Annotated in this window: 56 protein-coding genes (1 of these 56 running past the window's edge); 51 read left to right on the top strand and 5 right to left on the bottom strand. The window is 60.2% G+C overall.

Going from position 1 to position 57671, the window contains the following annotated elements:
* A partial coding sequence (locus BBF94_RS11655) for a [protein-PII] uridylyltransferase (protein ID WP_065259185.1) occupies window positions 1-2348 on the bottom strand: 2348 nt, incomplete at its 3' end.
* A gap of 40 nt (window positions 2349-2388) precedes the next feature.
* On the bottom strand, window positions 2389-3171 hold the full coding sequence (gene map / locus BBF94_RS11660; protein WP_065259186.1) for a type I methionyl aminopeptidase: 783 nt from the start codon (window positions 3169-3171) through the stop codon (window positions 2389-2391).
* 372 nt (window positions 3172-3543) lie between these two features.
* On the opposite strand from map, the gene rpsB reads away from it, so the two are divergent.
* The 23 genes from rpsB to ispD all read left to right on the top strand — a co-directional run bounded on the left by rpsB (window position 3544) and on the right by ispD (window position 29692).
* Window positions 3544-4281: a 30S ribosomal protein S2 gene (gene rpsB / locus BBF94_RS11665; protein ID WP_003222119.1), complete on the top strand. Its 738-nt coding sequence runs from the start codon at window positions 3544-3546 to the stop codon at window positions 4279-4281.
* 203 nt (window positions 4282-4484) lie between these two features.
* A complete protein-coding gene (gene tsf, locus BBF94_RS11670) occupies window positions 4485-5348 on the top strand; it encodes a translation elongation factor Ts (protein ID WP_065259187.1) in 864 nt (287 codons plus the stop codon).
* Between the two features lie 209 nt (window positions 5349-5557).
* Window positions 5558-6301 (top strand): UMP kinase, encoded by a 744-nt coding sequence (gene pyrH / locus BBF94_RS11675; RefSeq protein WP_011332683.1) that lies wholly within the window; start codon window positions 5558-5560, stop codon window positions 6299-6301.
* On the top strand, window positions 6298-6855 hold the full coding sequence (frr, locus tag BBF94_RS11680; protein ID WP_065259188.1) for a ribosome recycling factor: 558 nt from the start codon (window positions 6298-6300) through the stop codon (window positions 6853-6855). The genes pyrH and frr overlap by 4 nt, the downstream gene beginning before the upstream one ends.
* Before the next feature lie 14 nt (window positions 6856-6869).
* Complete coding sequence (gene uppS, locus BBF94_RS11685) at window positions 6870-7625, top strand: polyprenyl diphosphate synthase (protein WP_065259189.1); 756 nt, start codon at window positions 6870-6872, stop codon at window positions 7623-7625.
* A complete protein-coding gene (locus BBF94_RS11690; RefSeq protein ID WP_065259190.1) occupies window positions 7625-8431 on the top strand; it encodes a phosphatidate cytidylyltransferase in 807 nt (268 codons plus the stop codon). The genes uppS and BBF94_RS11690 overlap by 1 nt, the downstream gene beginning before the upstream one ends.
* Window positions 8428-9618, top strand: a complete 1191-nt coding sequence (ispC, locus tag BBF94_RS11695) for a 1-deoxy-D-xylulose-5-phosphate reductoisomerase (RefSeq protein WP_065259191.1) — start codon at window positions 8428-8430, stop codon at window positions 9616-9618. The genes BBF94_RS11690 and ispC overlap by 4 nt, the downstream gene beginning before the upstream one ends.
* A 56-nt stretch (window positions 9619-9674) precedes the next feature.
* Complete coding sequence (rseP, locus tag BBF94_RS11700) at window positions 9675-11027, top strand: sigma E protease regulator RseP (RefSeq protein ID WP_065259192.1); 1353 nt, start codon at window positions 9675-9677, stop codon at window positions 11025-11027.
* Window positions 11028-11101: 74 nt separating this feature from the next.
* Window positions 11102-13477 (top strand): outer membrane protein assembly factor BamA, encoded by a 2376-nt coding sequence (gene bamA, locus BBF94_RS11705; protein ID WP_065259193.1) that lies wholly within the window; start codon window positions 11102-11104, stop codon window positions 13475-13477.
* A 45-nt stretch (window positions 13478-13522) separates the two neighbouring features.
* Complete coding sequence (locus tag BBF94_RS11710) at window positions 13523-14026, top strand: OmpH family outer membrane protein (protein WP_065259194.1); 504 nt, start codon at window positions 13523-13525, stop codon at window positions 14024-14026.
* Window positions 14027-14029: 3 nt separating this feature from the next.
* Complete coding sequence (gene lpxD, locus BBF94_RS11715; protein WP_065259195.1) at window positions 14030-15085, top strand: UDP-3-O-(3-hydroxymyristoyl)glucosamine N-acyltransferase; 1056 nt, start codon at window positions 14030-14032, stop codon at window positions 15083-15085.
* Between the two features lie 106 nt (window positions 15086-15191).
* A complete protein-coding gene (gene fabZ / locus BBF94_RS11720; protein WP_003222142.1) occupies window positions 15192-15632 on the top strand; it encodes a 3-hydroxyacyl-ACP dehydratase FabZ in 441 nt (146 codons plus the stop codon).
* The gene (gene lpxA / locus BBF94_RS11725) at window positions 15629-16405 is read left to right on the top strand and encodes an acyl-ACP--UDP-N-acetylglucosamine O-acyltransferase (protein WP_065259196.1); all 777 of its coding nucleotides are present in this window, start codon (window positions 15629-15631) and stop codon (window positions 16403-16405) included. Before fabZ ends, lpxA begins: the two co-directional genes overlap by 4 nt.
* Before the next feature lie 2 nt (window positions 16406-16407).
* Window positions 16408-17538, top strand: coding sequence for a lipid-A-disaccharide synthase (gene lpxB / locus BBF94_RS11730; RefSeq protein WP_065259197.1), 1131 nt, complete (start codon window positions 16408-16410; stop codon window positions 17536-17538).
* Window positions 17539-17549: 11 nt separating this feature from the next.
* Entirely contained in the window at window positions 17550-18176 is a 627-nt protein-coding gene (gene rnhB / locus BBF94_RS11735) for a ribonuclease HII (protein WP_065259198.1), read from the top strand.
* A 76-nt stretch (window positions 18177-18252) separates the two neighbouring features.
* Window positions 18253-21774, top strand: a complete 3522-nt coding sequence (gene dnaE / locus BBF94_RS11740) for a DNA polymerase III subunit alpha (RefSeq protein WP_065259199.1) — start codon at window positions 18253-18255, stop codon at window positions 21772-21774.
* A 140-nt stretch (window positions 21775-21914) separates the two neighbouring features.
* Window positions 21915-22862, top strand: a complete 948-nt coding sequence (locus BBF94_RS11745; protein ID WP_065259200.1) for an acetyl-CoA carboxylase carboxyltransferase subunit alpha — start codon at window positions 21915-21917, stop codon at window positions 22860-22862.
* 145 nt (window positions 22863-23007) lie between these two features.
* A complete protein-coding gene (gene tilS, locus BBF94_RS11750) occupies window positions 23008-24336 on the top strand; it encodes a tRNA lysidine(34) synthetase TilS (protein ID WP_065259201.1) in 1329 nt (442 codons plus the stop codon).
* Window positions 24337-24610: 274 nt separating this feature from the next.
* Window positions 24611-26242, top strand: coding sequence for a CTP synthase (locus tag BBF94_RS11755; RefSeq protein ID WP_065259202.1), 1632 nt, complete (start codon window positions 24611-24613; stop codon window positions 26240-26242).
* A 4-nt stretch (window positions 26243-26246) separates the two neighbouring features.
* Window positions 26247-27092, top strand: coding sequence for a 3-deoxy-8-phosphooctulonate synthase (gene kdsA, locus BBF94_RS11760; protein WP_065259203.1), 846 nt, complete (start codon window positions 26247-26249; stop codon window positions 27090-27092).
* Between the two features lie 156 nt (window positions 27093-27248).
* Window positions 27249-28538, top strand: coding sequence for a phosphopyruvate hydratase (gene eno, locus BBF94_RS11765; protein ID WP_065259204.1), 1290 nt, complete (start codon window positions 27249-27251; stop codon window positions 28536-28538).
* 171 nt (window positions 28539-28709) lie between these two features.
* Window positions 28710-28988, top strand: a complete 279-nt coding sequence (gene ftsB, locus BBF94_RS11770; RefSeq protein WP_003222158.1) for a cell division protein FtsB — start codon at window positions 28710-28712, stop codon at window positions 28986-28988.
* Window positions 28985-29692 carry a 2-C-methyl-D-erythritol 4-phosphate cytidylyltransferase gene (gene ispD / locus BBF94_RS11775; protein ID WP_065259205.1) on the top strand — a complete coding sequence of 236 codons (708 nt, stop codon included), beginning with the start codon at window positions 28985-28987 and terminating at the stop codon, window positions 29690-29692. Before ftsB ends, ispD begins: the two co-directional genes overlap by 4 nt.
* On the opposite strand, the gene BBF94_RS11780 is transcribed toward ispD, so the two are convergent.
* Entirely contained in the window at window positions 29689-30585 is an 897-nt protein-coding gene (locus BBF94_RS11780; RefSeq protein WP_065259206.1) for a LysR substrate-binding domain-containing protein, read from the bottom strand. The genes ispD and BBF94_RS11780 overlap by 4 nt on opposite strands.
* A gap of 115 nt (window positions 30586-30700) precedes the next feature.
* Between BBF94_RS11780 and BBF94_RS11785 the strand changes: the two genes are divergently transcribed.
* The 8 genes from BBF94_RS11785 to rpoS all read left to right on the top strand — a co-directional run bounded on the left by BBF94_RS11785 (window position 30701) and on the right by rpoS (window position 37918).
* The gene (locus BBF94_RS11785) at window positions 30701-31813 is read left to right on the top strand and encodes an S-(hydroxymethyl)glutathione dehydrogenase/class III alcohol dehydrogenase (RefSeq protein WP_065259207.1); all 1113 of its coding nucleotides are present in this window, start codon (window positions 30701-30703) and stop codon (window positions 31811-31813) included.
* Between the two features lie 55 nt (window positions 31814-31868).
* Window positions 31869-32714, top strand: coding sequence for an S-formylglutathione hydrolase (fghA, locus tag BBF94_RS11790; RefSeq protein WP_065259208.1), 846 nt, complete (start codon window positions 31869-31871; stop codon window positions 32712-32714).
* A gap of 53 nt (window positions 32715-32767) precedes the next feature.
* The gene (gene ispF / locus BBF94_RS11795; RefSeq protein WP_042606995.1) at window positions 32768-33241 is read left to right on the top strand and encodes a 2-C-methyl-D-erythritol 2,4-cyclodiphosphate synthase; all 474 of its coding nucleotides are present in this window, start codon (window positions 32768-32770) and stop codon (window positions 33239-33241) included.
* Window positions 33238-34296 carry a tRNA pseudouridine(13) synthase TruD gene (gene truD / locus BBF94_RS11800; RefSeq protein WP_065259209.1) on the top strand — a complete coding sequence of 353 codons (1059 nt, stop codon included), beginning with the start codon at window positions 33238-33240 and terminating at the stop codon, window positions 34294-34296. Before ispF ends, truD begins: the two co-directional genes overlap by 4 nt.
* Window positions 34284-35033 (top strand): 5'/3'-nucleotidase SurE, encoded by a 750-nt coding sequence (surE, locus tag BBF94_RS11805; RefSeq protein WP_065259210.1) that lies wholly within the window; start codon window positions 34284-34286, stop codon window positions 35031-35033. The genes truD and surE overlap by 13 nt, the downstream gene beginning before the upstream one ends.
* 41 nt (window positions 35034-35074) lie before the next feature.
* Entirely contained in the window at window positions 35075-35710 is a 636-nt protein-coding gene (locus BBF94_RS11810; RefSeq protein ID WP_176704451.1) for a protein-L-isoaspartate(D-aspartate) O-methyltransferase, read from the top strand.
* 212 nt (window positions 35711-35922) lie between these two features.
* Entirely contained in the window at window positions 35923-36804 is an 882-nt protein-coding gene (locus BBF94_RS27120; protein WP_082302394.1) for a peptidoglycan DD-metalloendopeptidase family protein, read from the top strand.
* A 106-nt stretch (window positions 36805-36910) separates the two neighbouring features.
* Window positions 36911-37918, top strand: coding sequence for an RNA polymerase sigma factor RpoS (gene rpoS, locus BBF94_RS11820; protein ID WP_065259213.1), 1008 nt, complete (start codon window positions 36911-36913; stop codon window positions 37916-37918).
* A gap of 512 nt (window positions 37919-38430) precedes the next feature.
* Here the strand turns inward: rpoS and fdxA are convergent.
* Window positions 38431-38754 (bottom strand): ferredoxin FdxA, encoded by a 324-nt coding sequence (fdxA, locus tag BBF94_RS11825; protein WP_007924025.1) that lies wholly within the window; start codon window positions 38752-38754, stop codon window positions 38431-38433.
* A gap of 163 nt (window positions 38755-38917) precedes the next feature.
* Window positions 38918-41500, bottom strand: a complete 2583-nt coding sequence (gene mutS, locus BBF94_RS11830) for a DNA mismatch repair protein MutS (protein WP_065259214.1) — start codon at window positions 41498-41500, stop codon at window positions 38918-38920.
* Window positions 41501-41710: 210 nt separating this feature from the next.
* Between mutS and BBF94_RS11835 the strand changes: the two genes are divergently transcribed.
* The 20 genes from BBF94_RS11835 to BBF94_RS11930 all read left to right on the top strand — a co-directional run.
* Window positions 41711-42445, top strand: a complete 735-nt coding sequence (locus BBF94_RS11835; RefSeq protein ID WP_065259215.1) for a LexA family transcriptional regulator — start codon at window positions 41711-41713, stop codon at window positions 42443-42445.
* A gap of 523 nt (window positions 42446-42968) precedes the next feature.
* Complete coding sequence (locus BBF94_RS11840) at window positions 42969-43310, top strand: phage holin family protein (protein ID WP_065259216.1); 342 nt, start codon at window positions 42969-42971, stop codon at window positions 43308-43310.
* Window positions 43311-43382: 72 nt separating this feature from the next.
* Complete coding sequence (locus BBF94_RS11845) at window positions 43383-43904, top strand: hypothetical protein (protein ID WP_065259217.1); 522 nt, start codon at window positions 43383-43385, stop codon at window positions 43902-43904.
* A 3-nt stretch (window positions 43905-43907) separates the two neighbouring features.
* Window positions 43908-44516, top strand: a complete 609-nt coding sequence (locus tag BBF94_RS11850) for a phage baseplate assembly protein V (protein ID WP_065259218.1) — start codon at window positions 43908-43910, stop codon at window positions 44514-44516.
* 14 nt (window positions 44517-44530) lie between these two features.
* Window positions 44531-44863 carry a phage baseplate protein gene (locus BBF94_RS11855; protein WP_065259219.1) on the top strand — a complete coding sequence of 111 codons (333 nt, stop codon included), beginning with the start codon at window positions 44531-44533 and terminating at the stop codon, window positions 44861-44863.
* Window positions 44860-45855: a baseplate J/gp47 family protein gene (locus BBF94_RS11860; RefSeq protein WP_065259220.1), complete on the top strand. Its 996-nt coding sequence runs from the start codon at window positions 44860-44862 to the stop codon at window positions 45853-45855. Before BBF94_RS11855 ends, BBF94_RS11860 begins: the two co-directional genes overlap by 4 nt.
* Complete coding sequence (locus BBF94_RS11865; protein ID WP_065259221.1) at window positions 45852-46487, top strand: phage tail protein I; 636 nt, start codon at window positions 45852-45854, stop codon at window positions 46485-46487. Before BBF94_RS11860 ends, BBF94_RS11865 begins: the two co-directional genes overlap by 4 nt.
* Window positions 46488-49136: a phage tail-collar fiber domain-containing protein gene (locus BBF94_RS11870; RefSeq protein WP_225875048.1), complete on the top strand. Its 2649-nt coding sequence runs from the start codon at window positions 46488-46490 to the stop codon at window positions 49134-49136. It begins immediately after the preceding gene.
* Between the two features lie 23 nt (window positions 49137-49159).
* Window positions 49160-49672, top strand: coding sequence for a DUF4376 domain-containing protein (locus tag BBF94_RS11875; protein ID WP_225875049.1), 513 nt, complete (start codon window positions 49160-49162; stop codon window positions 49670-49672).
* 100 nt (window positions 49673-49772) lie between these two features.
* Window positions 49773-49958, top strand: a complete 186-nt coding sequence (locus BBF94_RS11880; RefSeq protein ID WP_039771239.1) for a hypothetical protein — start codon at window positions 49773-49775, stop codon at window positions 49956-49958.
* A gap of 2 nt (window positions 49959-49960) precedes the next feature.
* Entirely contained in the window at window positions 49961-51127 is a 1167-nt protein-coding gene (locus BBF94_RS11885; RefSeq protein ID WP_065259222.1) for a phage tail sheath protein, read from the top strand.
* Complete coding sequence (locus BBF94_RS11890) at window positions 51127-51633, top strand: phage major tail tube protein (RefSeq protein ID WP_007964324.1); 507 nt, start codon at window positions 51127-51129, stop codon at window positions 51631-51633. Before BBF94_RS11885 ends, BBF94_RS11890 begins: the two co-directional genes overlap by 1 nt.
* 153 nt (window positions 51634-51786) lie before the next feature.
* The gene (locus BBF94_RS11895; RefSeq protein WP_065259223.1) at window positions 51787-52368 is read left to right on the top strand and encodes a phage tail assembly protein; all 582 of its coding nucleotides are present in this window, start codon (window positions 51787-51789) and stop codon (window positions 52366-52368) included.
* A 128-nt stretch (window positions 52369-52496) separates the two neighbouring features.
* Entirely contained in the window at window positions 52497-54695 is a 2199-nt protein-coding gene (locus tag BBF94_RS11900; protein ID WP_065259224.1) for a phage tail tape measure protein, read from the top strand.
* On the top strand, window positions 54692-55075 hold the full coding sequence (locus BBF94_RS11905) for a phage tail protein (protein ID WP_065259225.1): 384 nt from the start codon (window positions 54692-54694) through the stop codon (window positions 55073-55075). The genes BBF94_RS11900 and BBF94_RS11905 overlap by 4 nt, the downstream gene beginning before the upstream one ends.
* A complete protein-coding gene (locus BBF94_RS11910) occupies window positions 55068-55280 on the top strand; it encodes a tail protein X (RefSeq protein WP_065259226.1) in 213 nt (70 codons plus the stop codon). The genes BBF94_RS11905 and BBF94_RS11910 overlap by 8 nt, the downstream gene beginning before the upstream one ends.
* Window positions 55281-55289: 9 nt before the next feature.
* Window positions 55290-56306 (top strand): phage tail protein, encoded by a 1017-nt coding sequence (locus tag BBF94_RS11915; RefSeq protein WP_065259227.1) that lies wholly within the window; start codon window positions 55290-55292, stop codon window positions 56304-56306.
* Between the two features lie 43 nt (window positions 56307-56349).
* Window positions 56350-56934, top strand: coding sequence for a phage tail terminator protein (locus tag BBF94_RS11920; RefSeq protein ID WP_065259228.1), 585 nt, complete (start codon window positions 56350-56352; stop codon window positions 56932-56934).
* Complete coding sequence (locus BBF94_RS11925) at window positions 56931-57110, top strand: DUF2635 domain-containing protein (protein WP_007954893.1); 180 nt, start codon at window positions 56931-56933, stop codon at window positions 57108-57110. The genes BBF94_RS11920 and BBF94_RS11925 overlap by 4 nt, the downstream gene beginning before the upstream one ends.
* Window positions 57110-57671 carry the beginning of a phage tail sheath subtilisin-like domain-containing protein gene (locus BBF94_RS11930; protein WP_065259229.1) on the top strand. Its footprint extends 935 nt past the window's final position, so only the first 562 of its 1497 coding nucleotides appear in the window; its start codon is at window positions 57110-57112; the stop codon falls past the right edge of the window. Before BBF94_RS11925 ends, BBF94_RS11930 begins: the two co-directional genes overlap by 1 nt.

The following is a 57671-nucleotide window of genomic DNA, read 5'->3' on the forward strand; positions in this document are numbered from 1 at the left end:
TACTCGTCCGGGTTGCGCAGGGCTTCGGTCAGTCCGTCGCGGATCTGCTTGATCCGCAGCGGATTGTCGCCGATCGAATCGCCATCGGTGTCGAGCACGATGTAGGTGTCGAGGGTGAACTGGCTGCTGGAGGTGATGACCCGGGCATCATGAATGTTCAGGTTGAGCTGGTCCATCGCGGCCACGGTCACGGCGAAAAAGTCGTGCTGGTCCGGCGCGTAGATGAAGATCTGCGTGCCGCCCTCGAATTCGCGCTGGGTGGTTTCCTTGATCAGCACCAGCGGCCCGCCGTCGGCCGGTTGCTGCAGAATCGCATCGCTGTGCCAGGCCACGTCGCCGGCCGTGTGGCGCAGGAAGTAGTCATCGCCCAGCTGCGCCCACAACTGCTCGACGTCGTCCGGATCGGTGCCGCCGCGTACCAGAATGTCCAGCGCCGCGCTCTGGGTCTGGCGGATCTGTTCTTCGCGGTCCACCGGGTTCTCCAGGCCGCGGCGCAAGGCGCGCTTGGTCTCGGTGTAGAGCTGGCGCAACAGGCTGGCGCGCCAGGAGTTCCACAGGGTCGGGTTGGTCGCGTTGATGTCGGCCACCGTCAGTACGTACAGGTAGTCGAGCCGGGTTTCATCGCCCACCGCCAGCGCGAAGTCATGGATGACTTGCGGGTCGGACAGGTCCTTGCGCTGGGCGGTGGTCGACATCACCAGGTGGTTCTGCACCAGCCAGACGATCAGGCGGCTGTCCCATACCGGCAATTGATGCCGCTGGCAGAACGCCTCGGCATCGACCGCGCCGATCTCCGAGTGGTCGCCATGCCGGCCCTTGCCGATATCGTGATACAGGCCCGCCATGTAGATGAGTTCGGGCTTGGGCAGTTTGGCCATGAGCTTGGCGGCCAGCGGAAACTTCTCCGACACCTGGGTGTACTGCAATTTGCGCAGGTGTTTGATCAGGTTCAGCGTGTGTGCATCGACCGTATAGATATGAAAGAGGTCGTGCTGCATCTGCCCGACGATGAAACCGAATTCCGGCAGATAGCGTCCGAGGATGCCGTAACGATTCATCCGCCGCAGGTTGCGGTGAATGCCGATCTTGCACTTGAACAGTTCGATGAACAGGCTGGTGTTGCGAATGTCGTTGCGAAAGTTGTCGTCGATCAGGTGACGATTTTCCCGCAGCAGGCGAATGGTATCGGCGCGCACACCCTTGATTTCCGGCTGCTGGGCCATCAGCACGAAGATCTCGAGCATCGCGAACGGCGTGCGGCGGAACACGTTGTCGTTGCGTGCTTCGATGTAACCGTCATGGAGCTGGAAGCGCGAGTTGATCGGCTGTGGCGGTGCTTCGTCTTCCGGGGCGAGAATGACTTCCTCGAAGTGCTGAATGATCAGGTCGCTGAGCTGGGCAATGCTCATCACCACGCGGAAGTATTGCTGCATGAAGTTTTCGACGGCCTGCTTGGCGTCGTCGCCCTGAAACCCCAGCAATCCGGCGATGGTGCGTTGATGATCGAACAGCAGTCGGTCTTCGGCGCGCCCGGCCAGCATGTGCAGGGCATAACGCACCTTCCAGAGGAACTCCTGGGACGATGCCAGCAGGGCGTTTTCACTCTCGACCAGGAAGCCTTCGCCGGCGAGGGCGCGCAGATTCAGGGTGCCGTACTGGCGCCGGGCGACCCAAAGGATCGTCTGGATGTCCCGCAGTCCGCCGGGCGAGCCTTTGACATTGGGTTCCAGGTTGTATTCGGTGTCGTTGTACTTGTGGTGGCGGGCCTTCTGTTCGGCGCGCTTGGCCAGGAAGAACTCCTTGCTCGGCCACATGTGTGCGGTGCTGGTGACATCGAGCATGCGCTGACGCAGGCGCTCCGGGCCGCAGATGGTGCGGCTTTCCATCAGGTTGGTGACCACCGTCAGGTCGGCGCGGGCCTCTTCGGCGCATTCCTCCACCGAGCGAACGCTCTGACCGACTTCCAGGCCGATGTCCCACAGCAGTGTCAGAAACCGCTCGATGGAGTCGCGGAAGATTTCGTGATCGGCGCTGTCCAGCAGGATCAGCAGGTCGATATCGGAATAAGGATGCAACTCACCGCGACCGTAGCCGCCGACCGCGACCAGCGCGATGTCGGCGTCTTCGCTCCAGCTGAACTGGTCCCAGGCCTTTTGCAGGATGTTGTCGACGAACCAGGCGCGATCCTCGATCAGCCGGCGGATGTCGCGGCCACTGCGAAAGCGTGCGTCCAGCACCTCGTGCGCCTGGCGGATCGCCTTCTTGAACGCGGCGATGGGGCTCGCTTTCAGGGCCAGTTCAGCCTGGAACTGGCCGCGGTCGAAGAGTTCGGGATCCACCTGCGGCATCGATTGGCTTTCCTTCTATAGGCTGGGAGCGGTTTGCGGATCAGGCCGATACGCGCGGGATCGTGTCATCGCTGCGCAGGGTGAAGATTTCGTAACCGGTGTCGGTGACAAGCAAAGTGTGTTCCCACTGCGCCGACAGCTTGCGGTCCTTGGTGATCGCGGTCCAGCCGTCGCCCAGCACCTTGGTGTCGGCCTTGCCCTGGTTGATCATCGGCTCGATGGTGAAGGTCATGCCGGCCTTCAGTTCCATCCCGGTGCCCGCACGGCCGTAGTGCAGGATCTGCGGCTCTTCGTGGAAGACCTTGCCGATGCCGTGGCCACAGAATTCGCGCACCACGGAGAAGCCGTTCTTTTCAGCGTGCTTCTGGATGATCTCGCCGATGTCGCCGAGGCGGCAGCCGGGTTTGACGATCTCGATCGCCTTGTACATGCATTCCTGGGTGACCTGGGACAGCCGCTCGGCCCAGACCGGCACGGTGCCGACGTGGAACATTCGGCTGGTGTCGCCGTGGTAGCCATCCTTGATCACGGTGACGTCGATGTTAAGGGTGTCGCCGTTTTTCAGCGGCTTGTCGTTCGGGATGCCATGGCAGACCACGTGGTTGATCGAGGTGCAGATCGACTTCGGGTAGCCCTTGTAGTTGAGCGGGGCCGGGATCGCCTGCTGCACGTTGACGATATAGTCGTGGCAGATCCGGTTCAACTCATCGGTGGTCACGCCCGGCTTGACATGCTCGGCAATCATTTCCAGCACATCGGCGGCCAGTTTGCCGGCGACACGCATGCCAGCGATGTCCTCGGGAGTTTTGAGGGTGACGGTCATACAGGCTCTCTCTGCGCTCGACGGCGCTTGCTGATACGGACAGGGCAGCGGTTTCGCCATGCCACCCTGAAAAACGCGATTCTAACAGACCAAAGGCGCAAATCCGCGCCTGCGTGCATCGCTTCTCTCTATACAATAGTGCGCGCAAGGCCGATTCCAAGCGGGCGGGATCCATGTCCCTGACGCGATTACAGATTCCGGGTTCCGTTTACGGCCTTGCTGTGGTATAAAATGCGCCGCTTTCCGGGGATAGCTCCGGGAACATTAACCCACACACGTGTCGACACGATGACCTGGGTGCCTTTGATCCTCGGATCAGGGGTTGGTCATTGGGATACGTGGAGGCCCAACCCGACTTATCAAGGAACTATCATGTCCCAAGTCAACATGCGCGATATGCTGAAGGCCGGTGTGCACTTCGGTCACCAAACCCGTTACTGGAATCCGAAAATGGGCAAGTACATTTTCGGCGCGCGTAACAAGATTCACATCATCAACCTTGAAAAAACCCTGCCAATGTTCAACGAAGCTCTGACTTTCGTAGAGCGTCTGGCCCAGGGCAAAAACAAGATTCTGTTCGTCGGCACCAAGCGTTCCGCCGGCAAGATCGTCGCTGAAGAAGCAGCACGTTGCGGTTCGCCGTACGTCGATCACCGCTGGTTGGGCGGCATGCTGACCAACTTCAAGACCATCCGTGCTTCCATCAAGCGTCTGCGTGACCTTGAAGTACAGGCCGAAGACGGTACTTTCGCCAAGCTGACCAAGAAAGAAGCGCTGATGCGCTCCCGTGATCTCGAGAAGCTGGATCGCTCCCTGGGCGGCATCAAGGACATGGGCGGTCTGCCAGACGCTCTGTTCGTGATCGACGTCGACCACGAGCGCATCGCGATCACCGAAGCCAACAAGCTGGGCATCCCGGTCATCGGCGTTGTCGATACCAACAGCAGCCCGGAAGGCGTTGACTACATCATCCCAGGCAACGATGACGCAATCCGCGCTATCCAGCTGTACATGGGTTCGATGGCTGACGCTGTTATCCGTGGTCGCAACAATGTTGCCGGCGGTACTGTTGAATTCGCAGCTGAAGAAACTCAGGCTGCAGCTGAGTAATTGACGCCCTGGCGTTGACTCAGTAAGCAAAAAGGGGGCTTGGCCCCCTTTTTGCCACCTCGAAAACCATTTGTCGGCGCCCGATTGTGGCAGCGCTCCCCCAGCATCTGTAACGTGCGGCGGGTATAAGGTGTTTCGGGAAGAATTGAACGCCCGTTCGATCGGGTGGAATGGTTGAATACCTATCCAAGAGGAATTTGAAAATGGCAGCAATTACTGCAGCGTTGGTCAAAGAACTGCGCGAGCGTACCGGCGAAGGCATGATGGATTGCAAGAAAGCCCTGGAAAAGGCTGGCGGCGACATCGAAAAAGCCATTGATGACATGCGTGCTTCGGGCGCGATCAAGGCTGCCAAGAAAGCCGGCAACGTTGCCGCTGAAGGCGCTATCGCTGTCAAGACCGACGGTAAATCCGCCGTTCTGCTGGAAGTGAACTCGCAGACCGACTTCCTGGCTCTGCAGGATGACTTCAAGAACTTCGTCAGCGAAAGCCTCGAAGAAGCCTTCGCTCAGAAGCTGACCGATGCCGCTCCCTTGATCGCTTCCCGTGAAGCAGCTCGTGAAGCCCTGGTTGCCAAGTGTGGCGAAAACGTCAACATCCGCCGTCTGGCGCGTGTTGAAGGTGACGTTGTAGGTGCTTACCTGCACGGCAACAAGATTGGTGCAGTGGTCGTTCTGAAAGGTGGCGACGTCGAGCTGGCCAAGAACATCGCCATGCACGTTGCGGCTTCGAACCCGGAATTCCTGGATGCATCGGAAATCTCCGCCGAGGCCATCGAGCGCGAGAAGAACGTATTCCTGCAACTGAACGCCGACAAGATCGCCGGCAAGCCGGAAAACATCGTTGAGAACATGATCAACGGCCGTATCACCAAGTTCAAGGCTGAAGCCTCGCTGAAAGAGCAGGCATTCGTCATGAACCCGGAAGTCAAGGTTGGCGAGCTGGCCAAGAAAGCCGGTGCCGAAATCGTTTCCTTCACTTACTTCAAAGTAGGCGAAGGCATCGAGAAGCCAGTTGACGACTTCGCTGCTGAAGTTGCTGCTCAAGTGGCTGCCGCCAAGCAATAAGACGGTTTTCGACTGTCGCCCGAAAGAGGCTGCCCGCTCACGCGCGCAGCCTCTTTTCAGATAGGGTTGCCAGTTTTTAATTGGTTTCCCCTTGGAACTGACTTACAAAGCCATGTTCCGATGGCGCTGAAGCAGCGCCACGCTAGAGTGAACGCAGCTGCAAACAGCTCGCAAAGAATTTTTTAAATACGCCGCAGGAGAGATTCGCAATGGCTCAGCAGGGCAGTGGTTATCAGGCTCGCTATAAACGCATTCTACTCAAGCTTAGCGGCGAGGCCCTGATGGGGTCGGAAGAGTTCGGGATCGACCCGAAAGTGCTGGACCGCATGGCGCTGGAAGTCGGCCAGCTGGTCGGCATCGGTGTTCAGGTCGGCCTGGTGATCGGCGGCGGCAACCTGTTCCGTGGCGAGGCGCTGAGCAAGGCGGGCATGGACCGGGTAACGGGCGACCACATGGGCATGCTGGCCACTGTGATGAACGCCCTGGCCATGCGCGACGCGCTGGAACGTGCCAATATCTCGGCCATCGTGATGTCGGCCATTTCCATGGTCGGTGTGACCGATCACTATGATCGTCGCAAGGCCATGCGCCACCTGAACTCCAAGGACGTGGTGATTTTCGCGGCCGGTACCGGCAATCCGTTCTTTACCACGGATTCTGCAGCCTGCCTGCGTGCAATCGAAATCGACGCGGACGTCGTGCTCAAGGCGACCAAGGTCGATGGTGTCTATACTGCCGACCCGTTCAAAGACCCGCATGCCGAGAAGTTCGATCATCTGACTTACGATGAAGTACTGGATCGCAAGCTGGGCGTAATGGATCTGACGGCTATCTGCCTGTGCCGCGACCACAAGATGCCATTGCGTGTATTCAACATGAACAAGCCCGGCGCCCTGCTGAACATCGTGCATGGTGGCGCTGAAGGAACCCTGATCGAGGAAGTTCAACAATGATCAATGAAATCAAGAAAGACGCCCAGGCGCGCATGCACAAGTCGCTGGAGTCGCTGAATCACGCGTTCGGTCAGATTCGTACCGGCAAGGCCCACCCAAGCATCCTGGGTAGCGTGATGGTGCCTTACTACGGTTCGGATACCCCGTTGAGCGGTGTTGCAAGTGTCACCGTGAAAGACAACCAGACCCTGCAGGTCGTGCCGTTCGAGCGCAACATGCTCGGTGCCATCGACAAAGCCATTGGCAGCGCCGGTCTGAACCTCAATCCGACGAACCTGGGTGAGCTGCTGCTGATCAAGATGGCGCCGCTGACCGAGGAAACCCGCAAGGGCTTCACCAAGCAGGCGCGTGCCGCTGCCGAAGATGCTCGCGTTGCGGTACGCAACATTCGTCGCGACGCCATGGGAGAGCTGAAAAAACTGTCCAAGGACAAGGAGATCAGCGAAGACGAAGAGCGTCGTGCAAGTGCCGAGATCGACAAGCTGATCAAGGACTTCGAAGCTCAGATCACCAAGGCGACTGACGAAAAAGAAAAAGACCTGATGGCCGTATAAGGGTCGAGCTTTAAATGGAAAAGACCAAGCAGACTGCGCCGTCCGCGGTGCCGCGCCATGTCGCGATCATCATGGATGGCAACAATCGCTGGGCGAAAAAACGCTTCATGCCTGGCGTCGCCGGGCACAAGGCGGGTGTGGATGCTGTGCGGGCGGTGATCGAAGTGTGCGCCGAGGCCAAGGTCGAGGTGCTGACGCTGTTCGCCTTTTCCAGTGAGAACTGGCAGCGCCCGGCCGATGAAGTCAGTGCCTTGATGGATCTGTTCTTCAAGGCATTGCGTCGTGAGGCCAAGCGCCTCAACGACAACAACATCAGCTTGCGCATCATCGGTGACCGCTCGCGTTTCCATCCCGAGCTTCAGGCCGCCATGCGCGAAGCGGAGGCCATGACCGCAGGAAGCAATCGATTCATCCTGCAGATCGCTGCCAACTACGGTGGTCAGTGGGATATCGCGCAGGCTGCGCAGCGTCTGGCCCGCGAGGTTCAGGCCGGACACCTGCGGCCGGATGACATCACGCCTGATCTGCTGCAAACCTGCCTGGCGACGGGTGATCTGCCGTTGCCGGACCTGTGCATCCGCACGGGCGGCGAGCATCGCATCAGCAACTTCCTGCTTTGGCAGCTGGCTTATGCCGAGTTGTACTTCTCCGACCTGTTCTGGCCGGACTTCAAACACGATGCCATGCGCAATGCGCTGGCCGATTTCGCTTCGCGTCAGCGTCGTTTCGGTAAAACGAGCGAGCAGGTCGAAGCTGGAGCCCGGGTTTAATGCTTAAACAACGAATCATCACTGCGCTGATCCTGCTGCCGATCGCTTTGGGCGGATTTTTCCTGCTCGAAGGTTCGGGCTTTGCGCTGTTCATCGGTCTGGTTGTCAGTCTGGGCGCCTGGGAATGGGCGCGCCTGGCCGGTTTCACTGCGCAATCGTTTCGCGTTGGTTATGCGGCGGTCGTCGCACTGATGCTGTTCGTCATGTACATCCTGCCAGGGCTGGCCCCCTGGGTGCTCGGTGCTTCGGTCATCTGGTGGGTGGTGGCGACCTGGCTGGTGCTGACCTATCCCCGCTCCAGCGAGCGCTGGGCCAGTGCCGCCAGCAAGCTGGTGATCGGCCTGCTGATTCTCCTGCCGGCCTGGCAAGGGCTGGTCTACATCAAGCAAAACCAGTTGGGTAACCTGCAGATCCTGGCCGTGATGGTGCTGGTCTGGGGGGCCGATATCGGTGCCTATTTCTCCGGTCGCGCGTTCGGCAAGCGCAAGCTCGCCCCGCAAGTCAGCCCCGGCAAAAGCTGGGAGGGCGTGTATGGCGGTCTGGCGTTGAGCCTGGTGATCACCACGCTGGTCGCACTGTTTCGTGACTGGACGGTGGCCCAATTGTTCAAGGGCTTGATCGGTGCGGCGCTGATCGTGTTCATTTCCGTGGTGGGTGACCTGACGGAGAGCATGTTCAAGCGTCAGTCCGGCATCAAGGACAGCAGCAATCTGCTGCCGGGCCATGGCGGCGTACTGGATCGTATCGACAGCCTGACGGCGGCGATTCCGGTATTCGCGGTATTGCTGTGGATGTCGGCACCGTGAGCCGCCCGCAACAGATTACCGTTCTAGGGGCGACCGGTTCGATTGGCCTGAGCACTCTGGATGTCATTGCTCGTCATCCCGAGCGTTATCAGATTTTCGCCTTGAGTGGCTTCTCGCGCCTGAGCGAGCTGTTGGCCTTGTGCGTGCGCCATGTGCCGCAATTTGCGGTGGTGCCGGAAATCGCCGCAGCCCGTGGCTTGCAGGATGACTTGCGTGCCGCCGGACTGCCGACGCGCGTGCTGGTGGGTGAGGAAGGTCTGTGCCAGATCGCGTCTGCTCCCGAGGTGGATGCCGTGATGGCCGCCATTGTCGGCGCTGCCGGTCTGCGTCCGACCCTGGCGGCTGTCGAGGCCGGCAAGAAAATTCTTCTGGCCAACAAGGAAGCGCTGGTGATGTCCGGCGCTCTGTTCATGGAGGCCGTGCGCAAGAGCGGCTCGGTCCTGCTGCCTATCGACAGCGAACACAATGCGATTTTCCAGTGCATGCCGCAGGATTTTTCTCGCGGTCTGAGTTCGGTCGGTGTGCGTCGGATTTTGCTGACAGCCTCTGGCGGTCCCTTCCGGCAGACGCCGATGGCCGAACTGGCGCATGTTTCACCCGATCAGGCCTGCGCTCATCCGAACTGGTCCATGGGGCGCAAGATTTCCGTGGATTCGGCCAGCATGATGAACAAGGGGCTCGAGTTGATAGAGGCCTGCTGGCTGTTCGATGCCCGGCCGTCGCAAGTCGAGGTGGTGATTCACCCGCAGAGCGTGATTCATTCTCTGGTCGATTACGTGGACGGCTCGGTACTGGCGCAGTTGGGCAATCCCGATATGCGTACCCCGATCGCCAATGCGCTGGCCTGGCCTGAGCGCATCGATTCGGGTGTGGCACCGCTGGACCTGTTTGCCATCGCGCGGCTGGATTTCGAGGCGCCCGATGAAGAGCGGTTTCCCTGCCTGCGTCTGGCACGCCAGGCCGCCGAGGCGGGCAACAGCGCGCCAGCGATGCTTAATGCCGCAAACGAGGTGGCAGTGGCAGCGTTTCTTGAGGGGCGGGTTCGCTACCTTGAAATCGCGAGTATCATCGAGGAAGTGTTGAATCTCGAGCCGGTGGTTGCTCTGAATGATCTCGATGCGGTGTTCGCGGCGGACGCGGCGGCTCGCAGGCTGGCCGGCCAATGGCTGACTCGCCACGGTCGATAGCTCTGGAGAGGGCATACGGCATCACGCGAAACGGAACAGGATTGCGGAGAAAGTAGATGAGCGCGCTCTATATGATTGCCGGCACCCTGATCGCCTTGGGTGTGCTGGTCACCTTTCACGAATTCGGCCATTTCTGGGTCGCGCGTCGCTGTGGCGTCAAGGTTCTGCGTTTTTCCGTGGGCTTCGGCATGCCCTTGCTGCGTTGGCACGACAAGCACGGAACCGAGTTCGTCGTTGCCGCCATTCCGCTGGGCGGCTACGTCAAGATGCTGGATGAGCGCGAAGGCGAAGTGCCTGCCGATCAGCTTCATCAGTCGTTCAATCGCAAATCCGTTCGTCAGCGCATCGCCATCGTCGCCGCCGGCCCGGTTGCCAACTTTCTGCTGGCCCTGGCGTTCTTCTGGGTTCTGGCCATGCTGGGCAGCCAGCAGGTGCGTCCGGTCATCGGTGCAGTAGAGTCCGGCAGTATCGCGGCGAAGGCCGGGCTGGGGGCTGGCCAGGAAATCATTGCCATCGACGGCGAGCCGACTTCCGGCTGGGCTGCCGTCAATCTGCAGCTGGTACGTCGTCTGGGGGAAAGTGGTTCGCTCCAGGTGTTGGTGCGCGAACAGGGTTCCACCGCTGATACGCCACGCGAGCTTGTGCTGGATCACTGGCTGAAAGGGGCGGAGGAGCCGGACCCCATTCGTTCGCTGGGTATTCGTCCGTGGCGTCCGGCACTGCCGCCAGTGCTTGCCGAGCTTGATCCGAAAGGTCCGGCCCAGGCGGCCGGGCTGAAAACCGGTGATCGTCTTTTGGCTCTGGATGGCCGGGCGCTGGACGACTGGCAGCAAGTGGTCGACACGGTACGTACGCGTCCTGATACCAGAATCATGCTGCATGTCGAGCGCAATGGTGCTCAAATCGACGTCCCGGTGACGCTGGCTGCGCGCGGCGAGGCCAAGTCGCCAAGCGGTTATCTGGGGGCGGGGGTGAAGGCGGTCGATTGGCCGCCGGAAATGGTCCGGGAAGTCAGTTACGGTCCATTGGCCGCGATTGGCGAGGGGGCCCGTCGCACGTGGAGCATGAGCGTCCTGACGCTGGATTCACTGAAGAAAATGCTGTTCGGCGAGCTCTCGGTAAAAAACTTGAGTGGACCGATAACCATTGCTAAAGTGGCGGGCGCTTCTGCCCAGTCGGGCGTTGCTGATTTCCTGAATTTCCTTGCTTATCTGAGTATTAGCCTGGGGGTTCTGAATTTGCTGCCCATTCCCGTACTGGATGGGGGGCATCTGTTGTTTTATCTGATCGAGTGGGCGCGTGGTCGTCCCTTGTCGGATCGGGTGCAAGGTTGGGGGATACAGATCGGTATCAGTTTGGTGGTCGGAGTGATGTTGCTTGCTCTGGTCAACGACCTGGGTCGCCTGTAACGCTTCGCTGAATCGCGAATCTGCCGCATTTTGCGGCAGTTTGTTTATTGCCAGTTGGAATAAGAAAGGACTTCATGAAACGTCTGCTGCTAACTGCGGTTCTCACCGCATTGATGATCGCCGAAGTTCACGCCGAGTCCTTCACTATCTCTGATATTCGCGTCAATGGCCTCCAGCGGGTCTCCGCGGGTAGCGTTTTTGGTGCCTTGCCGTTGAACGTCGGCGAGCAGGCGGATGATCGTCGCCTGGTGGAATCCACTCGTGCGTTGTTCAAAACCGGTTTCTTTCAAGATATCCAGCTGGGCCGCGAAGGCAATGTTCTGGTGATCACGGTCGTCGAACGCCCGTCGGTCGCGAGCATCGAAATCGAAGGCAACAAGGCGATCTCCACCGAAGACCTGATGAAGGGGCTCAAGCAGTCCGGTCTGGCGGAAGGCGAGATCTTCCAGCGTGCAACCCTCGAAGGTGTGCGTAACGAGCTGCAGCGTCAGTACGTGGCACAGGGCCGTTACTCGGCCACCGTCGATACCGAAGTGGTATCGCAGCCGCGTAACCGTGTCGGCCTCAAAGTGAAGATCAACGAAGGCGCCGTTGCTGCCATCCAGCACATCAACGTGGTCGGCAACACGGTTTTCCCTGAAGAAGACCTGGTCGACCTGTTCGAACTGAAAACCACCAACTGGCTGTCGTTCTTCAAGAACGACGACAAGTACGCCCGTGAAAAACTGTCCGGTGACCTGGAGCGTCTGCGCTCCTACTATCTGGATCGCGGCTATATCAACATGGATATCGCTTCGACCCAGGTTTCCATCACTCCGGACAAGAAGCACGTCTATATCACCGTCAACGTCAACGAAGGCGAGAAATACACCGTTCGTGACGTCAAGCTCAGCGGTGACCTGAAAGTCCCTGAAGACCAGGTCAAGTCGCTGTTGCTGGTGCAGAAGGGCCAGGTGTTCTCGCGCAAGCTGATGACTACCACTTCGGAACTGATCACTCGTCGCCTGGGCAACGAGGGGTATACCTTCGCCAACGTCAACGGTGTGCCGCAGCCGCACGACGATGACCACACCGTGGATATCCTGTTTGCCGTCGACCCGGGCAAGCGCGCCTATGTCAACCGCATCAACTTCCGTGGCAATACCAAGTCCGAAGACGAAGTACTGCGCCGTGAAATGCGTCAGATGGAAGGTGGCTGGGCTTCGACCTACCTGATCGACCAGTCCAAGACCCGTCTCGAGCGTCTGGGCTTCTTCAAGGAAGTCAACGTCGAGACCCCGGCCGTTCCGGGTGTCGATGACCAGGTTGACGTGAACTATGCGGTTGAGGAGCAGGCTTCCGGTTCGATCACCGCCAGTGTCGGTTTCGCCCAGAGCGCCGGTCTGATCCTCGGTGGCTCCATCACTCAGAACAACTTCCTGGGTACCGGTAACCGCGTCAGCGTCGGCCTGACCCGCAGTGAATACCAGAGCCGCTACAACTTCGGCTACGTTGACCCCTACTGGACCGCCGATGGCGTGAGCCTGGGCTACAACGCGTTCTATCGCACTACCGACTACAAAGACCTCGATGTCGACGTGGCCAGCTATGCGGTAGACAGCCTGGGTGCCGGCGTGAACGTCGGTTACCCGATCAGCGAGACTTCGCGTCTGACCTTCGGTCTGTCGGCTCAGCAGGACAAGATCAAGACCGGTACCTATACCGTCGATGAAATTTTCGACTTCGTCCGTCAGGAAGGCGATCAGTACCTGAACTTCAAGGCGTCGGCCGGCTGGTCCGAGTCCACCCTGAACAAGGGTGTCCTGCCAACCCGCGGTCGTTCGCAGAGTCTGACCCTGGAAACGACGATTCCTGGCAGTGACCTGTCGTTCTACAAACTGGATTACCGTGGCCAGCTGTTCCAGCCGCTGACCGAAAACTACACCCTGCGTCTGCACACCGAGCTGGGTTATGGCGACGGTTACGGTTCGACCGACGGCTTGCCGTTCTATGAAAACTACTATGCTGGTGGTTTCAACTCGGTTCGCGGCTTCAAAGACAGCACACTGGGTCCACGCAGTACTCCTAGCAAGGGCACCAACCCAGGTACTCTGCGTGACCCTGACCAGGATCCACTGCCATTCGGTGGTAACGTCCTGATCCAGGGGGGCGTCGAAGTCCTGTTCCCGTTGCCTTTCGTCAAGGATCAGCGTTCTCTGCGGACTTCCGTGTTCTGGGATGTTGGTAATGTATTTGACTCCAAGTGCAAGGACTCTGTGAATGCTGACGGTTCGAAGTCCAGCACTGAGTGCAACGACATCAGCCTGAGCAACATGGCCAGTTCCGTCGGTGTTGGCGTGACCTGGGTTACCGCACTGGGACCTTTGAGCTTCGCGTTGGCCACACCGATCAAGAAACCGGATAACGCTGAAACTCAAGTGTTCCAATTCTCCCTCGGTCAGACGTTCTAAGCGTCTGACCCAAGACAACGACAATGGATTTTGTAGGAGTGCATCGTGCGTAAGTTGACTCAATTGGTTCTCCTGGCCTCCGTACTGGTGGCAGGCCCGGCGTTCGCCGACATGAAAATCGCTGTTCTGAACTATCAGATGGCGCTGCTGGAATCCGATGCTGCGAAGAAGTACGCCGTGGATGCGGAGAAGAAGTTCGGTCCGCAGCTGAACAAGCTCAAGACGCTGGAAAGCAGCGCCAAGGGTATTCAGGATCGCCTGATGGCAGGCGGCGACAAGATGCAGCAGGGCGAGCGTGAGCGTCTGGAGCTGGAATTCAAGCAAAAGGCCCGTGACTTCCAGTTCCAGTCCAAGGAACTGAACGAAGCGAAAGCCGTTGCTGACCGCGAAATGCTCAAGCAACTGAAGCCGAAACTGGATAGCGCAGTGGAAGAAGTCATCAAGAAAGGTGGCTTTGACTTGGTGTTCGAGCGTGGCGCAGTGATCGACGTCAAGCCTCAATACGACATCACGCGCCAGGTTATCGAGCGCATGAACCAGCTGAAGTAACCCATGACCGTGACTATCAAACTCGGCCAGTTGGCCGAGTTCCTCGGCGCCACCCTGAGTGGCGATCCCGAGCAGCAAATTACTGGGCTGGCCACCTTGCAGGAGGCTGGCCCAGCTCAGTTGAGCTTTCTGGCAAACCCTCAATACCGAAAATACCTGGCAGGTTCGCAAGCAGCGGCATTGCTGCTCAAGGCCGCCGATGCCGAAGGTTATGCCGGTAATGCATTGGTGGTGCCGGATCCTTATCTCGCTTACGCACGTATTTCCCATCTGTTCGATCCGAAACCGAAATCCGCTGCCGGCATTCATCCGAGTGCGGTCATCGCACCGGACGCGGTGGTTGATCCGACTGCCAGCATCGGCCCTTTCGTGGTGATCGAAGCGGGCGCACGGATCGGGGCCGATGTGACCCTCGGTGCGCATTGCGTTGTCGGTGCCCGCAGCGAAATCGGCGAGGGTGGCTGGCTGGCGCCACGGGTGACGCTGTATCACGACGTACGCATCGGCAAACGTGTGGTGATCCAGTCCGGTGCAGTGCTTGGCGGTGAAGGCTTCGGCTTTGCCAACGAGAAAGGCGTCTGGCAGAAGATCGCCCAGATCGGTGGTGTGACCATCGGCGACGATGTCGAGATCGGCGTGAATACCGCCATCGACCGTGGCGCCCTGGCCGATACCGTGATCGGCAATGGCGTGAAGCTCGACAACCAGATTCAGATTGCCCACAACGTCCAGGTTGGCGATCACACCGCGATGGCGGCCTGTGTGGGAATTTCCGGCAGCACGAAGATCGGCAAGCACTGCATGCTCGCCGGCGGTGTCGGTCTGGTAGGGCATATCGATATTTGCGACAACGTATTCCTGACCGGGATGACGATGGTGACCCACTCGATTACCGAGCCGGGGGCCTACTCATCCGGTACAGCCATGCAACCGGCTGCCGAGTGGCGCAAAAGCGCGGCACGCATCCGTCAGCTCGATGATCTTGCACGGCGTTTGAAACAGCTTGAAAAGCGCGCAGGGGAAGTGACCCCTGGCGGCAATGCTTCATCTGAAGGCTGATACCATTTCCATATCAAGTATGCACGGCCTCTGGACTGCCTCCTTGATTTGCTAGAGGAGTGCGCATCAGTCGCGCTCCCAATCTTTACATAGGCTTCCCCCCGAAATGATGGACATCAACGAGATTCGCGAATACCTGCCTCACCGTTACCCGTTCCTGCTGGTGGACCGGGTAGTGGAGCTGGATACCGAAGGCAAGCGCATTCGCGCCTACAAGAATGTCAGCATCAACGAACCGTTCTTCAATGGTCACTTCCCGGCCCACCCGATCATGCCGGGCGTGCTGATTATCGAAGCGATGGCTCAGGCTGCCGGGATCCTCGGTTTCAAGATGCTCGATGTGAAGCCGGCCGATGGCACCCTCTACTATTTCGTCGGCTCCGACAAACTGCGCTTCCGTCAGCCGGTGCTGCCGGGCGACCAGTTGATCCTTGAAGCCAAGTTCATCAGCTGCAAACGCCAGATCTGGAAATTCGAATGCCAGGCTTCGGTTGATGGCAAGCCGGTCTGCTCCGCTGAAATCATCTGTGCGGAACGCAAGCTATGAGTTTGATTGACCCTCGCGCAATCATCGATCCTTCGGCCGTGCTGGCCGAAGGTGTCGAGGTCGGCCCATGGTCGATCGTCGGCGCAGGTGTGGAAATCGGCGAGGGAACAGTGATCGGGCCCCACGTGATCCTCAAAGGTCCGACCCGAATCGGCAAGCACAACCGCATCTACCAGTTTTCTTCGGTAGGTGAGGACACGCCTGACCTCAAGTACAAAGGCGAAGATACCCGTCTGGTGATCGGCGACCACAACGTGATCCGTGAAGGTGTGACCATTCACCGTGGCACGATCCAGGACCGTTCCGAAACGACCCTGGGCGATCACAACCTGATCATGGCTTATGCCCACATCGGTCACGACAGTGTCATCGGCAACCACTGCATTCTGGTCAACAACACCGCACTGGCCGGCCATGTTCATGTTGATGACTGGGCGATCCTGTCGGGATTCACCCTGGTACACCAGTATTGCCACATCGGTGCCCACAGCTTTTCCGGCATGGGCACGGCCATCGGCAAGGATGTTCCGGCGTTCGTCACGGTATTCGGCAACCCGGCCGAGGCTCGCAGCATGAACTTCGAGGGCATGCGTCGTCGCGGCTTCAGCGAGGATGCCATTCACGCCCTGCGCCGCGCCTACAAAACGGTGTACCGTCAGGGGCTGACCGTCGAGCAGGCGCTGGCCGAGCTGGCCGAACCTGCCACTCAGTTCCCGGAAGTCGCGGTATTCCGCGACTCCATCCAGTCGTCGTCTCGCGGCATCACCCGCTGATCATGGCCAGTCTGCGTATAGCGCTGGTGGCGGGTGAGGCTTCCGGCGATATTCTGGGCGCCGGGCTGATGCGTGCGCTCAAGGCACAGCATCCGGCGGTCGAGTTCATCGGCGTCGGCGGTCCTTTGATGCAGGCCGAAGGTCTGAATTCCTACTTTCCCATGGAGCGCCTGTCGGTCATGGGGCTGGTGGAAGTTCTCGGGCGGCTGCGCGAATTGCTCAAGCGTCGCAAGGATCTGATCGCCACGCTGATCGCCGAAAAACCGGACGCCTTCATCGGCATCGATGCCCCGGATTTCAACCTCAATATCGAACTCAAGCTGCGTCAGGCCGGGATCAAGACCGTGCATTACGTCAGTCCGTCGGTATGGGCGTGGCGGCAGAAGCGGGTGCTGAAGATCCGCGAAGGCTGCGACCTGATGCTTACGCTGTTGCCGTTCGAAGCGAAGTTTTACGAAGAGAAGGGCGTACCGGTGCGGTTTGTCGGCCATACGCTGGCCGATACCATTCCACTGGAAGCCGACCGCGCCGCCGCGCGGGCCGAACTGGGGCTGCCGGACGGTCCGCTGGTTGCCCTGATGCCGGGCAGCCGGGGCGGCGAAGTCAGTCGTCTGGGCGCGCTTTTTCTCGATACCGCCGAACGTCTGCGCGCCATGCGTCCGGGTTTGCGCTTCGTCATTCCATGTGCCAACCCCGAGCGCCGGGCCCAGCTCGAAGAACTGTTGGTCGGCCGTGATCTGCCGGTGACCCTGCTCAACGGCAAGTCCCATCTGGCGCTGGCAGCGTGTAACGCGGTTCTGATCGCGTCCGGCACCGCCACGCTCGAAGCACTGCTGTACAAACGTCCGATGGTGGTGGCCTATCGGCTTGCACCGCTGACGTTCTGGATTCTCAAACGCATGGTCAAGAGTCCATACGTTTCCCTGCCGAACCTGCTGGCCCAGCGCTTGCTGGTACCGGAGTTGTTGCAGGATGATGCGACGGTCGAGTCGCTCGCCCAGACCCTGGCGCCGTTGATCGACGGTGGGGAAGAGCAGACCCGCGGCTTCGACGAGATCCACCGCACCCTGCGTCTCGACGCTTCGAATCAGGCGGCTGACGCCGTTCTGAACCTGATCGGTCAAACACGATGAGCAAGACAAGCATGCAGATGGGCCTGGATTTCACCCTGGTCGCCGAAGTCGAAGAGCTGGTGGCCGGCGTTGATGAAGTCGGCCGTGGCCCGTTGTGTGGCGCGGTGGTCACGGCGGCGGTCATCCTTGATCCCGATCGGCCGATTCTCGGCCTCGATGATTCAAAAAAACTCACCGAAGCCAAACGTGAAAAGCTCTACGACGAAATCTGCGAAAAGGCGCTGAGCTGGTGCATCGCCCGCGCCGAAGTCGAAGAGATCGACGAACTGAATATTCTGCATGCCACCATGCTGGCGATGCAGCGTGCGGTGGCCGGCCTGCACATACAGCCGAAACTGGCGATGATCGATGGTAACCGCTGCCCGAAACTGCCAATGCGTTCCGAGGCGGTGGTCAAGGGCGACAGCAAGGTGCCGGCCATCGCAGCGGCGTCGATTCTGGCCAAGGTCAGCCGTGACCGCGAGATGGCGGCGTTTGAATTGATCTATCCGGGTTACGGTATCGGTGGTCACAAGGGCTATCCGACGCCCGTTCATCTGGAAGCGCTGGCACGCCTGGGGCCGACGCCCATTCACCGGCGCTCGTTCGCCCCGGTCCGGCAAGCCTGGGAAGCGCTGGAAGGTCTGGCGCCGGTCTAGCGGCAAGGCTGATGTTTTATTCCGGGCCCGGTACAATCCGGGCCTTGTTGTCTCTATGTAACTGGACAGGATCACTATGCCGGCTTCATTCGTTCATCTACGCCTGCACACTGAATACTCCCTGATCGACGGCCTGGTGCGGATCAAGCCGCTGGTCAAGGCCCTGACCGGCATGGGCATGCCGGCGGTTGCGGTTACCGACCAGAACAACATGTGTTCGCTGGTCAAGTTCTATAAAAACACCATGGCTGCGGGGATCAAGCCGATCTGCGGCGCCGACCTGTGGCTGTCGAACAAGGATCCGGACGGGCCATTGAGCCGGATCAGCCTGCTGGTCATGAATGCCCAGGGCTATCGCAATCTGACCGAACTGATTTCCCGGGGCTTCATCGACGGCCAGCGCAACGGCATGATCATTGTCGAGCGCGAATGGGTGGCCGAAGCCAATGAAGGCCTGATCATGCTGTCCGCTGCGAAAGAGGGCGAGATCGGCATGGCGTTGATCGGCGGCAACCCCGCCGAGGCCGAGGCCCTGACCCGCGAGTGGATGTCGGTGTTCCCGGATCGTTTCTATCTGGAAGTCCAGCGCACCAATCGTCCCAACGACGAAGAACAACTGCACGGCGCCGTGGCCCTGGCCGAGAAGCTCGGAGCACCGCTGGTCGCCACCAACGATGTGCGCTTCATCAAGCAGGAAGACTTCGAAGCTCACGAAACCCGCGTCTGCATCGGTGAAGGCCGGGCCCTCGACGATCCGCGCCGTTCGAAGAACTACAGCGACCAGCAGTACCTGAAAAGCGCCGAGGAAATGGCCGAGCTCTTCAGCGACTTGCCGGATGCGGTGGAAAACACCGTCGAGATCGCCAAGCGCTGCAACATCGACGTGAAGCTGGGCAAGCACTTCCTGCCCGACTATCCGATTCCCGATGGCATGACCATCGACGAGTATTTTCGCAAGGTGTCGTTCGACGGCCTGGAAGAGCGTCTGGCGGTTCTGCTTCCCAGGGAGACCACCGAAGACTACGAGGCCAAGCGTCAGGTCTATGTCGACCGGCTGAATTTCGAGCTGGATATCATCATCCAGATGGGCTTTCCCGGTTACTTCCTGATCGTGATGGACTTTATCCAGTGGGCCAAGAACAACGGCGTGCCGGTGGGCCCGGGGCGGGGATCGGGTGCCGGATCGCTGGTGGCCTATGTGCAGAAGATCACCGACCTTGATCCGCTGGAATATGACCTGCTGTTCGAACGTTTCCTCAACCCGGAACGGGTTTCCATGCCCGACTTCGACGTCGACTTCTGCATGGACGGTCGCGACCGGGTGATCGACTATGTGGCCGAAAAGTACGGCCGCAATGCGGTAAGCCAGATCATCACCTTCGGTTCCATGGCGGCCAAGGCTGTGGTACGGGACGTGGCGCGGGCTCAGGGCAAATCCTTCGGCCTGGCCGATCGACTGTCGAAGATGATTCCGTTCGAAGTCGGCATGACCCTGGAAAAAGCCTACGAGCAGGAAGAAATCCTGCGCGACTTCATCAAGGTCGATGAAGAAGCGGCGGAAATCTGGGAGATGGCGCGCAAGCTCGAAGGTGTGGTGCGAAACGTCGGTAAGCACGCCGGTGGCGTGGTGATCGCGCCGACCAAACTGACCGACTTCTCGCCGATCTATTGCGACGAGGCCGGCGACGGTCTGGTAACCCAGTTCGACAAGGACGACGTCGAGGCGGCCGGTCTGGTGAAGTTCGACTTTCTCGGTCTGCGGACCCTGACGATCATCGACTGGGCGCTGAAAACCATCAACCGTGACCGCGCCAAGGTCAACGAGCCGCCACTGGACATCGCGTTCATCCCGCTGGATGACAAACCGACCTATCAGTTGCTGCAAAAGGCTGAAACCACCGCAGTGTTCCAGCTCGAATCCCGCGGCATGAAAGAGCTGATCAAAAAGCTCAAGCCCGACTGCCTCGAAGACCTTATCGCACTGGTGGCACTGTTCCGCCCGGGCCCTCTGCAGTCCGGCATGGTGGATGACTTCATCAACCGCAAGCACGGTCGCGCGGAACTCGCGTATCCGCACCCGGACTACCAGTACGAAGGCTTGCAGCCGGTACTGGCGCCGACGTACGGCATCATCCTGTATCAGGAACAGGTGATGCAGATCGCCCAGGTCATGGCCGGCTACACCCTCGGTGGTGCGGACATGCTGCGTCGGGCGATGGGTAAAAAGAAACCCGAGGAAATGGCCAAGCAACGGGGCGGTTTCATCGAGGGTTGCGCGAAGAACAACATCGACGCGGATCTGGCCGGTAACATTTTCGACCTGGTAGAGAAATTCGCCGGTTACGGTTTCAACAAGTCTCACTCTGCCGCCTACGGCCTCGTCTCGTACCAGACCGCCTGGCTGAAGGCTCACTACCCGGCGCCGTTCATGGCCGCGGTACTGTCGGCAGATATGCACAACACCGACAAGGTCGTGACCTTGATCGAAGAAGTGCGCACGATGAAGCTGCGTCTCGACGCGCCGGACGTGAACACTTCGGAGTTCAAATTCACGGTGAACGACGAGGGTCGCATCGTGTATGGCCTGGGCGCGATCAAAGGCGTCGGCGAGGGCCCGGTGGAAGCGATCACCGAGGCGCGCCAGGACGGTCCGTTCAAGGATCTGTTCGACTTCTGCGCCCGTGTCGACCTCAAGCGCATCAACAAGCGCACGCTGGACGGTCTGATCCGCAGCGGCGCGCTGGATCGCCTCGGTCCGTTCTTCCATGACGAGCAAAAGGCCTATCAGGCCAATATCGACCGCAATCGCGCGGTGTTGCTGGCGGCGATGGAAGAAGCCATCAAGTCGGCCGAACAGACTGCGCGCACCCGGGACAGTGGTCATGCCGACCTGTTTGGCGGGTTGTTCGTCGAGGAAGACGCAGACGTTTACGCGCTGCATCGCAAGGCCAAGGAACTGACCCTCAAGGAACGCCTCAAGGGCGAAAAGGACACCCTTGGCCTGTACCTGACCGGCCATCCGATCGACGAATACGAAGGTGAGATTCGCCGGTTTGCCCGTCAGCGCATCATCGACCTGAAGCCGGCCCGGGATACCCAGACCGTGGCGGGGATGATCATTGCCCTGCGGGTGATGAAGAACAAGAAAGGCGACAAGATGGGCTTCATCACCCTCGACGACCGCTCCGGCCGGATCGAGGCGTCGCTGTTTGCCGACGCCTTCCACTCCGCGCAATCGCTGTTGCAGACCGACGCGATGGTGGTGGTCGAAGGCGAGGTCAGCAACGACGACTTCTCCGGTGGCCTGCGGTTGCGGGTCAAGCGGGTCATGAGCATGGAAGACGCACGCACCAACCTGGCCGAAAGCCTGCGTCTGAAACTGCAGACTCAGGACCTGAAGGGCGATCAGCTACGCTGGTTGGGTGATTTGCTCAAGCGTCATCGCGGGGCGTGCCCGATTACCATGGAGTACACCAGTCCCGATGCGAAGACTTTGCTGCAATTTGGAGAAACCTGGCGGATCGATCCGGCGGATGCCTTGATTCAAGCCCTGCGTGACCAGTTCGGGCGAGACAACGTCTTCCTCCAATACCGTTGACCGGCAGGTGAGATCAGACCGCCTGCCCGCAACCTGAATTTTTAATCTCGACCTCAGCGCGCCTCTCCCTTAAGGTAGGGCGCGAATAGACAACCGGCCGGCCCCAAGCTCACTTGGGACACGCCCCAAGACGGACGCCTATGAACCCGAATTTCCTGGATTTCGAACAGCCGATCGCCGACCTGCAAGCCAAGATCGAAGAGTTGCGCTTGGTCGGTAATGACAATTCGCTGAATATTGGCGATGAGATCTCCCGCCTGCAGGACAAGAGCAAGACGCTGACCGAAGACATTTTCGGCAAGCTGACCAGCTGGCAGATCGCACGTCTGGCGCGTCACCCGAAACGTCCATATACCCTGGACTACATCGAGCACATCTTCACCGAGTTCGACGAACTGCACGGTGACCGCCACTTCTCCGACGACGCGGCCATTGTGGGTGGTGTGGCACGTCTGGAAGACCAGCCAGTGATGGTGATCGGTCACCAGAAGGGCCGCGAAGTCCGCGAGAAAGTCCGCCGCAACTTCGGCATGCCGCGTCCTGAAGGCTACCGCAAGGCCTGCCGTCTGATGGAAATGGCCGAGCGCTTCAAAATGCCGATCCTGACCTTCATCGACACCCCGGGTGCCTACCCGGGCATCGACGCTGAAGAGCGCAACCAGAGCGAAGCGATTGCCTGGAACCTGCGTGTCATGGCCCGCCTGAAAACCCCGATCATCGCCACCGTGATCGGTGAGGGTGGTTCCGGCGGTGCGCTGGCGATCGGCGTCTGCGATCAGTTGAACATGCTGCAGTACTCGACTTACTCGGTAATCTCGCCGGAAGGCTGTGCTTCGATTTTGTGGAAAACCGCAGAAAAGGCGGCGGATGCCGCTGAGGCCATGGGTATCACGGCCGAGCGCCTGAAAGGCCTGGGCATCGTGGACAAAGTGATCAGCGAGCCTCTGGGCGGCGCTCACCGCGATCCGGCTGCCGCCGCTGCTTCGATTCGTGCCGAGCTGAACTCGCAGCTGGAAATGCTGAAGAAGTTCGATAACGAAGCGCTGCTCAAGCGTCGTTACGATCGTCTGATGAGCTACGGTCTCTAAGCCGAGCCGTTTCGGTCATCGATGCAAAACACTGTGGGAGCGGGCTTGCCCGCGAATGCGATGTAACATTCAACAACTGTGTTGGCTGTTTCACCGCTTTCGCGAGCAAGCCGCTCCCACATTTGGTTTGTGAACAGGTAGAAAAATGGGTCAGCCCTCGATTGATTTGCCTTCCAGGCTTCTGCGCAATCTCAAGCCCTGGTTCGGTGCTGCCCATTGGCGCATTGCTTTCTCCGGCGGACTCGACTCCACCGTCCTGCTGCACCTTCTGACAACGCTCGCCAGAACCGAATTCCTCCCGGCGCTAAGCGCCATCCATGTCCATCACGGCCTTCAGGCTGTGGCTGATGCGTGGCCGGCGCATTGCCAGGCTGTCTGTGACACCTTGGGCATTCCATTGCAGGTCGTTCACGTGACTGTGCCAAAGGGCGCCAGCCTTGAGCGTGCGGCGCGGGATGCACGTTACGCGGCATTCGGTGCAGCGATTCAGGCCAATGATGTGTTGCTGATCGGGCAGCATCGCGACGATCAGGCTGAAACCCTGCTGTTCCGATTGCTGCGAGGCGCCGGCGTGCGCGGGCTGTCCGGCATGCCGGCGCAACGAGCGTTGGGGCAGGGCAGTCTGGTTCGGCCGTTACTCGATATCCCGCGTTCCGAACTGGAGGCTTACGCCCGGGAACAAGGGTTGCGCTGGATCGAGGATCCGTCCAATCAGGATCGACAGTTCTCGCGCAATTACTTGCGTCATCAGGTCATGCCATTGTTGACCGGTCTCTGGCCGCAGGCTCACGTCAGCATGGCCCGCAGTGCGGCGCACTTGCGCGAGGCGCAGGGTTTGCTCGATGAGCTGGCGCAGAACGATCTGGCTCAGGCGAGCGGGCCCGGTGCATTCGACTGGTCGGGGTTGCCATCACTGGAGTTTGCAGCCATTGCGGGTTTGTCCGATGCGCGCCAGCGAAATGCACTCAGTCACTGGCTTGAGCCGCTGACCCGGCTGCCGGATACCGACCACTGGTCGGGTTGGAGCGATCTGCGGGATGCCGGTAACGATGCCGCTCCGGTCTGGCGTCTGGCGGATGGCGCGTTGCACCGAAGTGGCGGTCGCCTGTGGTGGCTCAGTGGGCAATGGTTGCTCAGCCCGGTAGTCAGCGGCGACTGGCACGAGCCGTCACTGGCGCTACGCTTGCCCGATAACGGACGTGTCGTGTTCAGCGGTCAGACGCCTGTCGGGCCGCTGCATATCCGCTATCGGCAGGGCGGTGAGGTGATGCATCTGGCGGATCGCGGTCATCGTGATCTCAAGCGTCTGCTCAATGAGCGCGCGGTGCCTGGCTTCATGCGTGGCAGATTGCCGCTGCTGTTTCGCGGTGAACAATTGCTTGCCGTGGCGAACCTGCCGGGGCTCGATGGCAATGCGCGGGAAGGCTGGCGTTTGCATTGGCAGCCTTCGGACGAAGATCAAGGTTTGAGATGAAGGGGGCATTCCGGTAGACTACGCTCCCTTCTTGATACAACTTCTGTGGATTCGCCTGAATTGCAGGAGTTGCCGATTACCAAGCAGTCTTTGCTGGGCGATTCCAAAAAATGTGTAGCGAGCAACGTACCGGTGTTTTCACTTCCGGTCTGTCCCAACGCGGCGGTTTTTTTGAAAGGTGCACTGTGATTAATGCAGGTGATCGGGGGCTTCGGCCTTCCTTCGCTTTCCCCGGCGGCTCGGACCGCTTTAACGCAGACTTCTAGGGTTTTTCATGACGCGCTACATATTCGTCACGGGCGGTGTTGTTTCTTCTTTGGGGAAAGGCATTGCATCGGCTTCATTGGCGGCCATCCTGGAGGCGCGGGGGCTTAAGGTCACCATGCTGAAGCTGGATCCGTACATCAACGTCGATCCGGGCACCATGAGCCCGTTCCAGCACGGTGAAGTGTTCGTCACCCACGACGGCGCCGAGACCGACCTGGACCTGGGCCACTACGAGCGGTTCATCCGCACGACCATGACCCAGAACAACAACTTCACCACCGGCCGTGTCTACGAGCACGTGCTGCGCAAAGAGCGCCGTGGTGACTACCTGGGTGCAACCATCCAGGTGATTCCGCACATCACCGACGAAATCAAGCGTCGCATCATCAAGGGGGCCGGCGATGCCGACGTGGCCCTGGTGGAAATCGGCGGTACCGTTGGCGATATCGAGTCGCAACCGTTCCTCGAAGCCATCCGTCAACTGCGTGTGGAAGTCGGTTCCAAGCGCGCGATGCTGATGCACCTGACCCTGGTTCCGTACATCGCCACCGCTGGCGAGACCAAGACCAAGCCGACCCAGCACTCCGTGAAGGAACTGCGTTCGATCGGCCTGCAGCCGGACGTGCTGATCTGCCGCTCCGACCATCCGGTGGATGTGTCGTCCCGTCGCAAGATCGCGCTGTTCACCAACGTTGAAGAGCGTGCGGTGATCTCTCTGGAAGACGTCGACACCATCTACAAGATCCCGGCCGTGCTGCACGCCCAGGGTCTGGATGACTTCGTCGTCGAGCGTTTCGGCCTGCAATGCAATGGCGCCGACCTGTCCGAATGGGAAAAGGTCGTCGATGCCAAGCTCAACCCGGAGCACGAAGTCACCATCGCGATGGTCGGCAAGTACATGGAATTGCTGGATGCCTACAAGTCGCTGATCGAAGCGATGAGTCATGCCGGCATCACCAACCGCACCAAGGTCAACCTGCGTTACATCGATTCCGAAGACATCGAGAACCAGGGCACTGCGCTGCTGGAAGGTGCCGACGCGATCCTCGTACCGGGCGGCTTCGGTCTGCGCGGCGTGGAAGGCAAGATCACTGCCGTTCAGTACGCTCGCGAAAACAAGGTTCCGTACCTGGGTATCTGCCTGGGCATGCAAGTGGCGGTCATCGAATTCGCCCGTAACGTGCTGGGCTGGAAAGACGCCAACTCCACCGAATTCGATCGCGCCAGCGGTCATCCGGTCGTGGGTCTGATCACCGAGTGGGCAGACGCCACCGGTGCCGTCGAGGTGCGTACCGAAGCGTCCGATCTGGGCGGCACCATGCGCCTCGGCGCTCAGGAGTGCCTGCTCGAACCCGGCTCCAAGGTACATGACTGCTACGGCAAGGATGTGATTGTCGAGCGTCACCGTCACCGTTACGAAGTGAACAACAACCTGCTGCCGCAGATCATCGAGGCAGGCCTGAAGATTTCCGGTCGTTCCTCCGATGCAGCGCTGGTTGAAGTGGTCGAGGCTCCGGATCATCCATGGTTCGTCGCGTGCCAGTTTCACCCGGAATTCACCTCGACGCCACGTGACGGTCACCCGCTGTTCAGCGGTTTCGTGAAAGCAGCGTTGGCTCAACACCAGAAGAAGGCGTAACCCGATGGCACAGAAGATCATCCGCGTCGGCGACATCGAGATTGCCAACGACAAACCCATGGTGCTGTTCGGCGGCATGAACGTGCTGGAAAGCCGTGACATGGCCATGCAGGTTTGCGAAGAGTATGTGAAGGTCACCGAGAAGCTCGGTATCCCTTACGTGTTCAAGGCCAGTTTCGACAAGGCCAACCGTTCTTCTGTGACCTCCTATCGCGGTCCAGGCCTGGAAGAGGGCATGCGCATCTTCCAGGACATCAAACAAGCCTTCGGCGTACCGATCATCACCGACGTCCACGAGCCTGACCAGGCCGCGGTCGTCGCTGAAGTCTGCGACATCATCCAGCTGCCGGCCTTCCTGTCGCGCCAGACCGATCTGGTCGTGGCGATGGCGAAAACCGGTGCGGTGATCAACATCAAGAAAGCCCAGTTCCTCGCGCCTCAGGAAATGAAGCACATCCTGAACAAGTGCGTGGAAGCGGGTAATGATCAGTTGATCCTCTGCGAGCGGGGTTCGAGCTTCGGCTACAACAACCTCGTGGTCGACATGCTCGGCTTCGGCATCATGAAGCAGTTCGAGTACCCGGTATTCTTCGACGTGACTCATTCGCTGCAAATGCCTGGCGGTCGTTCCGACTCCGCCGGCGGTCGTCGCGCCCAGGTCACCGACCTGGCCAAGGCAGGCATGAGCCAGTCGCTGGCGGGTCTGTTCCTCGAAGCACACCCGGATCCGGACAACGCCAAATGCGACGGCCCTTGCGCCTTGCGTCTGGACAAACTGGAGCCATTCCTGGCCCAGCTCAAAGCCCTGGACGAACTGGTGAAGAGTTTTCCGACGGTAGAAACCGCGTAAACCTCAATTCTCCGGTAAAGTACCGCACGATTTGTCGCTCATGCCCTCGGGCATGAGCGTTGTCGTCTGCAAGCTGCCCGCTGTAAACCACTTGCCGACGGTCAAAAGATTTCCTCTAGCTGCGTCGTTTTCGTCAACTTTGGAGTGTTTACAACAATGGCAAAAATCGTCGACATCAAAGGTCGTGAAGTTCTCGACTCCCGTGGCAATCCCACCGTGGAAGCGGACGTGCTTCTCGACAACGGCATCATCGGCAGCGCCTGCGCGCCGTCCGGTGCATCCACTGGCTCGCGTGAAGCGCTCGAGCTGCGTGATGGCGACAAGAGCCGTTACCTGGGCAAGGGCGTGCTCAAGGCGGTAGCCAACATCAACGGTCCGATCCGCGATCTGCTGCTGGGCACCGACCCAAGCGACCAGAAAGCCCTGGATCACGCGATGATCAAGCTCGACGGTACCGAAAACAAGGCGAACCTGGGCGCCAACGCCATCCTCGCCGTTTCCCTGGCTGCGGCCAAGGCAGCTGCACAGGATCAGGATCTGCCGCTGTACGCACACATCGCCAACCTGAACGGCACCCCGGGTGTGTACTCGATGCCGGTTCCGATGATGAACATCATCAACGGTGGCGAACATGCCGACAACAACGTCGACATCCAGGAATTCATGGTTCAGCCGGTCGGCGCCAAGACTTTCTCGGAAGGTCTGCGCATGGGCACCGAGATTTTCCATCACCTGAAAGCTGTTCTGAAAGCTCGTGGCCTGAACACCGCTGTGGGTGACGAAGGCGGTTTCGCGCCTAACCTGTCGTCCAACGAAGACGCCCTGTCGGCCATCGCCGAAGCTGTCGCCAACGCTGGCTACAAGCTGGGCACCGACGTGACCCTGGCCCTGGACTGCGCCGCCAGCGAGTTCTTCGAAGACGGCAAGTACAACCTGTCCGGCGAAGGCAAGTCCTTCGACGCCGAAGGTTTCGCCGACTACCTGAAAGGTCTGACTGAGCGCTTCCCGATCATCTCCATCGAAGACGGTCTGGACGAGTCCGACTGGGCTGGCTGGAAGATCCTCACCGACAAGATCGGCGACAAGGTGCAGCTGGTCGGCGACGACCTGTTCGTGACCAACACCAGGATCCTGAAAGAAGGCATCGACAAGAAGATCGCCAACTCGATCCTGATCAAGTTCAACCAGATCGGCTCCCTGACCGAAACCCTGGAAGCCATCCAGATGGCCAAGGCTGCCGGTTACACTGCCGTGATCTCGCACCGTTCGGGCGAAACCGAAGATTCGACCATCGCCGATCTGGCTGTGGGCACTTCGGCTGGCCAGATCAAGACCGGCTCGCTGTGCCGTTCCGACCGCGTTTCCAAGTACAACCAACTGCTGCGTATCGAAGAGCAGTTGAATGGCAAGGCCAAGTACAACGGTCGCTCCGAGTTTCGCGGCTGAGTTGTAGATGGTAAAAAGACACCGGATTGTGTCGGAAAAGTCGTGACAGCGATGGATTTGCCACTAATCTGATGCCTTATATGCACAAGCCTGGATATTCCAGGCTTCGTGCTATCAGATGCTTCAAAGTTTTTGCGTGGCTGTCTTTTTTCACTGGATACCTGATATTCGATGCGCAGTCCTTACTGGTTGTTTCTCGTCTTGCTCTTGCTGCTGGCCGGTTTGCAGTACCGCCTGTGGGTGGGCAATGGCAGTCTGGCGCAAGTTGCCGAACTGAATCAGCAGATCGCTGATCAGCACGCCGAGAACGAAGCCCTGCTGGAGCGCAACCGGGTGATGGACGCTGAAGTCAGCGAGTTGAAGAAAGGCATGGAGACCGTTGAAGAGCGGGCTCGTCACGAACTGGGCATGGTCAAGGACGGCGAAACCCTTTACCAGTTGGCCCAATGATCGATTCCCTGCCGGCCTTCTGGGCCGTGATTCCTGCCGCGGGCGTCGGTGCCCGTATGGCCGCGGACCGTCCCAAGCAATATCTGCAACTGGGCGGACGCACAATTCTCGAACACAGCCTCGGCTGTTTCCTCGATCACCCTAGCCTCAAGGGACTGGTGGTCAGTCTGGCTGTCGATGATCCTTATTGGCCGAGCCTGGCCAGCGCCAGCGATCCGCGAATTCAACGGGTTGATGGCGGCGTCGAGCGTTCCGGTTCGGTGCTCAACGCCTTGCTGCATTTGCACGCGCAAGGTGCCGACGATGAGGATTGGGTGCTGGTGCACGACGCGGCACGGCCCAATCTGAGCCGTGACGATCTGGACAAGTTGCTCGCCGAGTTGGCAAACGATCCGGTCGGCGGTTTGCTGGCCGTGCCGGCGCGCGACACCCTGAAGCGGGTCGACAAGCACGGTCGTGTGGTCGAAACCGTGGACCGCAGCGTGATCTGGCAGGCCTACACGCCGCAGATGTTCCGCCTCGGCGCACTGCACCGCGCATTGGCGGACAGTCTGGTCGCCGATGCGGTCATCACCGATGAAGCCTCGGCGATGGAGTGGGCCGGCATGGCGCCGCGTCTGATCGAGGGCCGTGCGGATAACCTGAAAGTCACCCGCCCGGAAGACCTGGAATGGTTGCGGCAGCGCTGGGCCAACCGTCGTTAAATCCGGTACTCCGGCTGTTCGGCCAGACCTTCCTTGAGGAAATCCACCAGCTTGCGCACCTTCGGCGACAAGTGCCGTTGTTGCGGGTACAACGCCCACACCGCCGTATTTGGCGGTTGATGCGCCTCCAGCAGCGAAATCAGCGCGCCGCTGTGCAGATGCTCCAGCACGTAATAATCCGGCAACTGACACAGGCCGACGCCTTGTAGCGCCGCATCCAGCACCGCTTGCCCACTGTTGCAACGCCAGTTTCCCTGTACCCGCTGGGAAAATTCCCGCCCGTTCTGCTCCAGCTGCCAGATATCCGAGCTGCCGATCAGGCAGTTGTGTCGGCTCAGTTCCGACAAACTGTGTGGCCGACCGTACCGTTCGAGGTAGGACGGCGACGCGCAGAGATACATGCGTCGTGGTGCCAGTCGGGTCGCCACCAGTCGGGAGTCCTGAAGACGCCCGAGACGGATCGCCAGATCCAGCCCTTCATGGACCAGATCGAGTTGCCGGTTGGTCAGCTCGATATCGATGCGCAGTTGTGGGTAGTTGCCCATGAACCGGGTCACCAGCGGCACGATAAAACGCTCGCCATACGCCACGGCACAGGTCATGCGCAGCATGCCTTTGGGTTCGCTGGTCAGGTCGCCGACCGCGCGCAACGCTTCTTCGCGACCATCCTGCAGACGCTGACAATGTTGCAGAAAGGTCTGGCCGGCCTCCGTCAGCGTCACTCTGCGGGTGCTTCGGTACAGCAGGCGCGTCTGCAAACGCTCTTCCAGCCGCACGATTTGACGGCTGACATGTGAAGAAGAAACGCCCAGGCGCTCGGCAGCGGCGGTGAACTGACTGCATTCGGCAACGGCGACGAACTCGTCGATGCCTTCCCAACGGTTCTCGGACATCGGGATTATCCCTGTATGGCAATAATGTTTTGCTTTTGTCCGGATTATTCATCATTCGACGCTGAACTACACTGGCGGTCTGGTTTTTATTCAATGGATTCACTGGAGAGTCAGCATGATCAAGTCCCGCGCCGCCGTTGCCTTCGAGGCCAAAAAGCCGCTGGAAATCGTAGAAGTGGATGTCGCCATGCCCAAGGCCGGTGAAGTGTTGCTGCGCGTGGTGGCTTCCGGGGTTTGTCACACTGACGCCTACACTCTGTCCGGTGCTGACCCGGAAGGTATCTTCCCGTCGATCCTCGGCCATGAAGGTGGCGCCATCGTCGAAGCGATCGGCGAGGGCGTGACCTCGGTCGCCGTCGGCGACCACGTGATTCCGCTGTACACCCCGGAATGCGGCCAGTGCAAATTCTGCAAGTCGGGCAAGACCAACCTGTGTCAGGCCATTCGCGCCACTCAAGGCAAGGGCCTGATGCCGGATGGCACTTCGCGTTTTTCCTACAAGGGTCAAACGATTTTCCACTACATGGGTACTTCGACCTTCTCCGAGTACACCGTATTGCCGGAAATCTCGGTGGCGAAGATCTCCAAGGATGCACCGCTGGAAAAGGTCTGCCTGCTCGGTTGCGGCGTGACCACCGGTATCGGTGCAGTGATCAACACCGCCAAGGTCAAACCGGGCGACACCGTGGCGATCTTCGGTCTCGGCGGCATCGGTCTGTCGGCGGTGATTGGTGCGGTGAAGGCCAAGGCCTCGCGCATCATCGCCATCGACATCAACCCGGCCAAGTTTGAAATCGCCCGGCAACTGGGGGCTACCGACTGTGTAAATCCGAAAGATTTCGATCGTCCGATCCAGGAAGTGATCGTCGACATGACCGATGGCGGCGTCGACTTCTCCTTCGAATGCATCGGCAATGTGCAACTGATGCGCGCAGCCCTTGAGTGCTGCCATAAAGGTTGGGGTGAGTCGGTGATCATCGGTGTCGCCGGTGCCGGCCAGGAAATCGCCACCCGTCCGTTCCAGCTGGTGACCGGTCGTGTCTGGCGCGGTTCGGCGTTTGGCGGTGTGCGTGGTCGTACCGAATTGCCAAGCTATGTCGACATGGCGCAGAGCGGCGAAATCCCGCTGGATACTTTCATCACCCACACCATGGGCCTGGAAGACATCAACAAGGCCTTTGACCTGATGCACGAAGGCAAGAGCATCCGTACCGTCATTCATTTCTGATCAATCGCGATGCCACGGCTGCCAATGTGCAGCCGTGGTTGCCTAGGAGTCCTACATGAGTCTGGAAAACATCTCCTGTCAGAAAAGTTTCGGCGGCTGGCACAAGCGCTATCGCCATCGTTCCGAGGCGCTCGGTTGCGACATGGTGTTCGCCGTGTACCTGCCGCCGCAGGCAGAGCAGGGCGGCAAGCTGCCAGTGCTGTACTGGTTGTCGGGCCTGACCTGCACGGACGAGAACTTCATGCAGAAGGCCGGCGCCATGCGCATGGCCGCAGAACTGGGGTTGATCATCGTGGCGCCGGACACCAGTCCCCGTGGCGCCGAGGTACCGGGTGATCCGGATGGCGCATGGGATTTCGGCCTCGGTGCCGGTTTCTATGTCAATGCCACGCAGGAGCCGTGGTCGCGGCATTATCGGATGCATGACTATGTCGTGCAGGAATTGCCGTCACTGGTTGAGGCCCATTTCCCGGCCTCGGACAAGCGCAGCATCAGCGGTCACTCCATGGGCGGTCACGGTGCATTGGTATGCGCATTGCGCAATCCGGGGCGCTACCGGTCGGTGTCGGCGTTTTCGCCGATCAATAACCCGATGGACTGCCCGTGGGGGCAGAAGGCATTCTCCCGTTATCTGGGCGAAGACCGGTCGAAATGGCGCGAATGGGATGCCTGCGCCTTGATCGCGGAGGCGCAGGAGAAACTGCCATTGCTGGTCGATCAGGGTGATCGTGATGATTTTCTCGCCACCCAGCTCAAGCCCGAAGCCCTGCAACAAGCGGCAAAACAGGCGGGACATCCGCTGACGTTGCGCCTGCAACCGGGCTACGACCACAGCTATTTCTTCATCGCGAGCTTCATTGACGACCACTTGCAGCATCACGCACGCGCTCTACGCGCCTAACGCCTGACAAAGCAGGTAGAATCACGCCCTGACAAAATTCGGGGCGTTTTTTTATGCGTATTGGCCACGGCTATGATGTGCACCGTTTCGCTGAAGGCGATTTCATTACTCTGGGCGGCGTGCGAATCGCACACGGCTTCGGGCTGCTCGCTCACTCCGACGGTGACGTCCTGCTGCATGCCTTGAGCGATGCCTTGCTTGGTGCGGCCGCGCTGGGTGATATCGGCAAGCATTTCCCGGACACCGACCCGCAATTCAAGGGTGCCGACAGCCGTGTACTGTTGCGCCATGTGGTCAGCCTGATCCACGCCAAAGGCTGGAAAATCGGCAACGTCGACAACACCATCGTTGCCCAGGCCCCGAAAATGGCGCCACATATCGAATCGATGCGCGCGCTGATCGCCGCGGACCTGCAAGTAGAACTGGATCAAGTGAACGTGAAAGCCACCACCACCGAGAAGCTCGGCTTCGTCGGTCGCGAAGAAGGCATCGCCGTGCATTCCGTTGCCTTGTTGCTGCGCGCATGAACGAATTGCAACTGCTCGGCCCGCGGGCCTATGGCGACGCCCTCGGCACCGCGGTGCTGAAAGCCATCGCCGAAGATTTCCAGGTCGATGAGGTGCTCGACATTCCGTTCAGCGGGGATGGCGAGCATCTGTGGATCTGGGTGGAAAAGCGCGGCCTGAACACTGAAGAGGCCGCACGACGTATCGCCAGGGCAGCCGGCGTGCCGCTGCGCACGGTCAGCTATGCCGGCCTGAAAGACCGTCAGGCGCTGACTCGCCAGTGGTTCAGCGTGCAACTGCCGGGCAAGGCCGATCCGGATCTGTCGGCAGCGGAAAACGACACGCTGAAGATCCTCAAGACCACCCGTCACAAGCGCAAGCTGCAGCGCGGTGCGCATTCGGCCAACGGTTTTACCTTGCGCCTGACTCAATTCAATGGCGACAAGGTCACCATCGACGAGCGTCTGCAACTGATTGCCAAACAAGGTATTCCGAACTACTTCGGCGCTCAGCGTTTCGGTCATGATGGCGGCAACGTGGTCGATGCCCGTTCATGGGCGGCGCGCAAGGCTCTGCCGGAGCAGCGCAATGTGCGTTCGCGCCTGCTGTCGGCCGCACGCAGTTTTCTGTTCAACCAGGTGCTGGCGGCGCGTGTTGCCGATGGCACCTGGCAGCGCGCCCAGGTCGGCGATCTGCTGGCGTTCACCGACAGCCGCAGCTTTTTCCCGGCAGGTGAGGCCGAGTGCAGTGACCCGCGGCTGGCGATTCTCGATCTGCATCCGACCGGCCCCCAGTGGGGCGAAGGTGACTCACCGGCCGCCGGTGCTGTCCATGATCTGGAGCAGGCAATCGCCGCACGCGAGGCGGATCTGCGCGATTGGTTGATTAATGCCGGTATGAGCCACGAACGTCGTATCCTGCGGCTGCCCATTGGCGGGTTGACGTGGCATTATCCCGAGCCTGACATTCTGCAACTGGAATTCGTCCTCCCGGCCGGATGCTTCGCGACCGTATTGGTGCGCGAACTCGTTGATCTGGTGCCGGTGGGGCAGACGGACAGCCCATGCGTATTCTGATTTCTAACGATGATGGGGTAACCGCACCCGGTCTCGCCGCGCTTTATGCTGCGCTGGCGGATTACACCGAATGCGTGGTTATCGCCCCGGAACAGGACAAAAGCGGTGCCAGCAGTTCGCTGACGCTGGATCGTCCGCTGCACGCGCAATACCTGGACAATGGCTTCATCAGTCTCAACGGTACGCCCACCGACTGCGTGCATCTGGGGCTTAACGGCCTGTTGGAGCGCGAGCCGGACATGGTGGTTTCGGGCATCAACCTCGGCGCCAACCTGGGTGACGACGTGTTGTATTCCGGAACGGTGGCGGCAGCCCTAGAGGGGCGTTTTCTCGAACGCCCATCGTTCGCCTTCTCGCTGGTTTCCCGGCAGATGGACAATCTGCCCACGGCCGCCCATTTTGCGCGCAAGCTGGTCCAGGCCCACGCGGGGCTCGATCTGCCACCGCGTACGGTGCTGAACGTGAACATTCCCAATCTGCCGATCGATCACATTCGCGGCATTCAATTGACCCGTCTCGGGCACCGCGCCCGTGCGGCGGCGCCGATGAAAGTGGTCGATCCCCGGGGCAAGGCCGGTTACTGGATTGCCGCCGCCGGGGATGCGGAGGACGGCGGGCCGGGCACCGATTTCCATGCAGTGATGCAGGGTTACGTTTCCATCACTCCGTTGATGCTCGATCGCACCTTCAATGATGCGTTCAGAAATCTCGACGGCTGGCTGGAGGGGCTCGACTGATGGCTCGTGAACAAGACGACCGGTTGCGCAGCGGTATCGGGATGACCTCCCAGCGAACCCGTGAACGCCTGATCCAGCGTCTCTATGAAGAAGGCTTGTCCAACGCCAGTGTACTGGAAGTGATCCGCCGCACGCCGCGCCATCTCTTCGTCGACGAAGCGCTGGCGCACCGTGCCTATGAAGACACCGCGCTGCCGATCGGCCACAACCAGACCATCTCCCAGCCTTATATGGTGGCGCGCATGAGCGAGTTGTTGCTCGAAGCGGGTCCGCTGGACAAGGTGCTGGAGATCGGTACCGGTTCCGGTTACCAGACGGCGGTGTTGTCGCAACTGGTCGAACGGGTGTTCTCCGTCGAGCGGATCAAGGTGCTGCAGGACCGGGCCAAGGAAAGGCTGGTTGAACTCAACCTGCGTAACGTGGTGTTTCGCTGGGGCGATGGTTGGGAAGGCTGGCCGGCACTGGCGCCTTATAACGGCATCATCGTGACGGCCGTGGCGACCGATGTGCCGCAGGCGCTGCTCGATCAGCTGGCACCGGGCGGGCGAATGGTCATTCCGGTCGGCTCGGGTGAGGTTCAGCAGTTGATGTTGATCGTGCGCGAAGAAAACGGCTTCTCGCGACACGTTCTCGGGGCGGTGCGCTTCGTGCCATTGCTCAACGGGCCGCTGGCCTGAGCATTTGTTTTTCGGCGCTGAATTCCTTGCGAGTGCACCTGTCTTACAGCGGCACCGATTGTTTAAACGGAATTCATCATCCATGAGCAAACGTGTGCGCCGGGCGATAACGCTTCATTAAAGGTAAAGCCGGATTCGCCCGTTATACTTGCGACGTTACAGGCCGGAACCGGCCATCCACATTTTTTCAGCCACCACAAAGGGAGCGGCGGGTGAGTCTCACAGTCATTGCGCAGCGTATGGGTAACACGAGCTTTCAGCGCCTGGTGACTGGCCTTGTCTTGAGCACCTTGCTGGTCGGTTGCTCCAGCACCAAATCGAACAACGTGCGGGTCGTCGATCGCAACAACGCGGTGGCCCAGCGTCCTACAGTGACGACCGGACAGTATGTAGTCCGTCCGGGTGACACACTGTTTTCCATCGCGTTTCGCTACGGCTGGGACTACAAAGCCCTCGCTGCCCGGAACAACATTCCTACGCCGTACACGATCCACCCGGGTCAGACAATTCGCTTCGACGGCCGCCCGGGTTCAACGCCGACAGCGGTGGTGAGCAACAGCGGTTCTGCACCGTCCTCGTCCAGCAAAACCACGATAATCCGGCGCCAGGCGAATGGCACGACGACCACCACAACCACGGGTTCCGGGGCTGCTTCAACGACGGTTGTACCGTCCGTCGCCAACAAGCCGGCACCGGCTCCATTGCCTCCTCCGGGCCCGGCCCCGACCGGCTGGGGATGGCCATCTAATGGCATTCTGATTGGTAAATTCTCTTCAAACGGTAGTTTGAATAAAGGAATTGATATCGCCGGAGATTTGGGACAGCCTGTTTTAGCTGCGTCTGATGGGACGGTGGTTTACGCCGGGAGTGGCTTAAGGGGCTACGGCGAATTGGTCATCATCAAACACAGCGAAACCTACGTCAGTGCTTACGGACACAACCGTCGGCTGTTGGTACGGGAGGGGCAGCAGGTCAAGGTCGGACAGACAATTGCCGAAATGGGGTCAACGGGTACAGACCGGGTGAAACTGCATTTTGAGATTCGCCGACAAGGTAAACCTGTAGATCCGCTGCAGTTCCTGCCAAGACGTTGATTTGCAGACCAGCCTGTTCCGTCGCGTAGAGGGGACAGGCTCCAGCGTTGCCAAGGATAGAGGCGCCGCTTGAGCTTGGGGTCGAACTCACCAAAGGACTATAACAATGGCTCTCAGTAAAGAAGTGCCGGAGTTTGACATCGACGATGAGGTTCTCCTGATGGAGACCGCCATCGATTCGGATTCGATGTCGAATGATGAAGGGGCTGCTCCACCTTCCGTTCGTGCCAAATCCAAACACTCCGCTTCACTCAAGCAACACAAATACATCGACTACACTCGGGCACTCGATGCCACGCAGCTGTACCTCAACGAAATCGGCTTTTCCCCACTGCTCTCTCCGGAGGAAGAAGTTCATTTTGCGCGACTGTCGCAAAGTGGCGATCCTGCCGGGCGCAAGCGCATGATCGAAAGTAACCTGCGGCTGGTGGTCAAGATCGCCCGGCGTTACGTCAATCGGGGGCTGTCGCTGCTGGATCTGATCGAAGAGGGCAACCTCGGGCTGATCCGGGCGGTGGAAAAGTTCGATCCCGAGCGCGGCTTCCGCTTCTCGACCTACGCGACTTGGTGGATCCGTCAGACCATCGAGCGCGCGATCATGAATCAGACCCGGACCATCCGGCTGCCGATCCATGTGGTCAAGGAGCTCAACGTGTACCTGCGGGCCGCACGGGAGCTGACGCAAAAGCTCGATCACGAACCTTCACCCGAAGAAATCGCCAACCTGCTGGAAAAACCGGTGGGCGAGGTCAAGCGCATGCTGGGCCTGAACGAGCGGGTTTCTTCGGTCGACGTCTCGCTGGGTCCGGATTCGGATAAAACCCTGCTGGACACTCTCACGGATGAACGTCCGACCGATCCCTGCGAACTGCTGCAGGACGACGATCTGTCGCAGAGCATCGATCAATGGCTTTCGGAGCTGACTGACAAGCAACGCGAGGTGGTGGTCCGCCGCTTCGGCCTGCGCGGTCACGAGAGCAGCACGCTGGAAGATGTGGGCCTTGAGATCGGCTTGACCCGGGAGCGGGTCAGACAGATCCAGGTGGAAGGCCTCAAGCGTCTGCGCGAGATCCTGGAGAAGAATGGCCTGTCGAGCGAGTCGCTGTTTCAGTAAGCGTTTCGCCTGATCGCCCCCAAAAAGCCCCGATCCGTTCGGGGCTTTTTGCTGCCTGGCTTTGACACGCTTTTCGGATCATGACGGACGGTCATCTGTTCTCGGGTTTGTAGTCTCCCGGTGTAAGCCCTGGCTTACTCTTTCGTAAGTGTTCGTTATTTTTACACTGCGGAGGACATCCATTGATCTGTAAGTTCGCTTTTAACATGTTGATTAATATGAATATTTTTAGATGTTAAATGCTTATGACACGAGGTTTTACCGGAACGGGGCGGTTGCTCGAGCCGGGGAACTCTTTAGTATTCGAGGTGTGTCGACGGATAGACACGCCCTTCAAGGAAGAGGGGAATGGACATCGCAGGACGCGATTCATCAGGACGATGAAAAGGAACACAGGGAATAGGGAAAAAATGTGGGCGGGTCAAACCGCCCCTTTTTTTTGTCTGTAGAAAAGCAAGACGCAGAAAAGCAAAAAGGCCCTCGTGGGGCCTTTTGCGTGAACGCGGGCGTAATCAGCGTTCGAGGTCTTTGATCTTGCCTTTGACCCCATCCCATTCTTCGGCGTCCGGAAGCGAATCTTTCTTTTCGGTGATGTTCGGCCAGATTTCGGCCAATTCAACGTTCAGCTGGATGAATTCCTGCATTTCTTCCGGAACCTCGTCCTCGGAGAAAATCGCGACGGCCGGGCATTCCGGTTCGCACAGGGCGCAGTCGATGCATTCATCCGGGTGAATCACCAGGAAGTTCGGGCCTTCGTAAAAGCAGTCCACCGGACAGACTTCTACGCAGTCGGTGTACTTGCACTTGATGCAGTTGTCGGTGACGACGAAGGTCATTTCTAATTTTCTCCTCAGGCGGCGGCAGCGTTGCCCCTTCACGGTTGGGGTCGCCAGGTTCGGGAGCGATGTCTGCCGGCCAGGCTAATAGCCAGCAGCATCCCGAACCGCGCGAGATTCTAACAGCTTGAAGCCGTTTGCGTTATATCCGCTTCTTCAGTGCTTATATCCGGTTCTTCAGTGCATATAGCATTTCGAGCGCGCGACGTGGTGTTACGTCATCCAGATCAAGTTTGGCCAGTTCGTCCAGTACCGGGTGCGGCAGACTGGCGAACATATCGCTCTGCTGTGGCGTCGCCGGTTTGCCTTTGGCCGCCGGTTTCGGCGCTTCATGGGGCAGTGCGGTATCTTCCAGGCGGCGCAAGTGTTCACGGGCACGGGTGATGACCGCGTTCGGTACGCCGGCCAATTGTGCCACCGCCAGGCCGTAGCTTTGGCTGGCCGGCCCAGGCAGAACGTGGTGCAGGAACACGATTCGCTCGTTGTGCTCGGTGGCGTTGAGGTGCACGTTGGCCACCACAGGCTCGGCTTCCGGCAACACGGTCAGTTCGAAATAGTGCGTTGCAAATAGAGTATAGGCACGCAAATGCGCCAGGCGTTCGGCTGCCGCCCATGCCAGGGACAGACCGTCGAAGGTACTGGTGCCGCGGCCGACCTCGTCCATCAATACCAGGCTGCGCTCGGTGGCGTTGTGCAGGATATTGGCGGTTTCGCTCATTTCCACCATGAAGGTCGAGCGGCCGCCCGCCAGGTCATCGCTGGAGCCGATCCGGGTGAAGATGCGGTCTACCAGCGACAGCTCGCAACTGGCTGCCGGCACGAAGCTGCCGATGTGAGCCAGCAGCACAATCAACGCAGTCTGGCGCATATAGGTGGATTTACCGCCCATGTTCGGGCCGGTGATCACCAGCATCCGGGTGCTGTCGTCCAGGTTCAGGTCGTTGGCCACGAACGGCGTGGTCAGCACCTGCTCGACCACCGGGTGACGACCCTGGGTGATACGCATGCAAGGTTCGTTGACGAAGGTCGGGCAATTCAGGTCGAGATTCAGTGCGCGTTCGGCGAGGTTGCTCAGCACATCCAGTTCAGCCAGTGCTCCTGCGGTGTCCTGCAACGGCGGCAACTGGTCGATCAAATCTTCCAGCAGCGCTTCGTAAAGCATCTTTTCGCGAGCCAGGGCGCGGCTCTTGGCCGACAGCGCCTTGTCTTCGAACTCTTTCAGCTCGGGAGTGATGAAGCGCTCGGCGCCCTTGAGAGTCTGACGGCGGATGTAATCTGCCGGTGCCGATTCGGCCTGCTTGCTCGGCAATTCGATGAAGTAGCCGTGAATACGGTTGTAGCCGACTTTAAGGTTGGCCAGACCGGTGCGGGCCTTTTCCCGGGCTTCCAGATCGATCAGGAATTGGCCGGCGTTTTCGCTCAGCGATTGCAGTTCGTCGAGTTCGCTGTCGTAACCGGTTTTCAGCACGCCGCCGTCACGAATGACCGCAGGCGGGTTGTCGATAATGGCTTTTTCCAACAGCGCTGCCAGTTCCGGATAAGTGCTGGTGGTAGTCGCCAGGCGTTGCAGGTGCGGCGCTTCCAGATCGGTCATCGCTCCTTGCAGTTCCGGCAGCGCGCCCAGTGCGTCACGCAGACGAGCGAGGTCGCGAGGGCGGGCATTGCGCAGGCCGATCCGCGCCAGAATCCGCTCGATGTCGCCGATTTCCTTGAGCTGCGGCTGCAGTCTTTCGAAGCGGTAACCGTCGAGCAGGCAACGGATCGAAGTCTGGCGCGCCAGCAGCACGGTCAGATCACGCAACGGGCGATTGAGCCAGCGCGTCAGCAAGCGGCTGCCCATGGCGGTCTGGCAGCGATCGACCACCGATTGCAGGGTGTTGTCGCGGCCACCGGCCAGGTTGGTATCGAGTTCCAGGTTGCGGCGGCTGGCGCCGTCCAGCACCACGGTGTCATCCAGGCGTTCATGGCGCAGGCTGCGCAAGTGGGGCAGGGCGGTGCGCTGGGTTTCCTTGGCGTAGGCCAGCAGGCAACCGGCGGCGCCGATGGCCAGGGTCAGGGTTTCGCAGCCGAAGCCTTTCAGGTCCTGGGTCGAGAATTGCTGGCAAAGACTTTTCAGCGCCGAGTCGCGCTCGAAATCCCACGGCGCACGGCGACGAACGCCACGGCGTTTTTCCGCCGGCAGATCTTTCGGCCAGTCATCCGGGATCAGCAGCTCCACCGGATTGACTCGCTCCAGCTCCGCCAACAGGTTCTCCCAGCCTTTGATCTCCGACACCGTGAAGTTGCCGCTGGTGATGTCCAGCACCGCCAGGCCGAACAGGCGCTCATCGCCCAGCACCGCCGCGATCAGGTTGTCGCGACGCTCATCGAGCAATGCCTCATCGCTGACCGTGCCCGGGGTGATGATCCGCACCACCTGGCGCTCCACCGGCCCCTTGCTGGTGGCCGGGTCGCCGACCTGCTCGCAGATCACTACCGATTCGCCGAGCTTGACCAGTTTCGCCAGATAGCCTTCCGCCGCGTGATACGGAATCCCGCACATCGGAATCGCCTGCCCCGCCGACTGCCCCCGAGCGGTCAGGGTTATGTCCAGCAATCTGGCCGCCTTCTTCGCGTCTTCGTAGAAGATCTCGTAGAAGTCGCCCATGCGGTAGAACATCAGCTGGTCCGGGTGCTGATTCTTCAGGCGCCAGTACTGCTGCATCATCGGAGTGTGGGAGGACAGGTCGGAGACGGCTTTATTCATCGGATTGTCAGGTAACTCGTTGGAAGATGTGGGGTAAAAGCGAGGCCGTGGCCGGGCTTTTCCGCGATGGGCGCAAGGTTACCATGGGCGGTCTGCCGGACGCAGGCATCGCGGCCCGGTGACATCGATCTGGCGCAAAAAGGTCGACTATGCACGATTTATGCAAATCAGCATTTGTCTTCGCGAAAAACTTCAAGCACTATGCGCGTTATGCAAAAACGCAACGTATCTACCGTCTTAAGAGCATTGCTCGACCAGCACGGGATCTCCCCCACGGAGCTCCACCGTCGCACCGGCGTGCCTCAATCCACTCTCTCGCGGATTCTCAGCGGGAAGATCGTCGATCCTTCGGATAAACACATCTCGAAGATCGCCGAGTACTTCGCCGTGAGCACCGATCAGTTGCGCGGGCGCGCGGAAGTCGCCCCGGTCGCTGGCGGCGGGCGCGAGCCGTTGCATTCCGAACTCAAGGACATAAGCCTGTGGGACGATGACACGCCCGTCGATGACGACGAAGTGTCGGTGCCCTTTCTTCGCGAGGTTGAATTGGCTGCTGGATCAGGAAGATTCGTCATCGAAGAGAGCGAACGCTCCAGCCTGCGCTTTGGCAAGCGCAGCCTGCGCCATAACGGTGTGCAGTTCGACCAGGCCAAATGCGTGACCGTACGGGGCAACAGCATGTTGCCGGTGCTGCGTGACGGCGCCACCGTCGGGGTCAACGCGGGCAAGTGCGGGATTGGCGACATCATCGATGGCGACCTTTACGCGATCAACCACAACGGTCAGTTGCGGGTGAAACAGCTCTATCGCCTGCCCACGGGTATCCGCTTGCGCAGCTTCAATCGCGACGAGCATCCGGACGAGGACTACAGCTTCCAGGACATGCAGGAAGAGCAGATTGTCATCCTCGGTCACGTCTTCTGGTGGGGCATGTACGCCCGATAACGATCCCTCTCTCAGATAAAACCCGCCCACGGCGGGTTTTTTTTCGCCTGTAGAAAACCGGACAACCCTTGATTGGCGGGGCTTGCATGCATCCGTGCATTTCTTGCGCATAAATAAATGCATTTACGCATTGACTGAATATGCATACATGCATATTCTTGCCACCAAGCCGCTCGACAAAGCGGCTGGCAACAACAGCTCTTTAGTTCCACAAGAACAGGCAGCGATGAACCGGCCTCAACGGTTCAGAGGGTTGGCAACTGACCCGGGTGTGCAGCGTAAAGCACCAGAAGCAGTTATCCGGCGGGCAGGGACCGCGGTCGGAAAAACAATTTGAATGGACTCGTACCGCGCCAGTAGCGCCGAAAAGTCAGCTTCCTTCACGAACACAGGATTGAAGGAAGGCGAAGGAGTGCATTACTGAAAAGCCCGGTGAAATGCCGGGCTTTTTGGAATGCCTGCCTCAAGAGAAAACGATTGAACCCAACACACAAAACTCATCCATCACACCAGGAGGCGTGACATGACAAACGAGCAACAAGCGTTGGCGGACATGCCGATCTGGCTGGTCATCCTGCTTGCCGTGGCGGGCGGGGTGTCCGGCGAAATGTGGCGCGCCGACAAGGATGGCGCCCGCGGCTGGCCGCTGTTGCGACGCCTGGCCCTGCGCTCCGGCGCCTGCATGATCTGCGGCGTCTCGGCGATCATGCTGCTGTACGCCGCCGGCATGTCGATCTGGGCCGCCGGCGCTTTCGGTTGCCTCACTGCAATGGCCGGCGCCGACGTGGCCATCGGTCTGTACGAACGCTGGGCCGCCAAGCGCATCGGCGTCTGCGAAGTTCCGCCACCGCGCGATCCACAGTAACCCACCCCTTTCTTGTCTCGCTGCACGCTGTGCGGCGGGATTTTGCGTGGACATTCGAAAAGGAGGTCATGCATGCCCGCACCGATCCGGCAGCCTTCGCAGCTGTTCACGGCGATGGCGACAGCCTTGCGCAACAACGCCGACCTGAACGTGCAAGTCGGCAATCACGATGACTTTACGGCCCCCGGCGACAAAGCCTGGGTGTTGATCGACATCGAACGCAATGCACCGGGAGAGCGCGCCGCCAACGGGCGAATCGCTCATGTGCTGACACTGTCGTTGCAAGTCATTCCGGCGCTATCCGCCACAGCGTTTGCCGCGTGTGACCTGATCGCCGCCCTGAAAAACCTGATCACTGACAACCGCTGGGGCCTGCCCGGCGAACAGTGCGATCTGCCCATGAACATCGATGGTTTGCCGTCGCTGGCGATTCGCGCCGATCAGCCCAGCAAGGCCTGGACCCTGACCTTCAACCAGACCCTTTACCTGGGCCCGACCTTGCTCGACGACCCGCTCGGTACACCGAAATTCGCTCGCACCTGGGAAGTCAGTGACATCGACGACCCCGACCAATACACCTCGCTGGAGGCCTGACCGATGTTCGACGCGTTACTGCGGATGCAATTGGGCCCGATCATCGAACGGCTGGCGGAGATGGACGCGGAGATCGAAGACCTGCATCGGCGCGCCGAGAGTTTTTGCCGCATCGGCGTTTGTCAGGAGGTCGACGCGGCGAGCAATACGTGCAAGGTCAGTCACGGAGGATTGCTCACGCCGGCCATCAAGTTCTTCAACCCGAGCGCCGGCGCCCAGAGCGAATCGCGGATACCCAGCGTGGGCGAGCAGTGTCTGCTGTTCAACTACGGCAGTGGCGAAAGCGGTGCACAAAGCGTGGCGTTGTTCGGCCTGAACAGTGACCGCTTTCCACCCGCAGCGACGATCCCCACGCTGACGCGACGGGTGCATGTCGATGGCAGCGAAAGCGGCTACGACGACGCTTCTCACACCCTGCACTGGCAAAACGGCCCGGCCGCGTTCAGCGGTTCTCGCGAAGCGCTGGAACTGAGTATCGGCCCGGCGCGGCTGGCGATGACACCGCAAGCGATCACCCTGCAACTGGGCGCCACCGGCCTGACCATCGACGCCTCGGGCGTGCACTTCAGCGGCCCGCTGGTGGATCACCAGGGTCGCGTCATCAGCCCCTGAATCAAGAGCCTCCCATGATCGGAATCGATAGAGACACCGGGGCCACGGTCGACGACTGGCTGCAATTCGTGCAGCGCGCGACACGAGCCCTGACCACGCCGCTGGGCACCCGGCAAAAAAGGCCCCTTTATGGTTCGTTGATCCCCACGCTGCTGGGGCAAAACCTCGGCGATGACATTCTGCTTCTGGCCCAGAGCCACGCCGCGCAGGCGTTCTACAACCCGCAGAACGGCATCGGCGATTTCCAGCCCGGCGTGATCGTCGCCACCCGACAGGGCGCCGGCCTGCTGCTGCGTTTCGCCGGCACCTGGAAAAACCGCCAACAGACTTTCGAGATCGTGACATGAGCATGTTGATCCCTGGCCAGAACCAACTGGCCGAACCTTCGCTGATCAAGGTCGAGGCCTTCGAGGATTTGCTGGCCGAGTTCAAGACCTTCGTCCTGGAATACGTCGGATCCCGTTCGGCGCAGAGCGCTGCGAAACTCAAGACCAGCCTGGAAAACGAAAGCGAACTGCTGACGATGGCGCTCGAAGCATTTTGCGTTCGCCTGCAAACCCACGAACGCAAATACAACGCCCGCATCAAGCAGATGCTGGCTTGGTGGGCCACCGGCAGTAACCTCGATGCGCGCCTGGCGGACATGGGCCTGGAGCGACAGTTGCTCGACCCGGGCGACCCGGCGGCATTCCCGCCGGTGCCGGCGATTTACGAAAGCGACGATGACGCCCGGCTGCGCTATTACCTGGCGCCCCATGCGCCGGCGGCGGGTTCGCGGATGCAGTACCGCCGCGAAGTCTTCACCCTCGGTGAACGGCCGACGGTGAAAGTCGAGTCCACTGATGCCGGTGTCGTCGACGTCACCTACACATTCGCCCCGGACGGCCTCGCCGCGCAGGTCAAGGATGGCAACGGTCGTCGCACCGCACCCGGAGAAGTGCAGGTGACTGTGCTGTCCCGCGAGGCCGACGGCGCACCGTCCGCCGCACTGCTCGACGGCGTGCGTCGACACTTTGCCCGGCCCGACGTCTGCCCGGAAACCGACAAGGTCACCGTCAAGGGCGCCGAGATTCAGCGCTACAAAATCCGCGTCGTGGCGAAGATCAATTCGGGCCCGGATTCGGGCCTGACCCAAGTCGCCGCCGAGCAACATCTGCAAGCCTATGCCGACAGCTGTCATCGCCTGGAAGGCCGGGTCGATCCGAGCTGGATCGACTACACGCTGCACAGCGCCGGCGCCGTGCAGTTGCAGATTCTTGAACCGCTGACACCCATCGTGTGCAGCGCGTTTCAAGCGCCGTACTGCACGGCGGTCGAGGTCGAGGTGCAGACGCTATGACGGACCAGACACCGCGTCCGACCCTGCTGCCGGCCAACAGCTCGGCGCTGGAACGGGCGCTCGACATCGGTTTCGGCACCTTGCTTGACCGCATCGTGCCGCCGTTTCCCGAACTGATGAACCCGAGCGAAACACCCGTCGCGTTCCTGCCGTATCTCGCAGCGGATCGTGGCGTGGCCGAATGGAGCACTGACGCACCGGAGGCGGAAAAGCGCCTGACCGTCGAACTGGCCTGGCCCACGGCGCGTCAGGCCGGCACTCGCAAGGCGCTGGAAAACGCTGCCAAGGGGTTGCAACTGAGGCCGGAAGTCCGCGCCTGGTACGAGACGACACCGCCCGGCGAACCCTACAGCTTTTCCGTGCGGGCCTTCACTGAACAACCCTACAGCGAAGCCATTGACGCCCGTCTCGACCGACGCCTGGCCGATGCCAAGAGCGAGCGGGACGTGCTGTCGGTGTCGGTCGGCCTCAGCGCCTTCGGCTCTCATGTGATCGGCGCCGCGACCTTCTGCGGCGAACTGACCACGGTCTATCCGGTGTTCCTCGAAGGCCTCGAAACCTCCGGTGAAGCCTTCATGGCGGCCGCTCTGTACACCGTAGAAACATCCACTATTTATCCTCAGGGGGCCTGAATGGCTGACTATTACACCCTGCTCACCAACGCAGGGATTGCCTACGAAACCGCCTGCAAGGCGGCGGGCGTACCAATCAAGCTGACGCAGATTTCCGTCGGCGACGGCGGCGGCGCGGTCTACAACCCGGCCGCGACCGCTACCGCGCTGAAACGCGAAGTCTGGCGCGGACCGCTCAATGCGCTGTTCCAGGACGAGAAAAATCCGAGCTGGCTGCTCGCCGAGGTCACCATCCCGCCGGATGTCGGCGGCTGGTATGTACGTGAAGCGGGGCTGTGGACCGACACCGGCATTCTCTACGCCATCGTCAAATACCCGGAGTCGTTCAAACCGGTGCTGGCCACCTCCGGCTCGGGCAAAGAGTTCTACATCCGCTCTATTTTCGAGACCAGCAATGCCTCGCTGGTGACGCTGTTGATTGACGACACGGTGGTCAAGGCCACCCGCGCCTGGGTCATGAGCTACCTCGCCGAAGAACTCGGCAAACTCGATGGCAAGCAATCGGTGCGCGTCGCCGCCACCGCCAACGTGGTATTGAACGGTGCGCAGCAGATCGACGGTGTGGCAGTGATTGCCGGTGATCGCGTGCTGCTGCCGAACCAGACCCTGGCCAAAGACAACGGTCTGTGGGTCGTGGCCAACGGTGACTGGGTGCGGGCCAACGATGCCAACGTCAGCGCCAAGGTCACCCCTGGCCTGACGGTGATGGTGGAAGAGGGCACGCTCAACGGTGATTCGCTGTGGCACCTGACCACCAACGCGCCGATCACTCTCGGCACTACTGCGCTGACATTCAAGATGCTGGCCGGGCGCACCGGGATTGCCGCCGGGACTTACAAGAGTCTGAGCGTCGACGAATATGGCCGTGCGACGGCCGGCTCGAATCCCGACACGCTGGCCGGGTTCGGCATTAAGGACTCCTACACCAAGGCTGAAGTCGAAGCGCTGATTGCCAAGGCCTCGGCGTTGCCGGTGGGGTCGATCGTGGCGTTCCCTGTCGATACACCGCCACCGGGTTTCCTGGAGCTGGACAACAGCGTCAAGAGCAGCGCGACTTACCCGGACTTGAGCGCCTATCTGGGTGGCAAGTTCAACAAGGGCGATGAGGGTGTCGGGAATTTCCGGTTGCCGGAGGCGCGTGGGGAATTCTTGCGGGGTTGGGATCATGGGCGTGGGGTGGATGCGGGGCGCGGTCTCGGCAGCTTTCAGGCAGACGATTTCAAGTCCCACAACCATCCTCCAAGTACCAATCGCCCTGGCTTCATGAGTAACGAATTTCCTGTTATTCAGGCATACCACGGCACTAACTCTTCGGGTACGCCATCGTATTCCGGAGAAGGGCAACAGATGGCCGCTACCGGCGTACGCGGTGGTAGCGAAACTCGCCCACGCAACATCACCGTCATGTGGTGCATCAAAGCGTGGAATGCTCCGGTCAATCAGGGAAACATTGATGTAGCGGCACTGGTCAAGGAAGTTTCCCGTTTGGGATCTGCCGTTCCGGTGGGTGCTGTCATGGCGTTTCCGACGGGTATTGTGCCGCCCGGTTTTCTTGAGCTGGATGGTAGTGTGCAGAGCACTGCGACCTATCCTGATCTCGCCGCGTACCTGGGCACAACGTTCAGCAAGGGAGATGAGGGCTCCGGTAATTTCCGCTTGCCGGAGTCTCGTGGTGAGTTTCTGCGCGGCTGGGATCATGGGCGTGGGGTGGATGCCGGTCGGGCGATGGGTAGCTATCAGGCAGATGAGTTCAAATCTCACACCCATACCTTCTCGGCACCGACCTCCATTACGGCTTCTGGTGGTTCCTCCGGGATCATTCTTTCTGCAACGGGCACGCCTAACTGGTCTACGACGAATACAGGCGGGAGTGAAACCCGCCCGCGCAACCTGGCGGTGATGTGGTGCATCAAGGCCTGGAGCGCACCGGTCAATCAGGGAACGATTGATATCGCCTCGCTTGAGCAGCGAGTGATTAAAAACGAGTTTGGCCGCCTTCTGAATATTCAGAAATTCACGGATAACGGCACCTACATTCCGACGCTGGGGATGAAGAAGGTTCGGATTCGGATTGCGGGTGGCGGCGGAGGCTCGGGAGGTGCATCGGCGACGACTTCGGCCCAGACTTCTGCTTCTGGCGGTGGGGCGGCGGGGAGCTATGCGGAGGCTTTGCTGACAGCGGCGGACATTGGCATGAGCCAGCCGGTCATTGTTGGGGCTGGCGGGGCTGGCGGCACGGCTTCGGGAACCACCGGAACCGGTGGCGGCACGGGGGGCGCGACTTCGGTAGGGGCATTGCTGTCCGCACCTGGTGGTTTCGGTTCAATCTTCGCCATCGCGATAGCGGGTGGAGCGTATGGGTTGATGGTGAGCGGCTATCCGGGCGCGCCCGCATCAGGGGGGAATCTAGTCAGCATGGCAGGCGCTCCAGGTTACCCCGGCATCGCTGTGAATTCGTCGACGTTGGCGGGGCATGGTGGTAGCGGCCCGCTGGGTTCTGGCGGGCTCGGCACTGGTACCAACGGGGCGATTTCGCCTGGTATTGGTTATGGCGCGGGCGCTGGCGGCGTCGCCGTCGGCCCATCTTTGCCCGCGCGGAACGGCTCGTCGGGCGCCGGCGGTATTGTTATTTTCGAGGAATACGCCTGATGAAGAAGTACGCACTCCTGTACATGGGCAAGGCTGCCCAGCTGTTCGAAACCGACGGCGACATAAAGACAATGTTTCACCCGGACTTGATCTGGATCGAGTGCCCCAGCGATGTCGAGGAAGGCTGGCTGTACGACGGCGAGCAGTTTGCACCGCCGGGGGTTCCGGTCGTGTCGCTGGATGAACTCAAGGCGTCCGTGGCGGCTGAGCGCTTTATACGTGAGGGCGTCGGCATCGTCGTGGACGGCCTGAAAATCGAAACGACTCGCGACAGCCAGGCACTGATCGCCAGTACCGGCCTGTCGGCTGTCCTTGATCCGGAATACCGCTGCAATTTCAAGACGGTGACCGGTTTTGTCGAGATCGGCGCTGCGCAGATCATCGATATCGCGAAGGCAGTACGGGCGCATGTACAGGCCTGTTTTGACCGCGAATTGACGTTGTTACGCTCAATCGAGGCAGGCGAGTACCACGACGAAATGCTTGCCGAGGGTTGGCCAGACTCATCGTCTATCCCTACTGCTGATCTCAAATAAACGCCCCGTACATCGGGGCGTTTTCTTGTCTGCCCAATACATTCAACACCCGCAAATCCCCTCCCAACGAGGGGCTTTCCCGTTTATGGAGAAACGAAAAATGGCAACCCGCCAAACCTACACCGTGCTCGTCCCATTCCCCACCGGCGGTGGGCACTGGTCGAGTGTCGGCCAGGAACTCGATCTGCTCGATGTCGAGGCCAGTGCCCTGCACAGCGCCGGTCGACTGGAACTGAAAACACCTACCACCAAGGCCGTCAAGGCCGCTGCCAAGAAGGCTGACTGAATATGGCTGAGGTTCTGAACTTCGAGCACAACGGCATTACTGTCAATGCCACCGAATCCCCCGAGGCCATGGGTGGCCTGGGTGACAACGTCATCGGTCTGGTCGGCACCGCGCCGAAAGCCGATCCGCTGATTCCGCGCAATGCACCGTTTCGCATCAACAGCTTCACCACCCACGCGCTGCTCGATCCGACCGGCTCGGAAGAGGGCACCCTGTACCACGCCGTTTACCAGATCCTGAAAGTGGTCAAGGTGCCGGTGTACGTGGTGATCGTCGAGGCGGGCGCGACCCCGGCCGACACCGTCAACGCGGTGATCGGCGGCATCGAGCCAGCCACCGGCCGCAAACTCGGTCTGGCCGCACTGGGCAGCGTCCCGGAAGACCTGACCATCATTGGTGCGCCGGGCTTCACCGGCACCAAAGCGGTAGCCAGCGAGTTCGCCTCGTTCGGCAAGCGCATCAAGGCCCGTGTGGTGCTGGACGGCAAGGACGCTTCGGTTGCCGACCAGGTGACCTACAGCCAGGAACTGGGCGGCGCGGATCTGGGTTTCGACCGTTGCCTGGTGGTGCACAACATGCCCGCCGTGTATTCGAAAGCGGCGAAGAAAAACGTCTTCCTCGCACCTTCCAGTCTGGCGATTGCCGCGCTGGCCAAGGTCAAGCAATGGGAAAGCCCGGGCAATCAGGTGACCTACGCCGAAGACGTGTCGCGGGTCGTTGAATACAACATCCTCGACACCTCCACCGAAGGCGATCTGCTCAACCGCTACGGTGTCAGCTACTACGCCCGCACCGTGCTGGGCGGCTTCTCGCTGCTGGGCAACCGCTCGATCACCGGCAAGTTCATCAGCTACGTCGGTCTGGAAGACGCCATCAGCCGCAAGCTGGTGAAGGCCGGCCAGAAGGCCATGGCCAAGAACCTGACCAAGTCGTTCATGGATCAGGAAGTCAAACGCATCAACGACTGGCTGCAGACCCTGGTCGCCGACGAAACCATTCCTGGCGGCAGCGTGTACCTGCACCCGGAACTCAACAGCGTCGAGAAGTACAAGAACGGCACCTGGTACGTGGTCATCGACTACGGCCGCTACGCGCCGAACGAACACATGGTTTATCAACTCAACGCCCGCGATGAAATCATCGAGCAGTTCCTGGAGGACGTTCTCTAATGTTTACCAACCGCGTAAGACAGGCCATCGCGGCCACTCTGCAAGGCCTGCCGCTGTCGGCGACCGTGGAGGAATTCACTCCGCCGAAAATCGATTTCGACATGGAAAACATGACGGGCGGGCGCTTCATCGTCGAGGAAATGGCCAAGAGCGCCAAACCATTGAATGCGCAAATCAAGCTGCAGGGCACTGGCGCCGAAGTGTTGCTCGCCATGGGTGTGAAACTCGGCGACGACATTCTGCTGAACGTGCGTGAAGCCGGTCAGGACCAGGACGGCAACACCTGGTTCACCTATCACACCATCGGCGGCAAGCTCAAAACCATGGGTGAAGACGCCATCAAAATGGGCGGCAAGGCCCTGACGACGTTGGACTTTTCCTGCCGCACCTACAACCGCCTGGAAAACGGCGTGCCAGTGATCGACATCGACGTGCGCACCCAGAAGTTCGTACTCAACGGCGTCGACATCCTCGGTGATGCCCGTCGTGCGGTGCTGATGCCGTAAGACTCGGCCAGAAAGGCAACAACCCACCCTGTGGGAGCGAGCCTGCTCGCGATGAGGCCATCACATTCAAATTCAATGTTGACTGACCCGCCGCCATCGCCAGCAGGCTGGCTCCCACAGGTTGTACTCAAGAACACCCAAGGAATTCCTTTCATGTCGTGGATGCCACCCAAGCATGACCTGCTGTCACCGATCACCGGTGACGACGGCTCGCAGATCGAATCGATCCAGCTCAAGCCCCTGTTCTACGCCGCCCAGAAAGAAGCGCTGGAGCGCGCTGGCGACGATGAAGATGATCAGTTCTTCGAACTGGCGCTGCTGGCCACCGGCCTGTCGGTCAAGGAACTCGATCAGCTCAAGCGCCCGGACTACGTAACCATTGCGCAATACGTGCACGAGATGTCGACCCGTCCGGCGTCGCACTTTCTCGACCAGGTCGAAGACGTCGAAAAGTCCGACGATCCCGACCAGGTGCAACTGCTGCAACCGCTCGCCGTCACCGGCCGCACCGTGACCTCGCTGAGCCTGGAAATGCCGGCGCTGCGGGCCACCAAAGTGATGAAGAAACTGAAAACGGCCAAGGAACGCGCCGAGTTCATCACCGCCCATTGCACCGGCCTGATGATCCCCGATCTGGCCCTGATGAGCGTCCCGGACTGGACGCAATTGCAGGTGCGCATCGACGATTTTTTAAACCAGCCGGCGGCCTTCTTTCAGAACGCGACATCGAAGTAATCCTCGATATCGTGCCGCTCATTTACCCGGTAAGTGAGGCGGAAATTCTGGAGTGGGACGCCGAAAAGGCGTTGCGCCGCTACGACATAGCGATCACTCGCCTTGGCGTGAAAAAGGAGTAGAGCGGCATGGCAGAGAGCACATTTGCGCTCATGAATGCCGGTGACAGCGCCGGCGCAGGATTTGGCAGTATCCCGCTGAGCACTGCCTCGCTGAATGCAACTGCCGGGCAACTTGTCATGGAGCAGACCAGCGGTCTGCGCCAGGCATTGCTGACAGCCAGCGGAAAAATCGTACTGCTGACGACGGCAATCGAAGCATTGAGCGTGACCCTGGCCGCCTTGCGTGCGTTGCCACAGGCAGCGAATGCCGGAGCGAAGAGTGAGTCGGCCGGAGGACAAAAAACACCGGAAAAATCTTCCGCTGGGCCTGAGCTTCCCGAGACGCGCAAAGCAGCGATGGCGATGGATTCGGCGGCGGCCACGCTTGCGAGTGTGGCGCAGCTCTCCCGCAATGACGGGAAGGACATGGCACTCACGAGCCTGAAAATGGCCAGTGCCACTTTGGTGGCTGCCGGAGGCACGACCGGGGTCGAACTGGTCAGGATTGAAACCCTGGCAGCCAAGGCAGGAATCGGCAGCGAGGCGGTAGACGCCGAGGGAAAGAAACGTGAGTTGCTGACTTTTGCCAGCGATGCGGCCATCACTGCATCGGCCTTCAAGGTTACGGGGCTGGAAGCCGGAGAAATGTTGAAGGTCTGGCGCACCTCGATGAAGCTCTCGCGGGATCAAGCCCTTGATCTGGCGGACGCGGCCAATCATCTCGGCAAAATGCCCGGAGATGTGCAGACAGCGGATATTGGTTCTGTTCTGCAGCAGTCGGGCGAGGCGGCAATCAGCGCAGGCTTGCAACCTGAACAGGCGGCGGCGTTGACGGCGGCGTTGCTCAACAGCGGCGCGAAAAAAGACGATGCCGGCAATGCGCTGAAGAACATTTCCAGTGCACTGGGCAAGGGCGATCAAGCATCCATGGCCGAGAAAGGTGCCTGGAAGCAGTTGGGCCTGGATCCCAAGGCAGTGGCCGAAGCCATGCGTGATCCTGACAAACAGAATGCCCAAGGCGCCGTGCTATCGGTGCTTGCGGCGCTGAATGCCAGACCGGTGGAACAACGCTCCACACTGGCCCGGACCTTGTTCGCGGACAGTGGAGAGGCCGCGTTGTCGCTGTCCCAGGATCTGGGCAAGGTGAATGAAGCCTTTTACCTCGTGAGCGACAAAAGCCAATACGCGACATCGAAGCTGGGTGATAAAAGCTCGGTGAGGCAGTCCGCACTGGCACTTGCCGAGACTCAGCAGGGGCAGTGGAACATCAAGAATGCCCGTGAGGAACGTTTGTCGGTCGCCAAAGGCAATGCACTGGCGCCGGATATCGAAAAACCCGGTCAGAGCCATTCGATAGACACGCTGAGTGATCTGGCCGAAACCTACCCGAAAACCACGGGGGCCGTTCTGACGGCGACGGCCTGGATCAAACCGGTGTTCGACGCCGTGACCGATGCGGTGGGCGGGGAGTTGAAAGACCGGGGAGGCAAATGGATCGTTGATAAAGCTGCCAGTTACCTTCCCGGTCGTTCAAAGCTTGGCTTGTCTGCAGCAACCTCTGCGACGGCCGTGGCTGAAACTCAGGGCCTGGCTCTGGCCGGTCGCAGTGCCGGCGCTGGCAACGGTCTGAAAATACTCGAACAGACTGCAAGGGTTGCTGTTCCGCGACTGGAACCTGTGCTCGCATCGGTGCAGCCGGCCTCGCGCTGGATGCCTTGGCAGGCGAAGGCGGCGATGGGGGCTTCGGCTGTCGCCGCAGGTATTGCCAGCGGTGACAAACAGCAGATCGGCAAGGGGCTCGGTGAAGCAGGTGGCGCCTGGGCCGGCGCGGTCGCCGGCAGCTCGATCGGCGCCTCCATCGGAAGTGTGGGGCTGGCGCCGGGCATTGCACTTGGCGGTCTGATTGGCGGACTGGTCGGGGGATGGCTGGGCGCTGAAGGAGGAGGCTTTTTAGGTGAGAAACTCATGTCCACCGCGCCGGACAAACTCGCCCCTCCTGCCGAAGTCGCCAAAGACCTCTCTGGCGCACAGACGCAGAACCAGCAGGTTTCCTTCGCTCCGACCATCCAGGTCTCTTGTCCTGCCCCTGACACTGCCCAACAGATTCAATCGATTATCGAGCAACAGCTGTCCGGCCAGTTCCACGGCCAATTCATGCCGCTGCTGACGGGTAACCCACTCGGGACGCGTCGCGACGCAGCCCTGACCGACGGAGCCGGCACATGAAACAACAAATGGCACTGGGCAGTTTCATCTTCGGTCTGTCCCGGGATTTTGCGTACAGCACGCTGGCGCGAAAGTCCGATGGCGGCTGGACGGAACTGCCGATCCTGACGAGCAAACCCAAGTCCCACCAGACCGGGCAGAAGCCCGAAACCCTGACCATCTCCGGTACCTCGATGTACGCCGTGGCGATGAACCGGCTCGACGAGCTGCGTGGGCTGCAGGCACTGAGATCGCCACTGCCGTTGATTGACGGCGTCGGTCGCAATTGGGGCCTGTGGCGGATAAACAGCATCCAGGAGAACCAGAGCGAGGTCATCGACGATGGCACTGCGATGGTCATCAAGTGGGTCATCGAACTGGCGGAGTTCAACAATGCGTAAGGTACGAAGCATGGCCGGCGATTCGGTGAATCTGTTGCTGTACCGCGAAACCGGTCGCAGCGATGACGCCGCCGAAGACGCCCTGTGGCAGCTCAACCCGACGCTGGCCGAACACGGCCCGGTGCTGCCTGCGGGCGTCTGGGTGGTGCTGCCGGAGCTCGACTCGAAACCCGCCGCAATCAAACCGGTTTCGGCCTGGGATTAAGGAGGCTGCATGGCACAGGGATTCACCCCGGTCGTGGAAATCTACGGGGCCAACGCGGCGCTGCTCAACCAGCGCCTGATCAGTTGGGAGCACGTCGATGCCGCCGGTATCGAGTCTGATCAGCTGACACTGACGGTCGATCTGGAAGGGCTTGAAGGCCTGCCAAAACTGGGTGGAAAAATCGGTCTTCGGGTTGGCTATCTTGAGTCGGGAATGGTCGATAAGGGCCAGTTCAAAGTGACGCGCCTGACACCGACCCTGTTCCCGTTTCGTCTTACGCTGGTCGCCACCGCGGCACCGTTCAGTGCCGCCGACGAGACCGGTTTCAAGCAGAGGCGCTCCGCCAGTCATGGCCCGACCACCCTGGGTGCACTGTTTCGTGAACTGGTTTCACGCCACGGTTTTTCACCCAGGGTCGCACCCGATCTGGCGTTGATCAGGATCGATCACATCGACCAGTCCAACGAAACCGACATGGGTTTCCTGACGCGTCTGGCGAAGAAGTACAAGGTGATCGCCAAACCGGTGGGCGAGTTGTATGTGCTGGCACGGCCCGGTCAGGTGAAAACACTGTCGGGCAAGGTACTGGCGGACGTGCGTCTGTCGTTGACCGAGAACAATCGCCCCGGCGATCACGCGTTCATCGGCGCTACCCTTGAAGAGACCGCCCGCGCGCAGGCAAAGGGTTGCAAGACGAGTTTCTGGGATAACGCCAAAGGTGTGATGCGTGAGGTGCTGACTGGCGAGGCGCCCTACAAGACCTTGCGCCAGACTTGCCAGAGCGAGGAGGAGGCCAGGGCTGTCGGTGAGGGCGAAGTGCGCAAGATGCTGCGGGAAAAGTACAAGGTGAAGATCACCTGCCCGGGCAATCCGCTGTTGTCTGCCGAAGGCCTGCTGTTGCTCGACGAGACCTGGCCGGACTTCCTGCGCGGTCGCTGGTCGATCGAAAAAGTGACTGCCAGCGGCAAGCGCGATGAAAGCTATCGCTGTGTCATCGAAGCCACGAGCCTCGATCCAAAAGCCTGATCGTTCAGGCATTCCCAGCCAAAAATCACTCTGGAACGCTCCCATGAAGATCTCCCCGATCCTCACGCAGCTGCGTGCGCAATGCCCAGGCCTTGCCGGCCATATCGCGACAGGCGTCGACCTGGCGCTGCTGCAAGGCAACCCGAATCTGCCGACACCGTCGGCCCATGTTTTACCGCTGGCCGACCTGGCCGGCGCCAGCACCGCACAGAACTCCGCCAGCCAGCCGATCCGTGACCGCTTCGAAATCATCCTGGTGCTCGACACCACGGATGCCACAAAAGCGCTGGATCTGTTGCACGACCTGCGCGCCGAACTGTGGCGTGCACTGGTGGGCTTCAAGCCCGGTTCCGACTACAGCGCCATCGTTTATGACGGCGGCGAAGCGCTCTCGATCAACAGCAGCCGAGCTTTCTACCGGCTGCGCTTTTTTGCCGAGTTCCAGCTGGGCCGCAATCTGCCAAGTCAGCCTGCGGAGAGTTGGCACGAACGCGAACTGGACGGTTTGTCGTCCTTTACCGGGGTCACCGTGCGGGTCGATGCGATCGACCCGGCCGACCCCAACCTGAAACACCCCGGCCCTGACGGGCGCGTGGAAATGACTTTCTCTGGAGACGTAACCCCATGAGCAACCGCATCACCGTAGTGCCGGCCGCCGGCCGTGCCGTGCCGGACCCGGAAGCCGGCGACCTGCTGCCCCTGGAGGGCCGTGAAGTGCTGGACAGCGCCTGGTGGCGCCGACGTCTGGCCGACGGCGATATCACCCTCAAAACCGCAACAGCCAAACAAAAGGGAGCCAAATAATGGCGATCGGATTCAGCAACATCCCCGCGGACATTCGTGTACCGCTGTTCTATGCCGAAATGGACAACTCGGCCGCCAATAGCGCGTCCTCGTCCATGCGCCGCCTGATCGTGGCGCAGGTCAACGACAACATCGCCCCGAGCGAAACCGGCAAACTGGTGCTGGTTTCCAGCGTGGCACTGGCCAAGAGCATTGGTGGCCAGGGTTCGATGCTGGCGTCGATGTACGAGACTTTCCGCAAGGCCGACCCGATCGGTGAGATCTGGTGCCTGCCGCTGCACAACGCCACCGGCGCCATCGCCAAGGGCGTGCTGACCCTGACCGGCACCGCGACTCAGGCCGGTGTGCTCAACCTGTATGTCGGCGGCGTGCGTGTGCAGGCCAACGTGGTCAACGGTGCCACTGCAGCCCAGGCGGCCACCGCCCTGGCGCAGAAAATCAATGCCACCGCCGATCTGCCGGTGAGCGCAGCTGCCGCTGAAGGTGTTGTCACCCTGAATGCCAAATGGACCGGCGAAAGCGGCAACGACATCAGCCTGCAATTCAACCGCCTGGGCAAGA

Origin of the sequence: Pseudomonas bananamidigenes (assembly GCF_001679645.1) — a bacterium.
GTDB classification, from domain to species: Bacteria; Pseudomonadota; Gammaproteobacteria; order Pseudomonadales; family Pseudomonadaceae; genus Aquipseudomonas; species Aquipseudomonas bananamidigenes.

Bases quoted from the DNA above. Each gene is read 5' to 3' on its own strand.
- lpxB (WP_065259197.1), top strand. From the start codon at position 16,408: ATGGCCAGTCTGCGTATAGCGCTGGTGGCGGGTGAGGCTTCCGGCGAT.
- BBF94_RS11860 (WP_065259220.1), top strand. From the start codon at position 44,860: ATGAGCATGTTGATCCCTGGCCAGAACCAACTGGCCGAACCTTCGCTG.
- BBF94_RS11810 (WP_176704451.1), top strand. From the start codon at position 35,075: ATGACCTCCCAGCGAACCCGTGAACGCCTGATCCAGCGTCTCTATGAA.
- BBF94_RS11785 (WP_065259207.1), top strand. From the start codon at position 30,701: ATGATCAAGTCCCGCGCCGCCGTTGCCTTCGAGGCCAAAAAGCCGCTG.
- BBF94_RS11780 (WP_065259206.1), bottom strand. From the start codon at position 30,585: ATGTCCGAGAACCGTTGGGAAGGCATCGACGAGTTCGTCGCCGTTGCC.
- truD (WP_065259209.1), top strand. From the start codon at position 33,238: ATGAACGAATTGCAACTGCTCGGCCCGCGGGCCTATGGCGACGCCCTC.
- rpsB (WP_003222119.1), top strand. From the start codon at position 3,544: ATGTCCCAAGTCAACATGCGCGATATGCTGAAGGCCGGTGTGCACTTC.
- BBF94_RS11925 (WP_007954893.1), top strand. From the start codon at position 56,931: ATGAGCAACCGCATCACCGTAGTGCCGGCCGCCGGCCGTGCCGTGCCG.
- pyrH (WP_011332683.1), top strand. From the start codon at position 5,558: ATGGCTCAGCAGGGCAGTGGTTATCAGGCTCGCTATAAACGCATTCTA.
- mutS (WP_065259214.1), bottom strand. From the start codon at position 41,500: ATGAATAAAGCCGTCTCCGACCTGTCCTCCCACACTCCGATGATGCAG.
- ftsB (WP_003222158.1), top strand. From the start codon at position 28,710: ATGCGCAGTCCTTACTGGTTGTTTCTCGTCTTGCTCTTGCTGCTGGCC.
- BBF94_RS11835 (WP_065259215.1), top strand. From the start codon at position 41,711: ATGCAAAAACGCAACGTATCTACCGTCTTAAGAGCATTGCTCGACCAG.
- eno (WP_065259204.1), top strand. From the start codon at position 27,249: ATGGCAAAAATCGTCGACATCAAAGGTCGTGAAGTTCTCGACTCCCGT.
- BBF94_RS11875 (WP_225875049.1), top strand. From the start codon at position 49,160: ATGGGCAAGGCTGCCCAGCTGTTCGAAACCGACGGCGACATAAAGACA.
- tsf (WP_065259187.1), top strand. From the start codon at position 4,485: ATGGCAGCAATTACTGCAGCGTTGGTCAAAGAACTGCGCGAGCGTACC.
- BBF94_RS11745 (WP_065259200.1), top strand. From the start codon at position 21,915: ATGAACCCGAATTTCCTGGATTTCGAACAGCCGATCGCCGACCTGCAA.
- BBF94_RS11895 (WP_065259223.1), top strand. From the start codon at position 51,787: ATGTCGTGGATGCCACCCAAGCATGACCTGCTGTCACCGATCACCGGT.
- frr (WP_065259188.1), top strand. From the start codon at position 6,298: ATGATCAATGAAATCAAGAAAGACGCCCAGGCGCGCATGCACAAGTCG.
- uppS (WP_065259189.1), top strand. From the start codon at position 6,870: ATGGAAAAGACCAAGCAGACTGCGCCGTCCGCGGTGCCGCGCCATGTC.
- BBF94_RS11845 (WP_065259217.1), top strand. From the start codon at position 43,383: ATGCCCGCACCGATCCGGCAGCCTTCGCAGCTGTTCACGGCGATGGCG.
- surE (WP_065259210.1), top strand. From the start codon at position 34,284: ATGCGTATTCTGATTTCTAACGATGATGGGGTAACCGCACCCGGTCTC.
- BBF94_RS11690 (WP_065259190.1), top strand. From the start codon at position 7,625: ATGCTTAAACAACGAATCATCACTGCGCTGATCCTGCTGCCGATCGCT.
- BBF94_RS11915 (WP_065259227.1), top strand. From the start codon at position 55,290: ATGGCACAGGGATTCACCCCGGTCGTGGAAATCTACGGGGCCAACGCG.
- rnhB (WP_065259198.1), top strand. From the start codon at position 17,550: ATGCAGATGGGCCTGGATTTCACCCTGGTCGCCGAAGTCGAAGAGCTG.
- BBF94_RS11850 (WP_065259218.1), top strand. From the start codon at position 43,908: ATGTTCGACGCGTTACTGCGGATGCAATTGGGCCCGATCATCGAACGG.
- BBF94_RS11865 (WP_065259221.1), top strand. From the start codon at position 45,852: ATGACGGACCAGACACCGCGTCCGACCCTGCTGCCGGCCAACAGCTCG.
- BBF94_RS11900 (WP_065259224.1), top strand. From the start codon at position 52,497: ATGGCAGAGAGCACATTTGCGCTCATGAATGCCGGTGACAGCGCCGGC.
- BBF94_RS11885 (WP_065259222.1), top strand. From the start codon at position 49,961: ATGGCTGAGGTTCTGAACTTCGAGCACAACGGCATTACTGTCAATGCC.
- fghA (WP_065259208.1), top strand. From the start codon at position 31,869: ATGAGTCTGGAAAACATCTCCTGTCAGAAAAGTTTCGGCGGCTGGCAC.
- ispD (WP_065259205.1), top strand. From the start codon at position 28,985: ATGATCGATTCCCTGCCGGCCTTCTGGGCCGTGATTCCTGCCGCGGGC.
- kdsA (WP_065259203.1), top strand. From the start codon at position 26,247: ATGGCACAGAAGATCATCCGCGTCGGCGACATCGAGATTGCCAACGAC.
- fdxA (WP_007924025.1), bottom strand. From the start codon at position 38,754: ATGACCTTCGTCGTCACCGACAACTGCATCAAGTGCAAGTACACCGAC.
- BBF94_RS11920 (WP_065259228.1), top strand. From the start codon at position 56,350: ATGAAGATCTCCCCGATCCTCACGCAGCTGCGTGCGCAATGCCCAGGC.
- tilS (WP_065259201.1), top strand. From the start codon at position 23,008: ATGGGTCAGCCCTCGATTGATTTGCCTTCCAGGCTTCTGCGCAATCTC.
- dnaE (WP_065259199.1), top strand. From the start codon at position 18,253: ATGCCGGCTTCATTCGTTCATCTACGCCTGCACACTGAATACTCCCTG.
- BBF94_RS11855 (WP_065259219.1), top strand. From the start codon at position 44,531: ATGATCGGAATCGATAGAGACACCGGGGCCACGGTCGACGACTGGCTG.
- bamA (WP_065259193.1), top strand. From the start codon at position 11,102: ATGAAACGTCTGCTGCTAACTGCGGTTCTCACCGCATTGATGATCGCC.
- BBF94_RS11910 (WP_065259226.1), top strand. From the start codon at position 55,068: ATGCGTAAGGTACGAAGCATGGCCGGCGATTCGGTGAATCTGTTGCTG.
- BBF94_RS11755 (WP_065259202.1), top strand. From the start codon at position 24,611: ATGACGCGCTACATATTCGTCACGGGCGGTGTTGTTTCTTCTTTGGGG.
- BBF94_RS11890 (WP_007964324.1), top strand. From the start codon at position 51,127: ATGTTTACCAACCGCGTAAGACAGGCCATCGCGGCCACTCTGCAAGGC.
- BBF94_RS11905 (WP_065259225.1), top strand. From the start codon at position 54,692: ATGAAACAACAAATGGCACTGGGCAGTTTCATCTTCGGTCTGTCCCGG.
- map (WP_065259186.1), bottom strand. From the start codon at position 3,171: ATGACCGTCACCCTCAAAACTCCCGAGGACATCGCTGGCATGCGTGTC.
- BBF94_RS11840 (WP_065259216.1), top strand. From the start codon at position 42,969: ATGACAAACGAGCAACAAGCGTTGGCGGACATGCCGATCTGGCTGGTC.
- BBF94_RS11880 (WP_039771239.1), top strand. From the start codon at position 49,773: ATGGCAACCCGCCAAACCTACACCGTGCTCGTCCCATTCCCCACCGGC.
- rseP (WP_065259192.1), top strand. From the start codon at position 9,675: ATGAGCGCGCTCTATATGATTGCCGGCACCCTGATCGCCTTGGGTGTG.
- lpxA (WP_065259196.1), top strand. From the start codon at position 15,629: ATGAGTTTGATTGACCCTCGCGCAATCATCGATCCTTCGGCCGTGCTG.
- BBF94_RS11870 (WP_225875048.1), top strand. From the start codon at position 46,488: ATGGCTGACTATTACACCCTGCTCACCAACGCAGGGATTGCCTACGAA.
- fabZ (WP_003222142.1), top strand. From the start codon at position 15,192: ATGATGGACATCAACGAGATTCGCGAATACCTGCCTCACCGTTACCCG.
- lpxD (WP_065259195.1), top strand. From the start codon at position 14,030: ATGACCGTGACTATCAAACTCGGCCAGTTGGCCGAGTTCCTCGGCGCC.
- rpoS (WP_065259213.1), top strand. From the start codon at position 36,911: ATGGCTCTCAGTAAAGAAGTGCCGGAGTTTGACATCGACGATGAGGTT.
- ispF (WP_042606995.1), top strand. From the start codon at position 32,768: ATGCGTATTGGCCACGGCTATGATGTGCACCGTTTCGCTGAAGGCGAT.